A 41802-nucleotide genomic window follows, 5' to 3' on the forward strand; every position below is an offset into this window, starting at 1 on the left:
TCAAAGCATTTAAGGGACGCTCATCTTATATGTTGCGTAAAGAGTTTCCACAATTATTGAAATTGCCTAGCCTATGGACTAATAGCTATTTTTACTCTACTGCTGGGCAGGTTTCAGCAGACGTAATCAAAAGGTATATTGAAGATCCTCATCACGGATAATATTCACGGCGAATTAATTCGCCGTTGGCACTTCCTCCACTGCCTTAAGTCAAGTGGCTTCCGTGCCGTTCGGCGAGTTTCTTGTGATTAAAATTTGAGGAATAGCTAGATTCGCAATCATACCTTGTATGGGACTTCTGCACCCACTTTCAGATTTCATCGGCTGGGATTTTGCTCTCAACGACTCATCTTGTAGTTATTGGTACGAAGGGCGTTGTCTTGAAAGTGGCGTAGGCGTAGCCCGTCGTAGACATCGCCTAAAACTACCCCGCACCTCAATGTCGGAAGCGATCGCTCACGGGCTAATGCAACAACTTACTAATAACGACTGTTATTCTCGTGAAGGGAAGATGTATGGAATACTATTGGTTGAACTGCCTAATGGCGAACAACGGGTACTAAAAGCCTTTTCCGGTCTTTTCAATGGTTGCAGTGTCGTTGAGGGCTGGGTGCCGCCAATTCCCGGACGAGACGAAGTTGCTTTGGAGGAAGCCCGTACTTTGGCACAGTTGGACGCAATTAAACAAGAAATTCTCACCTTGAAGCAACTTGCCGAACGCCAGCAGTATCAAACCATGTTGGACGAGTTTGAGCAGCAATTACAAGCAATGAGCGATCGCCATCGCCATTGCAAACATCAACGACAAGAAAAACGTCAGCAAATCTGCAATACACTCAGTTCAGAAGCACTGACCATTGCCCTTGAACAACTCGACGAAGAGAGTCGTCAGCAGGGAATTGAACGACGACAACTTAAACGCCAGCAAAATGCGGTATTACAGCCACTGCAAGAGCTAATTGCAGCAACGGATGCGCGAATTAGCGAACTGAAACAACAGCGTAAAGCACTGTCTTGTCAATTACAAGCTCAGATGTACGCTAGCTACACCCTGACCAATTTTTCTGGGCGATCGCAATCATTGCAAGAATTAATCCCAGGAGGTTCGCCTACCGGCACAGGAGACTGTTGTGCCCCAAAGTTGCTGCATTATGCCGCAACACATCATCTCAAACCATTGGCAATGGCAGAATTTTGGTGGGGTGCATCTTCCGTAAATCATGATAAAATCCAGGGAGAATTTTATGGAGCGTGTGCCGAGCGATGTCAGCCATTGATGGGGTTTTTGCTCTCAGGTTTAAGATCTAACCCCCCAGCCCCCTTCCCGGCGTTCGGGCAGCGTCTCGAACGGCGGGAAGGGGGAGTAAGAAGCCGCTACCCTGATGGGCGAGAGGTCAGTTTACCGATTATTTATAAAGATGAATGGCTGATTGCTGTAAACAAACCTGCTGGGCTACTTTCCATACCTGGTCGTTATCGCGATCGCCAAGATAGTGTCTTGAGTCGCTTACGTCATTTGTTACCGGATGGTATGGCGCTTACATCTGTGCATCGCCTAGATCAGGAAACATCTGGTATTTTGTTGTTAGCACGCGACTGCTCAACTCATCGACAACTCAGCCAGCAGTTTCAGCAACGCCAGATTCACAAGGTTTACGAAGCCATACTTGCGGGTGCTGTCACAGTTGAGCAAGGTGTGATTGACTTGCCATTGTGGGGAGATCCGGAAAATCGCCCTGATCAAAAAGTCGATTGGCAGCACGGTAAACCCAGTTTGACATACTTCCAGGTAATGGCGAGAGAAAAAGACTACACCCGCGTAGAATTTACACCCTTAACAGGACGCACTCATCAGTTGAGGGTTCATGCGGCTGATGCGCGAGGACTTGGCATAACTATTTTAGGCGATCGCCTTTATGGATGCTGTGCAGTTACCAGTCGATTACATCTCCACGCTAGAGAACTTCGCTTCCAGCATCCACAGTTAGAAAAAACCCTGCATTTACAAGCAATTACGCCGTTTTGACTAAATTAAAATAATCAACCATCAATTGCTTTAGTATCAGTGTATCCTTGCGACCCATTTTGGGCGATACTGAAGATAAGTCTTAAAAACGAGCGCATTCAATACTTACTTTTAAGATCAGCAAAGATCAAAAAATTGCTATTGGTATTGCTATTAATATTGGTCGCCTCGCAAAAAGAGGAAGAGGAAAAAGAATATGTCCAACTATATTAGACCACAGCCCCCTGTATTCGAGCGAGTTGAAGACGAACGTCTCCATCGCAAGCAACGTCTCGCCGCCGCCTTTCGCCTGTTTGGTAAGTTTGGGTTCAGCGAGGGAATCGCAGGCCATATTACAGCTCGTGATCCGGAGTTTACAGACCATTTCTGGGTCAATCCATTCGGCACATACTTCGGTCATATCCGAGTTTGTGACCTAGTTTTGGTTAACAGAGAAGGTGAGGTGGTTAAAGGCGATGCTCAGATAAATCAAGCCGCTTTCGCCATCCATTCTCAAATTCATGAAGCTCGGCCTGATGTGATTGCAGCAGCTCACGCCCATTCAATTTATGGTAAAGCCTGGTCTAGTTTAGGTCGTCTCCTTGACCCCTTGACTCAAGATTCTTGTGCTTTTTACGAAGATCATGCGCTATTTGACGATTTCACAGGTGTTGTTTTAGAAACTTCAGAAGGTCAGCGACTCGCCCAAGCCTTGGGGCCAAAGAAAGCCATAATTCTACGTAACCACAGCATTTTAACTGTGGGACATACAGTAGATGAAGCTGCCTTTTGGTACATTAGTTTAGAGCGATCGTGCCAAGCTCAACTCCTGGCAGAAGCTGCCGGTAGACCCACTATTATCAAACACGAAACAGCCCGTTTAACACAAACTCAAGTGGGTTCACGTACAAGTGGGTGGTTCAGTTTCCAGCCCCTTTATGACAGAATTGTGCGCGAAGAACCTGATTTGCTGAATTAGGGACTGACAAATTAAAAAACATTGAAAAATCTCATACAACAATCCTCCCTCTTCTTCATCTCTCCGTGCCCTCTGCGCCTCTGTGGTTCGTTTTCTAAGATAATTTATTTCTTGAACCTATCCCACTATTCTAAAAATCCCTACTTCTTTTTGTAAAATGTGCTTGAAAACCTTAATTTTTCGTTTTCAGTTCTCAATAAGCTTAAGCTTTATAGCACAAATATTATTAGTGGGATAGGTTCCAATACTGCGTAGGTTTTGAAAAATCGTAGGTTGGGTTGAGGAACGAAACCCAACAAAGCCCCCCAAATGTTGGGTTTCGTTCCTCAACCCAACCTACACGGGTTAAGGTTTTTGGACTTAACCGAGCAGTATTGGGATAGGTTCTTCTTGGAAATCCCTTAATACTGTGTTTTTAGCGAGGGCTATTTCATTCTAGACATAAATCACCCGGAACTTCAGTTCCGGGCTAATAGCTAAAGTCCGTTAAAACGGACTAAGTAATCGGACAGAAATGTTTACACATTAGGTTTTAGACTGGATAAGGGTTTGAGATCGAAATTTTTGTAATTAATTTTGTCTTACTACTTATAACCTTTTCTCAGTCGTCTAAAGACGACTTTCGCTATTAGACTCAGAATTAATTCTGAGGCGGGCTAGATGAGAATGAAATAGCCCTGTGTTTTTAGCACTGGGATAATAGCCGGGGATTAATTGTCGTACCTGGCGATCGCAACAATAGTAGATAAAGGAACTTGTGCAAAATACTGTCGCTGAAATTGTTCTTCTCGGACAGCAGCAAAAAATTGTGCAACTGCTGCATCGGCAAAGTTTTCTCCACTATCCCTTGGATTCCAGCTGATTTGCAAATAAGGGTCTTGTTCCTTGACTGTGAACCCTAAATATTTTAAAGCTTTGATTCCGACAAGTAAGGTTTGGTCGCTGATGCCGATTTTCTCTAAAATTTGTACGCGGGTTACTAGTTGATTTGTGCGACTGAGATATTTGGCAATTCCCACAAGAGTCAGCCAAATTTCCTTGGGTGGTTGGTGGTTAGGTTTAGACCAAGCGATCGCTAATTGTTGCTGATTGTCAAGCCCAGACCCAGAGCGACTTTTCTTTAGACATCGCTGCAACCACGCTCGTAAATCATCCCAATTCGTGGGACAATCTTCAATAATTAGTGGTGAATGCTGAGTGCCCAGTGCTGAGTATTCCTGATTTCGCAAGTCTAAGATCAGTGGTAGATGCTCAGTGTTCACTGCGGAGTTCCCATTGGGACGCACGGCAATTAATCTGATTTCATAACGTTTTTTTAAGGTGTTGTAGTCTAGTTCTGCTATGCAATCACACCTTCCCATAGGCAATTCATCTTTGTAGTGTCCCCACCAGATACCAGGAAAAGTACTTCTGCTGGAATCATCCCGAATGTCAAACTCGGTTTTAATGTACTGTACCTTTTTCCCTTGCCAATCTTGTTGATTGCGATGCCAAGAATTTTCAAACAAGCAGTTTTGAATTAGCAATTTCGGAACAGGATTACCCATTCCACAAGGTTCTAGCAGTTTTAGTTCCAAAAATAACTCTTTCCCCAAGTCTGCTACTGTTACCATCAAGTCTGCTTGCACAGTTGGCGTTAGAATTCTACTACCTAAAGATTGCCGCAACTGCTGATTAATCGCCGCTTTAAATAAAGGAATGTTCTCTACCAATAAACTCAAACCTGCTGCAAAGGGATGTCCCCCAAAGCGATGTAATAAATGTGCTTGGTCTTTCACCAGTTGATATAAATCGACAGAATTCACCGAACGGGCGGAACCACGAGCCAGGGAAGGGGATGAGGGGGATGAGGGGGATGAGGGGGATGAGGGGGATGAGGGGGATGAGGAGGATGAGGGGGATGAGGAGAAAATTCCTTCCCCATCTCCCCCATCTCCCCCATCTCCCCCATCTCCCCCATCCCCCCCATCTCCCCCATCTCCCCCATCCCCCACTTTTTCGGTACTCAACAAAATAGTCGGGCGACCTGTTTCTTGTGCTATTTGTCCGGCGACTAAGCCCAATACACCCGCAGGCCATTGGGCATCTTCTAGGACAATGACACTGGTGGTTGATAAGTCTAATTGGGTGAGCTTTTGTGCTACTTGTGCTTGCACATCTTTTTGTAAAGATTTACGGCGGGCGTTGGCGAGTTCTGCAACTTCGGCTAGTTCTTTACAACGTATAAGATCACGACTAGTTAGTAATTCAACACAAAAATTAGCATCACCTTGGATGCGGCTGACGGCGTTAATTCTTGGGCCTAAACCAAAGGAAATATCTGTGGGGCGATCGCCACTTTTATGGCACAATTCTAATAATCGCCCTACTCCTGGCCGCCGCCGCACTGCTGCTGGCTGTTGAAAATCTTCTTGCAGTCGTTGAATTCCCAACTGTGCCAAGTAGCGACAATCTCCACTTAACTGCACTAAGTCGGCAATTAATCCTATTGCGACTAAATCTAATAAATCTTCTAAAGGATATTTTGCAATATTGGGCAGACTTTGATATAATGCTTCCATCAACTTATAAGCTACTGCCACCCCAGAGAGATGAAATAGCCGATGTTCCCTTGGCAAATAGCGGGGATTGATAATGGCGGCGACAGGTGGGCGTTCGGCGGGTAATGTGTGATGATCTGTAACTATGACATCTATACCTAGCTGTTGGGCATAGATAATTTCTTCAAGGTTTGTGCTACCTGTGTCGCAAGTAACGATTAATTTGCAACCTTGTTTTGCTAAGTTATCAATCCCTTGATTATTCAGTCCGTGGGATTCTTTCAGGCGATCGGGAATGTAAAAAATTAACTGGGTATTTTGAGCGAAAAACTGCCCCAATCCATCCCAAAGTACAGATGTGGCAGTAATGCCATCGGCATCGAAGTCTCCCCAGATGGCGATTTTTTCTCTAGTATTATATGCTTGTTGCAACCGGGCGATCGCTAGATGCATTTCTTGCCCAAACTCAAAGGGACTTGCTGGTTTATAAGCTTTATGATTAATAAAAGCTCTTAATTGTTGACGATCTTTAATTCCCCTCTGCCATAACAATTGCGCTGCATACAGTCCACTTGATAAAGGTGTATACCCTTTCACTGCTTTGATAAAGAACTCGGGTGGTTGTTCACCTGGTGTTATAGTCCACTGATGTTGTTCTGACATATAAAGAAAGTTAGGAGTTAGGAGTTAGGAGTTAGGAGTTAGGAGTTAGGAGTTAGGAGTTAGGAGTTGGGAGTTAGGAGTTAGGAGTTAGGAGTTAGAACTTTTAAAATACAAGGGTGTGTTCAAGCATTGAAGATTGTTAATATAGGATTATAAATATCTCCAAACTCAAATCATACCACTTAACTTTCATCATATTCTAGAACTCATATTTTATTTTTGAAAAACTCACTATCGGCGGAATAATTTCAAGACCATATTTTGAAGCAGTAGCCAAAGGGCCAACTTATTTAGCAGAAACTTTAAAACCAAAGTTTAAGGCTTACATAGCGATTTAAGCTAACATTTTGCTCTGCTGCTTCTATGGCTAATCTACGATGATGCTCTGGAGGAATACGAACTTGAAATTTACCACTGTAGGTTTTTTCTGCAATAGGTTCTGGAATCCTCTCATCGTTCGCTTCCATATCAGCTACTATATCTTTTACCAAGTTGATGATACCTTCAATTGCGGTAGAACGATTTTCATCGAGATAAGATAGACTGGGAAATTCAGCGCACAGTCCTACAAATTCTTGATCCTCCGTTGACCAAGTAACTTTATAAGTGTAGTGTTCGTAGTTAACCATCTTTCATTTAAAGTCTTGAGTCAAGCAAATTCTGAGTAAGTACGTTGGTGCGAAAAAAGTAAAGTATGTTACAAAACGTAAATAAGCTTAAAACCTTTACTAATGACAAATGACAAATGACAGCCTTAGGCAGTTAACTTTAATTGCGCCAACCTACTTAATCAAGTGTAAAATCGTTGTGGGCTGTGGATCACAGGTTAGCGATCGCCAAATGCCCGGTCTATTCGTCCGATATTTGCTCTACGCTAACGCTACCTTCTCTAGCAATCCCTGAAACAACCTCAAGCCATCATTACCCCCTAGCATTGCATCTGACGCCCTTTCTGGGTGCGGCATCATTCCCAATACATTGCCCTGACGATCGCAAATCCCGGCAATATTATTCAATGAACCGTTGGGATTTTCCCCTTCATAGCGAAACACGACTTGTCCGTGATCTTCAATTTCTGCGAGAGTGGCTGCGTCAGCGTAGAATTGTCCTTCTCCGTGGGCAATAGGCAGAGTGATCATTTCACTATCAGTATAAGCTTGCGTCCATAACAGATTAGTCCGCTCAACTTTCACCGAAGCGCGATCGCAAATAAAATGCAAATCCCGATTTTTGGTCAACACTCCTGGCAAGAGTCCAGCTTCAGTTAATACCTGAAAACCGTTGCAAATACCGAGGACAAACTTCCCCTTTTGGGCGTGTTCGACAACCTGCTGCATCACGGGTGAAAACCGGGCGATCGCACCGCAGCGTAAATAATCCCCGTAACTAAAGCCACCAGGGATGATCACGACATCTAAATCAGTAATATCCGTTTCTTGATGCCAAACCATGCGGGTTGGTTGTAACAGCAAATCTCTGGTTACATAAGCAACATCGCGATCGCAATTAGAACCGGGAAAAACAACAACACCAAATTTCATGATTAGTTAATGGGAATGGCTGATGGGGAGTAGAGACGCGATTCATCGCGTCTGTCAAGGACAAGGGGACAAGGAGAATAACCTATGCCCCATGCCCAATCCCTAAAATACCCCAGTCTGTGTTTCGACCTCAATCAAATCAAAGCGGTAATTTTCAATTACCGGATTTGCTAGCATTTGGTCACAAATGCGATCAAGGTCTTGACGGGCTTTCTTCTCATCAGTCGAGGTGATGTTGAGTTCAATGTACTTGCCAATCCTCACCTGTTCAACGTTCTCGTATCCCAGTTGCTTAAGACCGGATTGTACAGCCACACCTGCTGGGTCTAAAACAGAAGGACGAAGTGTCACGAAAATTTTGGCTAGATACTTGGTTTGCACGGGCTTTTGCTGAATGCTGCGATCGCTATACTATAACTTTCTGTTCCAACTGAGTGAAAATAAGATTACAAAGCGGTTAAAGTTAATTGATCAATTAGCCCATCTAACAGCTTCAACTAAGTACGTTGGTGCGAAAAAAGTCAAGTAGTATGTTACGAAACGTAAATAAGCTTAAAACCTTTACTAATGACCAATGACCAATGACAAATGACCAATGACAAATGACAGCCTTAGCCAGTTAACTTTAATTGCGCCAACCTACTTACAGTGGTATATTTAAATAATTATCTATGAGAGCCATACGCACCCGCAGTCAAGAGCGTATTTTCAACTTACTAAAAATCATCAAAAAAGGCATTTCCGCCCAGGATATTTACGTAGAACTACGTAACACTAATCAGAGTATGGGTTTAGCGACAGTTTACCGTTCCCTAGAAGCCTTAAAACTCGAAGGCATGGTACAAGTGCGGAATTTGGCTAACGGTGAAGCCCTCTACAGTCTAGCGCAGCAAGACAAACACCACCTAACTTGCTTGCAATGCGGTGTCTCAATTCCGATTAATCAATGCCCCGTTCATGACCTAGAAAACCAGTTAGAATCCAGCCATAAGTTTAAAGTTTTTTATCACACCCTAGAGTTTTTTGGGTTGTGCAACCAATGCCAGGTAAATCAAGCTACTGGAATTATTCAATAGAATAGTCATGCCAATTTTATGTGAGGTTGCGGTTTATTCTGCTACAGACTAAAGTCTAGAGCTAACAGAACATAGAAGCAAAGCGTCTTTCCGCAGGGTAATTATGCGCATTTTCCGAATGAGACATCAACAACACATGAGATTTTAGTTAAAAATTGTGTCGTTAGATTATAGCGTTTCCTAATCACATGAGGTACATCAAAAGCCCCCTCTCCGCTTGCGGGGAGGGGGTTGGGGGTGGGGTTCTTGTACCTCACTGAATTGAGAACCGCTATAATTGTGTACTAATATAATAGTAAAAATAAATTTGCGTAGGTTGGGTTTCGTTCCTCAAACGCCACGTGCTACCCTGCGGGAACGCTAAAAGCGAACAAGTCGGGGAACCCGCCCAACGCAGTGGCTCCCCAACCTACACATTTTTTATTTTTTTGCCAAAACCTACGCAGTATTGGGTAGCGTAGCTGTGCCTAAACCAGCTCACCGCTTGATCGCGCTCTGGCAGTTCGCCTAAACGTGATACGCCGTTGTAACTTTTGTTTTGTCTGGACTGTATATTGATTCAACTCTTTGATATTCAGTATGCGTCCACCAGACTTTAATCCTGTTACCTTGCGCTGGAGAACTTCCCATTATGAAGTAACCAGCTTTTTGCATCATTTCTTCAAATTGACTGGAGTCTATGACCTTACATTTAAATTGTGGTATTCCTTGTATTTGGTGCTTCTCTAGGGTCATAGGTTCCCTGGTACGTAGTGAATATCTTGTATCCAGGTAGTACTAAAGCAATGCCAGCAAGACTGTGAATCTTACCAGGATACTTGTAAGGTAAATCATCAGGGATACTTCCGCCCATCCGAATATTAAATCCTGGGAGCCACATATATAAACCAGGGATTAGCAAGTCCATACTATAAGCAATCGCCCTCATTTGCTCGTTTTCTTTTGGGGCGACGATGTTCCTGATCCGTAATCCGAAGTTTGGTTTTGTGACGCTTAACATAGTTTCAATCCCTTTCGGGGATTTCTAAATTTGTTAATTTCCTAAGGGAAATTGGTTAGTCTTTTTACAAGTTTTAGGAGTTTTAATCCCTAATAGGGATTATATCCTTATTTTCGCCAACCTCTTTCAAAAGTCCATTTCAGCCATTGGGAATTCACTATCCTCGACTGACTTTAGTCTTGTAAATTAACGAGCGCGGAGGGATTTGAACCCCCGACCCACAGAACCGGAATCTGTTGCTCTATCCACTGAGCCACGCGCCCTTAGTCTCCCGTATTATAACACGTCTGTGATCAAATTTGCAGATCAATGGCGATGAGTTAAAGATAATTAGCTGGATCTACAGGTGTACCATTCCGACGAACTTCAAAGTGGAGGTGGGGCCCAGTCGATAAACCAGTGGAACCGACAGCAGCGATCGCTTGTCCGCTCTCAACTGCTTGTCCGTCAGCAACATACAATTCACTAGTATGTCCGTAGAGTGTGGTAATGCCTTTGCCGTGGTCAATAATTACCGCTCTGCCATAACCACCATACCACCCAGCAAAAATTACTGTTCCCGAATCGGCTGCCCGAATTGTACTGCCATAACTAGCGGCAAAATCTAACCCGGCGTGAAAACGACGATAGCCGAGAACGGGGTGCATTCGCCAGCCAAAGGGACTACTAGTAGAAGCATCGCTAGGATATACCATTATAGCAGTTCCCCGAATGATCACACTTGTACGGCTGTTGGTTTTTGCTTGCGCCTCTTCTGTTGCTCTAGCTTCTGCTACCTTTTGTTGAATCAAGATTTCCAGATTTTTGGATTCCCTTTCTAGCTGGTTTTGCGCCGCTTCCAAAGCTAGGCGATCGCTATTCAGGCGTTGAATCAATTCTGATTGCGATTGCGCCTGGTTTTGATAATCGGCTTTTTGTGCTAAAAGTTGCTCACGAATTAAGGCAATTTCGTTTTTTTGCTGTTCTACTTCCATTTTTTGTTTATTGATCAGGTTTGCTTGGGCGTTGAGTTTTACCAAAATTTGTTCGTCTGCCTGATACACTAACTTCAACTGATGACGACGGCTGAGAAAGTCGTTGATATTTTCACTTTCAAGCAAAACCGCCCAGCCAACAGATGCAGGCGATCGCTGGAGATATCGCAATCGTGCTACTGTTGCTATTTGACGCTCCTGATATGAACGTTCCGCCACAGTTAAATCAGCTTCCAACTGTTGAAGGCGTAGGTTGGCGAGTTGTAATCGTGATTCGCTCTGTTGAATGTAGGTATCTGTAGTTTGGAGATTTTGCTTTAAACCAGTCAGGTGTTTTTGGGCCTCTTGTTGGAGATTTGTTAAGCGATCGCGATCGTTAACCACACTCTGATGCTGCTGGTTCATTTGTTGCTGCTGTTGTCGCAAAGTATCAATAGAGCCTGTGGAGGTCGCGTGTACTGGAATTAATGCCAAACCAATCCACAAAATGCAGCCAAACGCAAGAGATAAACAACCAAAAATACTCTTTTTTCCGAAAAATCGCGCTCTCATAGTGTGAAGCCCAAAGAAAACGATGCTTTTAAACACTATGAGGATTATTCCCAAAATCTGATTCACCCACCCCAGAAGATTGGGTAATTTATTAGACATCTGGTGAAAAAGAATTGTTTTGACGTAGCAGTGCTACGTCTCTACAAGGGTTCTGGGTAACGCATATTTAATTTCACCAGATGTCTATTAATTATGAGCTTTCCAGTTTGCCAAATCAGTTAAAGAGCGATCGCGGTAACGTCCATAACGCTCTTGTTTACTTTTGATTTTCGCTCCTAAATCGGGAAAAATCCCAAAGTTAGGCGGCATTGGTTGAAAATGCTTGGGCGAAGCGGAACTAATAAATTCAAATAACGCACCCATCATTGTTGTTGGTGGTAAAGCTAATGCTTCTTTACCCAAAGCTAATCTCGCTGCATTAATTCCCGCCAAGCAGCCACCCGCAGATGCTGCGGTGTAGCCTTCAGTACCAATCAATTGTCCAGCTGCTAACAATGTCGATCGCTCTTTAAATTGCAGAGTCGGATACATTAACTGAGGAGCATTAATAAAAGTGTTGCGGTGCATCACTCCCAACCGCACAAACTCCGCTTTTTCCAAACTGGGAATTAACTGAAATATTCGCTTTTGCTCGCCCCAACGCAGGTTAGTTTGAAATCCTACCATATTCCACAGTTGACCGGCTTTATCTTCTTGGCGCAACTGCACCACAGCATAAGGACGTTCCCCTGTGCGAGTATCTGACAATCCCACTGGCTTGAGAGGGCCGTAGCGCATGGTATCTTCCCCCCTATGTGCTAGTTCTTCAATGGGTAAACAGGCTTCAAAAAATTTCGCACTTTCCCGTTCAAAATCCTTAAGTTCTGTTTGTTCCCCTTTACAAAGTTCTTCTCGAAACTGCAAGTATTGCTCTTTATTCATTGGGCAGTTGAGATAAGCAGCTTCACCTTTGTCATAACGTGATGCCATAAAAGCAACATCACGGTTAATCGATTCTCCCACAATAATTGGACTAGCCGCATCAAAAAAGCTGAGGTATTCCATCCCCGTAAAACGGCGCAAATCTTCTGCTAAATCGGGACTAGTTAACGGCCCAGTTGCCAAAACCACAATTCCTTCAGGAATCGCAGACACTTCACCCCGACGAAATTCAATTAGAGGATGACTAGCTAAAGTTTGAGTTAAATCTTGGCCAAATTGTCCCCTGTCTACAGCTAGCGCCCCACCCGCAGGTACGGCGTGTTCATCAGCTTTAGAAATGACGATAGAACCCAGTTGGCGTAACTCTTCGTGCAATAATCCAGCCGCGCGATCGCTTGCCATTGCCCCAAAGGAATTACTACACACTAATTCTGCCAAATGTTCTGTATGATGAGCAGGACTAAATCGCTTTGGACGCATTTCATGCAGAATTACCGGCACTCCAGCTTGGGCTATTTGCCAAGCTGCTTCTGTCCCAGCTAGTCCACCTCCAATGACTTGTATCGGTTGTGTTTCCATAGTTAAATTTTTAATTCCCAAAGTGTACTTAATTATGAACTTTCCGATGCAGCGCAGTCCGAAATCATTCGTGAAAATTTGAATGCGATCGCTCAAATACTTGCGGGTAAATTTGATGGTTCGGGAAGCTTAGGAATTAGTATTTTCGTCGGGTGGTTCAAACTTGTAACCATAGCCTCGCACAGTTTTAATAAACTCCGGTATACTGGCATCCACTTCCATCTTCTTGCGAAGCTGACCAATATGCACATCAACCACCCGGCCATCTCCTACGTAGTCACAACCCCAGATTTTTTGGATCAGCTGTGGACGACTCCAAGCCTGATTAGGATGACTTGCCAAAAAATGTAAGATATTAAATTCCAACGCTGTTAAAGCCAGAGGTTTCTCCTTAAGTGTTACCTCCCGACCTTCTGGGTTAATTGCTAGGTGCTTGAAGACAATACGTTGTGTTGGGGAGGGGTTGATGTAGCGAATCCTTCTTAAAAGAGCTTCTACTCTGACTTCAACTTCTGCAAGACTAAAAGGTTTAGTCATGAAATCATCAGCACCTGCGCTTAAGATTTTAATTTTATCAGCCTCATCAGTCCTACTAGTTAGCATCATCACTAAAACATTAGTACGACTTTGCATTTCTTGGCAGAGGCTATAACCATTAAGATCCGGCAAATTCCAATCCAGAATCACTAAAGCTGGGTTGAATTGCTCAAACAGCGATAAGGCAGTCTTACCATCTGCTGCCGACTCTATTTGATATTTTCGACTTAAAAAACGATAGACGAGATTTCGGACACCGAAGTCATCATCGACGATCAGAATTTTGGGAGTAGTAGCAGTAACCATAACCATAATGCTGCCTATTGTAGATTCAGCGATTTGCTGTTGTGCCAGTTTTGCTTTATCTGTTTCCGTTGCCAGTGTATTCACGCGCTTCTTTGCTGACTACCATCGTTCTTGTAGTACTTGTGGACAATTAATTTTCCATAAAGTTTATGAAAACTTCAGCCATTGTAATGTTTATAAAATGTGTAAGTGTTGTACAGCGCTATTTTATTCTCATCTAGCCCGCCTCAGAATTCATTCTGAGTCTTATAGCGAAAGTTGTCTAAAGACTACTGAGAAAAGGTTATAGTCCGTTAAAACGTACTTTAGCTATGAGCCCGGAACTTCAGTTCCGGGTGGTTTATGTCTAGAATGAAATAGCCCTGAAGTGTTATGTGACTTTTGTATATTTTTGAATATGCATTACACACTTTAAAAATTTTTTAGTTAAAATAAGTTTAATTAAAGATCATGTTTATAATTACACATTCTACAGAGAAACAGCAAACGTCAGGGCAATTGCCACAACTTTAAAAGAGCAACACACTTCCTGATTATAGATATTTATAAAGGCTCACAAGTTTAGCTATGAGCCAATCTAGTGCATTGTGCCGGGGGAAATGGGTTAGCCCTTAGATTTATCATTAGGTTTTCCCCATGCCGTGAAAAGTTAGCTGTTGAAGAAGGTCTACGAAAATTTACTCAGCGTGCATTTACATATAGATATCCTCTTAAGGATATACTATACTACGAATTTCAGCCTGAGACTATGACAAGCCAAGGACTTAGTACAACTTTGCGTAAAATCGTGGCGAATTGAGGGCATCGCTAACTTCAAAAATCGCTCTTAAGTACGTTGGTGCGAAAAAGCCAAAGTATGTTACGACACGTAAATAAGCTTAAACCCGCATTTCTCACAAGCGCTGCGATCGCTATTACCAAACCTTTACCCTGCTTAGATTTTGAGCGTTTTAGATACTGCACGAATCACAGCAGTATGTGAACGGGGTATTTGATCTCAAGTCTAAGTGGTATAAGCGTTTTGGTCTAATCGTTTAAACCTTTGTGAGAAATCCGGGTTAAAACCCTTACCAATGACCAATGACCAATGACCAATGACCAATGACCAATGACAAATGACAAATGACCAATGACCAATGACAAATGACCAATGACAAATGACCAATGACCAATGACAAATGACAAATGACCAATGACCAATGACCAATGACAAATGACAGCTTTAGCCAGTTAGCTTTAATTGCGCGACCTACTTAATACAAAATTTTGCCTTCAACATAGTCTAAGTTGACTGTATTTGCAATGGATTAAACGGTATAAAATACTTGAATTAGTCACTCTATCTCAGGAGATAGTTTGGGGATATTCATCCCAGAGAAAGAGTAATTAAATATGCTTAGTCCGTTAAATTGCTATTAATATCGCCAGCAAGGAATAGTTATGGCTAATAATTTAATAGGCGGCATCATTCCCCCACAACCACCAATAGAAGCACAATCTGATGTTCATGTTGTGAAGACTCGTCTTGAATGGGGCGAACCAGCTTTTACAATATTGGATGTGCGCGATCGCAACACCTTCAATGAAGGTCACATTATGGGAGCAATGCCGATGCCAATAGATGAATTGGTGCAGCGTGCAGTACCTTCTTTGGATAAAAGCCGTGATATTTACGTTTACGGTGGCAATGAAGAAGAAAGTGCCCAAGCCGCACAACAACTGCGTTCTAATGGATTTGAACACGTCTCCCAACTCAAAGGTGGTCTTGCTGCATGGAAGGCAATCGGCGGCCCAACAGAAGGCATTGTTGAATCAAAAACTCCCCCAGGAGCAGATGACTACAATGTTGTAGCTCGGTTACAAAATCATCAAGAAAACCTGCAAAAGGGTGGTACTAGCGCGACGGAAGCCATTAAAAAAGGAGCCAGTAACCTCAAGGAAGGCATTCAAGAGGGAGCCACTAACCTCAAGGAAAGCATTCAAGAGGGAGCCAGTAACCTCAAAGAAGGCATTCAAGAGGGAGCCACTAACCTCAAAGAAGGCGTTAGTGAATCTAAAACTCCCGGAGAAACTAACGATTCCAATGTTGGCTCTTAGGGAAAAAATAACTTACAATGAGGGTTTGTAGTAAGCACTTTAGCGCTTGGAAAATAACAACTTTAGTCCTTGCTACGAACTTACCTATCTAGGACTTACGCACGAATTACGGAATAACGAACCGCAGAGGACGCAGAGGACACGGAGGAATAAGAGTTTGGGAGGTATTTTGCGTAAGTCCTACTATCAAGTTTAAGAAAATGATCGGTCACTAACTTGAAATTTCTTATCCCTACTCGCCATTCCATATTTGATCAGTGTTCAAACAAATCCTTAAATTGCAGCAAATCTAAAGAAACTATAGTTGGTAGAAATTCAAAACATTCTTGAGCAATTTCCCAACGTTCTTCTCGTTTGAGCATTTCTATGAGTTTTTGCTGCACACCAAGTAAATAGCGGACATCATTGGCAGCATAACTTAATTGAGCTTCAGATAAGCTAGCGGCGTTACCCCAATCAGAACTTTGAGAGCTTTTATCCAGTTCCACTTTTTCTAACTCTTGCACCACATCTTTGAGTCCGTGGCGATTTGTATAAGTACGGGCTAACTTACTAGCAATTTTAGTGCAAAAAACAGGTCGAACCTGAATCCCCAGATTGGCTCGCAAAGTGGCTAGGTCAAAGCGAGCAAAGTGAAACACTTTTACGATATTCGCCGCTTCCAAGAGTTTTTTTAAGTTTTGGGCCTGGGCTTGTCCTTTGGCTATACGGATTGCAGTCACTTTCCCCTCAATGTTGCATAGCTGGACAAGGCACAAGCGATCGCGCAGTGGCAATAATCCCATCGTTTCTGTATCAACTGCGATCGCTGTAGATTGTAAATACTGGTCAAGGGCCGCGTCACTGAGGTCGCGATCGCTCACCTGAAAATCTTGTAATGTCATCAATCGTTAAATCTACCTAGTACGAAAAAACATTTGTGTCAGGTACACTTCACCTTGGTTATTAGTAGCAACGCCAATTCCAGTGAGGTTGTAATTTCCTTTAAGGTTCTTTAAATGTCCCGGACTGTTAATCCAACCAGTAACAGCTTCCTCCACAGGGTTGGTATACCCCCGATTGAAAGCAACATTTTCGGCCGCACTACTGTAGCGAATAGGGATAGCTTGGACTCGCCGTTCAAATCCATGATGGCTAAATGGGGTTTTACCTTTAGCCATATTTTGACTATGAATTCTTGCCTGTCGAGTGATATTTGCATTTATGGTCAACTTTGGCAACCCTTTAGAAGCTCGATATCGATTAATTTGGTCAAAAACTGATTTTTCTAGCTCCGTAGTTTTAAAAGTAGGAGTCGATATTGCAACCTCACTGGAAAAAAGCGACAACAGCTTATTACGGGTGGATGTATTCGTCGAAGGATGATTTGGTATCGGAACAGTCGTTAATCCACTAGCAAGGACAAGCGCACTTAAAGCGATGCCAAAAGCAGTTTGTCGGAACATGGAGAATTGCGTAAGTGTAGAGATATAAGACTTCTACTTTACCTTATTCTTCCGACGATATATATCAGGATACTATTAAGTGTTGATGAATTTCGGCGATTTGGCTACATCCTTGTATAGGAAGTACAAACAATCATTTCCAATTGTCAATACTTCAATCGGTCAGCTTCATCAAATCACGATTATTTTGGCTGATAATTTCAGATTTTCATGGATTACTAAAAAAATAATGTAGTTTCAATGACATTTGTCCATTCAAACTACATTATTCCACATCTATAGGACTAGTATTTGATTTTTGAAATACACGTAGGGGAGCCAGTCGTTTGGGCGGGTTTCCCGACTTGAGCTAACTGGCGTTGTGTTAGCGCAGAAAGTACGGCACCACACGCTTGGAATGGTGCGTTACGCTTGGCTGAAGTCTAGGGAATTGGAGGAAAAACCTAAATTTCAGCAAATCTATCAGCGAAAGAAAATTTGTGTCAAGTAGATTTGGCCTCTACTGTTGCTAGCGACACCAATCCCAGTCTTTTCAAAATTACCTCTGATATTGGCAAGATGTCCTGGACTTTTCAGCCAACCTTGAACAGCTGTTGTGGCAGGATCACTATATCCTTGGCTGTAAGCGACATTTTCACCAGCTGAACTGTAAGGAATACCGGCAGCTTTAACACGTTCTGAAAATCCCGTATGTCCAAAGGGAACTATACCTTTAGCCATGTTCTGACTGTGAATCCTGGCTTGATTATCGATGGCAGAATTGCGAGTCAGCTTTTTGAATCCTTGGGAAACTCTGTAGTCATTAATTTGTTTGAAAACCGCCTCCTCTAAAGCAGCAGTGTCAGTCTTAGATGCTGCAACTTCAACAGTACTATTTAGTACATTTTTTGACTTTGTTACAGGAGTTGTTACAGGAGTTGTTACACGATTTGTTACAGGAGTTGTTACAGGAGTTGTTACAGAAGTAAAGAAAATTTGTGTGAAGTAGATTTGGCCTCTGCTGTTGCTAGCGACACCAATCCCCGTTTTATCAAAATTACCTCTGATATTGGCAAGATGCCCTGGACTTTTCAGCCAGCCTTGAACAGCTGTCGTCACAGAGTCACTATATCCATAGTTGGAAGCGACATTTTCACCAGCTGAACTGTAAGGAATACCGGCAGCTTTAACACGTTCTGAAAATCCCGTATGTCCAAAGGGAACTGTACCTTTAGCCATGTTCTGACTGTGAATCCTGGCTTGATTATCGATGGCAGAATTACGAGTCAGCTTTTTTAATCCTTGGGAAACTCTGTAGTCATTAATTTGTTTGAAAACCGCCTCTTCTAAAGCAGCAGTGTCAATCTCAGATGCTGCAAGCTTAACAGTACTATTTGATAGATTTGAAGATGTCGGCGTAAAAGTTGAATTTGTAACAGGACTAGCGATCGCTCCACTACTCAGAATAATAGTCCCTAAAGCAACGCTGTAGATTGTTGTTTTAATCATTTGCTGAAACTAACTGAAACTCTAGCTCCAGACAATTTAACCAAGCTAGTATAAATTTGACAACTTGATTATAGGTCTATATACCTCTGTTTATGGGCTTTTATGTTCAAAAACTATCACATAACGTTTAAACTCACGGTTTTACGAAAAACCTTTATTTTTATGAAAAATTGCCATCTACCATTAGTAGGGTTTTTTGTATATAGCCTAGTTTTTACACTTCATTTTGCAATACATGAAGATTTCCAATACCTGGTTAACAGTGATTAGAGAACAATCAAAAATAATGTTCAGTATTAAGCATTAATACTGAACATTATTCGGAATTATTAGTGAATGTATACAGCCTTTTGATGAGTAGGTATTTGAAAATTTTGGTCGAGGGGTGAATGGAGAGGTTAATTAGTATTAGACATCTCCGAAAATGAATGTAGAGACGTAGCACTGCTACGTCTCTACAAGGGTTTCAGGCAACGCATAATTAATTTCTGGAGATGTCTATTGGCGAACTAGCTTTAGTTTTAAGCCAGGTCAATATGCAATAGATCAAAAGGGTTACGAGAACCGCTATACTTACGCATCACTTAAGAACTTGGCTACCGTTTGTACATCCTTATCACCGCGTCCAGAGCAGTTAATTACAATCCGGGGACAGTCAGTTAGTTGGGGACATAGGGTTTCGAGGTAGGCGATCGCATGGGCTGTTTCTAATGCCGGGATAATCCCCTCCAATTTCGACAATCGCTGAAATGCCGCTAAAGCTTCTGCATCCGTCACACTATAGTATTCGGCGCGACCAGTATCCTTCAAATAACTGTGTTCTGGCCCCACACCGGGATAATCTAAACCTGCACTAATTGAGTGTGCCTCAATGATTTGCCCATCCTCATCTTGCAGAAGATAACTCATTGCTCCGTGCAATACACCAACTCGTCCTTTTGTCAAGGTGGCTGCGTGTTTTTCGGTATTGACACCTTCTCCTGCTGCCTCAACGCCAATGAACCGAATAGAAGACTCATTCATAAACTCATAGAATAGTCCCATAGCATTGGAACCACCACCCACGCAAGCCAAGAGAATGTCAGGCAATACACCCCACTTTTCCATTGCTTGGGCGCGAGTTTCTTGGCCGATTACTGCATGAAAATCACGTACCATCATCGGGTAAGGATGGGGGCCTGCTACTGAACCGAGAATGTAGTGAGTTGTTTCCACATTTGTTACCCAATCGCGGATTGCTTCAGAAGTGGCATCCTTCAGGGTTCCAGTTCCCGCCTCCACTGGACGCACTTCTGCCCCCATCAGCCGCATTCTGAACACATTTAAAGATTGGCGTTCCATGTCATGAACGCCCATGTAAATTACGCATTCCAGGCCAAAACGAGCGCAAACTGTAGCTGTAGCAACTCCATGTTGTCCAGCACCCGTTTCGGCAATAATCCGTTGCTTACCCATGCGTTTTGCTAACAATACCTGGCCGAGAGCATTATTAATTTTGTGAGCGCCAGTATGATTTAAATCCTCGCGCTTTAAGTAAATTTGCGGCCCCGTGCGATCGGGTCGGGCATAATGAGCAGTCAGGCGTTCAGCGAAATACAATGGTGTGGCACGTCCTACATAGTCCCGTAACAACTGCTGTAGTTCTGCTTGAAAACCAGGGTCATTGCGGTATTGCTGATAAGCTGTTTCTAGTTCAGTAAGAGCAGGCATCAGCGTTTCAGGTACATATTTACCGCCAAAGCGTCCAAACCGACCTAGTGTATCGGGAACCTGAGCAGTTGGAATTGGAGATAGGGGAGTGGTAGTCACGGGCTGTTTTCGATGACGGGAAGGATTTAATTATTATAGAAAAGTCTGAAGCATATCTGGGGAATTATTAAATCAGTGAACAGTGAACAGTTATCAGTGATCACAGTTTCAGTCGGAGATTTGACCACGACACTAAACACGCCATGCCAGAGATATGGGGAACTCTAACTCCCAACGGAAAAATTAACTGATAATGCGGATACTTGATAACTGATAACTGTTGAATAAGTCTCTTCTTTGTCTCTTCTGAATGCCCAATGCCCAATTCCTTCCAATATCGGTGTAATGTTAGCCTATAGATTGATATCCCAGCAGGATGGTTGCGTAGAAGTTTCCACTGCCTTTGAAATTTTTCTTAAACATTGATTTTTATGTCTTCTTCCAATCCCAAATCTTCCGATAAAGGCTTTGTCTACCGCGAATTTGGCAACGACAACTCCGTCGCCACAGAAAGACCAATTCCAGAACTACCCCCCCAGCAACAAAATCTGAAAGTACAAGCTTCGCGCAAAGGACGCAAAGGCAAAACCGTCACAGTAATTAGCGGTTTTCAAGCCAAACCGGAAACCTTGGCAGATTTGGTGAAGCAGTTGAAAACCCAGTGCGGCACAGGTGGGACAGTTAAAGATAACGAAATCGAAATTCAGGGAGAACACAGGCAGAAAATTGTCGATATTTTGATCAAGCTAGGTTACAAAGCCAAGATTAGCGGCGGCTGATTTGGAGTGCGGTTTCCTGGATCTTAACCGTGACCGAACAATTCGCAATTGCGGACGTAATTGATAATTGATTCATCCTTCGGGTCAAAGCCCCTAATTTTAATTATGAAAAAAACAAAACACGTAGTATCAATATTCAAGCCCCGCATTCATGCGTGGGGAGTGAAAAAGCGAATTGCGAATTGGTAATTGCGAATTGGAAATGACCTAGATTAACAGAGAAAATGTTATCTTTGAGAGGTAGAAATGTGCTTGAACAGGGGGAATCACTTCGCTAACAAGCCGTTATTTGTGAGATTAATAGGAGGTTTAAATGGATTTAGTTCGGATTTTATGCGCGATTTTCCTGCCGCCTTTGGGAGTTTTTTTACAAGTAGGTTTTGGTATAGACTTTTGGATTAATATAATTTTGACCCTTTTTGGTTACATTCCTGGGATTATTCATGCAGTGTGGATAATTTCTAAGAAATAGTTCTTTGTGGCGGTAGGTTTGAGGCTCTGTATCCAGTGATAAATTGAATCAGTAGCCTCAATGAATGCATTTCCATATTCAGCATGGAAACAAGGAAAATAAATTACCTGCTTTTGTATTTGTAAATTTAATTAAACAAAAATCTTTAATAATCCTAAGAGGATGTTTTAAAAGTCCTCTTCTCGGTAACAAAACGTTTTTGATCCCCCTAAATCCCCCGATAAATTGGGGGACTTTGATTCCGGTTCCCCCCAACTTATCGGGGAGCCAGCGCGGTCTTCTCCCAAGGGGAGACGCCAAAGGCGATGGGGGTTTCCCCCATGAGCGACTGGCGTGGGCTAGGGGGGATCCAAAAGTGCCTAAAGTCACAGTGAAAAACTTTTCAAACAACCTCTAAGAGGATTTTTGGTAACATCTAAGTCAGTCAAGTGAGTCCGCGCTAGCGATCGCCCCCCGTTATAGCCCAATACACTTGGGTTAAGCATTTCCTCCTTCTCTCTTCTCTCTGTGTTCTCTGCGCCTCTGTGGTTCGTAAAAAAAAGAGTTTCAGCCCTTTTGTGAACCCTATTGCGTTATAACCATTTTCAATCTGGTGAGGTACAGGTATGCAAATAGACCTAACCCCCAACCCGTTGCGGGAAGGGGGAACAATTCAAAGTCTCTCTCCTTTTACCAGAGAGGAATGGAAGTGAGGTCAAAATTATACTTCACGCTTAAAGAGAACCGCTATAGTCTAAACTCCAGTGATCAAGCGAGGCTTTGAAAAAGATTCAAGGTGGATTCTGATCAATAGGGTTCAGTTAGGATCCCCCCGCCTACGGCGACCCCCTTAAAAAGGGGGTAAAAGGAGTTAGGAGCAAGGCTTTTTAAGGGGGGCTGGGGGCTGGGGGGATCTTCTAAATATTAAAACGTTAACCGAACCGTATTAGCATTCTTATATTCAGCATCTAATCATAAGCATTTGTACGCTTATCATAAGGCTCACCTGTAAAGGGTTGTACGCCAATAACAGGGTAAGCATCATCATTAGGCCCAAAAATCCGCATTGCAGCTTCAGAAATATACTGGGTTATGTTCGCAATGATTTTGGAAATAGCCATAATATTTGACTCCTTATTTTTGAGTCGCTTTGATTGTGACACCTATACTTTAATACTGAATATTCTTAGCTAGCTTATATTCTCAACATATTGAGAATATATGCAATGTTTATTCAGATAACTTCGCAATACTTTAGCTTGTCAAAAAGCCAAACTTTTCTCATTAATTATAATTGTAACTTAGCTATTTTTTCAACCCCAGTCTAGGAAAGAGATTGCTAAACAAACTAGCCTTCCCAGGATATTACTTTCTTTCATTAGCTGCCTATCCAATTAACGTTATTACTAACTATTACTATTAAAGAATATTAATTTTTTGATAAAGTTAGGATTAATCTACCGATACATCTACGGTTATACGGCAATGTCAGAAAATCTACTTGCCGGGAGTTGACATTATTTATGGTAAATATTACCATAATAAAGTAGAAGCATCTTGTAAGGAAGCTCTTGCATGACAACTTTGCCAGATTTGGGTTATGTACATAAACAGCAAAGCCAGCAGAACCAGGAACTAAACCTCTCTGCGGATGACTACAGCTTACTGACCGACCTTTACCAGTTAACGATGGCAGCTTGTTACACAGGCGAAGGTATAGAACAACGACGGGCAAGCTTTGAATTGTCTGTCAGGCGATTGCCACAGGGTTTCGGTTATTTAATTGCAATGGGGCTAAGGCAGGCATTGGAATATTTAGCCAAAATCCGCTTTAGTTCGGCGCAAATTGCGGCATTACAGGCAACGGGAATTTTTGCTCACGCAAGCGATCGCTTTTGGTCACTTTTAGCTGAGGGTAAGTTTACGGGTGATGTATGGGCAGTACCAGAAGGTACGGCCGTCTTTGCCAATGAACCATTGTTGCGGGTAGAAGCACCCCTTTGGCAAGCCCAACTAGTGGAAACTTACCTTTTGAATACGATTAATTACCAGACTTTGATTGCCACAAAAGCAGCAAGGTTGCGGGATGTAGCGGGGGAGAAAGCAACACTTTTAGAATTTGGCACAAGACGAGCATTTAGTCCCCAAGGGTCTTTATGGGCGGCGCGGGCGGCGTTGGGTGGTGGGTTAGATTCCACTTCCAATGTGTTAGCAGCACTACAACTAGGACAAAAGCCTAGTGGTACGATGGCACACGCCTTGGTGATGGCATTGTCAGCAATAGAAGGCACTGAAGAACAAGCTTTTAGTGCATTTCATCGATATTTTCCGGGTGCGCCATTGCTGATTGATACTTATGATCCCGTTGCTGCTGCCCAACGCTTGGCTCAAAAAGTAAATTCCGGGGAAATGCAATTAAGTGGAGTCAGATTAGACTCAGGAGATTTAGTTACCTTATCAAAACAGGTGCGATCGCTCCTTCCCGGTGTGCCGATTTTTGTCAGTGGCGACTTGGATGAGTGGGAAATTGCCAGATTAAAAGCTGCTGGGGCCCAGATTGATGGTTACGGACTGGGAACGCGACTTGTTACAGGTTCGCCTGTAAATGGAGTTTATAAACTTGTAGACATTGATGGCATCCCAGTGATGAAACAGTCGAGTGGTAAGGTTACTTATCCAGGGTGCAAGCAGATTTTTCGCTCCTTTACGGGAGGTCAGGTAAAAGCAGATAGGTTGGGACTTTTAGGTGAAAGTTCTGTGGAAGAAGAACCTTTGTTGCAGTTGGTAGTACAAGAAGGTGAACGGGTGCAGCCGTTAGAGTCGTTGGCCACAATTTGTCAGCGTACCGCCGCCTCAGTTGCCAGTTTGCCACAACAAACACGGCGTTTGGATGATCCTGTCTCGGTGCAGGTAGAGATTTCTGAGGGGTTACGGGTATTGACGGAGGAGACTAAGAAACGAACCGCAGAGGCACAGAGAACACAGAGGTAAAAGTACTTTTTTACTGTGTCTTAATTACGAATTACGAATTAGTATGAAAATTGCTTTGTTTGGTACTAGTGCCGATCCACCAACTGCTGGTCATCAAAAAATTCTGAGTTGGTTATCTGAGCGTTATGATTGGGTAGCGGTTTGGGCAGCAGATAATCCATTTAAGTCTCATCAAACAGCCTTAGAGCATCGGGCGGCAATGTTGTGGCTGTTGATTACGGATATAGACGCACCACGGCACAATATTGCTTTGGAACAAGAATTGAGTAGCTTCAGAACACTGGAAACAGTAGAAAAAGCCAAGCTTATTTGGGGTGAGGATGCTGAATTAACCTTGATTATTGGTTCAGATTTACTGAGTCAGCTACCACGTTGGTATCGCATTGAAGATTTGTTACAGCAAGTGCAACTACTGATCGTGCCGCGGCCGGGATATGCAATAGATGAGTCTAGTTCAGAGGTAGTGCAAAAGCTGGGAGGGAAGATTGCGATCGCCAGTCTGACCGGTCTAGATGTTTCCTCAACAGCGTACCGCGAACATGGAGATCCCCAAGCCCTCACAGCCCCTGTAGTTGCCTATATTAATAGAGAGCATTTGTACGAATGCCAGGACGTTCACCAAAAAAGATACCAACTCCGTTAAACCAACAACCTTTGGCCGATTTCAAGGTTGGTGTTGATAATGTAATTTTTTCTGTAGATACTGTACAAAATCGGCTGTTAGTTCTACTAATAATGCGGCAGCAAGAACCATTTTTAAATCATTGGAGTCTTCCCGGTACTTTGGTACGTCCAGGAGAGTCTTTAGAAGATGCCGCCTATCGCATTATGGCGGAGAAAATTAAGGTCAACAATCTCTATTTAGAACAACTGTATACATTTGGCGGGCCGAATCGCGATCCACGGGAAGCAACTGATAGTTATGGTGTGCGCTATCTATCAGTTAGTTACTTTGCCTTAGTGCGATTTGAGGAAGCCGAATTGATTGCCGATCGCATGACTGGCATAGCTTGGTATCCAGTAAAACAAGTCCCGCAATTAGCTTTTGACCATAATCAAATTCTGGCTTATGGACATAGGCGGTTGCGAAATAAATTAGAGTATAGTCCGGTAGCTTTTGAAGTCTTGCCAGAAATGTTCACCTTGAATGATTTATATCAGTTATACGCCACAGTTTTAGGTGACAATTTTTCCGATTATTCTAATTTTCGGGCGCGTCTACTCAAATTAGGTTTTTTATGCGATACCGCAATTAAGGTATCACGGGGTGCTGGTCGTCCAGCTAGTTTGTATAAGTTTGACGCGGAAGCTTTTGCTCCCTTAAAAGATAAACCTTTGGTGTTTATTTAATGAACCGTATTGGGATGAGGGAGATGAGGGGGATGAGGGGGATGAGGGGGATGAGGGGGATGAGGGAGATGAGGGAGATGAGGGGGATGAGGGAGATGAGGGACAAGAATTAATAACCAATGCCCAATGACAAATGACCAATGACAAATGACCAATGACAAATAATATGAAAATAGCGATCGCTCAAATTAATCCTACTATCGGTGATTTGCTTTTAAATGCCCAAAAGATCCTGGAGGCGGCACAACGGGCAGCATCTAACGGTGCGCGTTTGTTGTTGACACCAGAACTTTCTTTGTGTGGCTATCCACCACGAGATTTATTACTAAATCCTAGTTTTGTGGAGGCGATGGGCATCACTTTACAAAACTTGGCTGAAGATTTACCACCAAATTTAGCTGTGTTGGTGGGAACTGTTGAACCGAATACCAAAGCACATATTAGTGGTGGTAAAACCTTATTTAACAGTATAGCTTTGTTAGAGAATGGGAAAGTCAAGCAAGTTTTTCACAAGCGACTTTTGCCTACTTACGATGTATTTGATGAACGTCGCTATTTTGAACCTGGCTTGGAAGCTAATTATTTCACTCTAGATAATATTCATATTGGTGTAACTGTTTGCGAAGATTTATGGAATGATGAGGAATTTTGGGGCAAACGTAGTTATACAGTAAATCCGATTGCTGACTTAGCAATTTTGGGTGTAGATTTAATTGTAAATTTGTCTGCTTCTCCCTACACTGTAGGCAAGCAGCAGTTTCGTGAAACAATGCTCAGGCATAGTGCAGTACGTTTTCAACAAGCGGTTATTTATGCTAATCAGGTTGGCGGAAATGATGACTTAATTTTTGATGGACGTAGTTTTGCTTTGAATCGTCAAGGTGAAGTTATATGTCGTGCCCCTGGTTTTGACACCGATTTAATGGTAGTTGAATTTGATGAGGGGCAACGGGATTTGCAGTTGGGTTCTGTAGCACCTGCGTATGAATCGGAAGATGAAGAAATTTGGCAAGCTTTGGTTTTGGGAGTCCGAGATTACGCTCGCAAGTGTCACTTTTCTAAAGTAGTGTTGGGTTTAAGTGGCGGGATTGACTCTGCAATAGTAGCTGCGATCGCCACGGCTGCACTTGGTAAAGAAAATGTCCTCGGTGTTCTCATGCCTTCCCCTTATAGTTCTGACCATTCCATTAGCGATGCTTTGGCATTAGCCAAAAATTTGGGGATTAACACTAATCTTTTACCAATTGGCGAATTAATGCAAGGCTTTGATCAAACTTTAGGTGATTTGTTTGCAGGTACTGAGTTTGGACTGGCAGAGGAGAATATCCAATCTCGGATTCGCGGTAATTTATTAATGGCGATCGCTAATAAATTTGGCTATCTGCTTTTATCTACCGGTAATAAGTCAGAAATGGCTGTCGGTTACTGTACTTTATACGGAGATATGAATGGGGGGTTAGCTGTAATTGCAGATGTTCCTAAAACCCGTGTGTATTCACTTTGTCGATGGTTAAATCGCGATGTCTACGACGGGCTACGCCTACGTGAAATTATTCCGCAAAACGTCCTGACTAAAGCACCCAGCGCCGAACTCAAACCAGGTCAAGTTGACCAAGACTCTCTACCACCTTACGAAATTTTGGACGATATTTTGCAATGCCTGATTCACAACCACCAATCAGCAGTGCAAATTGTCGCAGCCGGTCACGATCAAATAATTGTAGACCGAGTAATCCAAATGGTCGGGCGGGCCGAATTTAAACGGCGACAAGCACCCCCAGGCTTGAAAATCACTGATCGCGCCTTTGGAACTGGTTGGCGAATGCCAATTGCTAGTAACTGGGTTGGTATCAGAAATGCTTACCAGACTAAAACTATAGCTACACCTACCTTAGTCTATTGGGATGGACAAAATGCCCATCCCCAAATCAAGTAATTAGTTGTTATGCTAACCACAGTCATTACATGGCTGAAATGGACACCAATGCACACTGTAATTCCACTACAATAGACATCTCTATAAATTAACGTGAGTTCGATGAACCTCTCCCTCCCAACCTCCCTCTGGGAAACGGAAAGGGAGGAGTAACCAAAAATTAAGCTTTTTACTCCCCTCTCCGCCTCGGAGAGGGGCTGGGGGAGAGGTCAAACAAGACTTGTCGAACTCACGTTAAATTAAATATGAGTTACCCAGAACCCTTGTAGAGACGTAGCACTGCTACGTCTCTACCTACATTCTTTTTCACCAGATGTCTAATAATTAAAGACGGCTTTCCGTCACAGTCTCAAATGAATGCGTGACTTTTAACTTCCCCCTTCGCCCAGCGTCTGGTAGGGAAGAGGCTGACTTATACTTGATTTTTGAACAAAACTTAGTAAACCTGTTCCCTCTTCCCTGTTCCCTCTCTACGAGTAATTCAAAAATCAAATCGGATAGCTATAGTTTAATTAAGTATATGTTGTACCGCCCTATGCACGGTTTTTAATTAACATTACTTGCACAATTTGTATTGCTATCTCACTAGAAACCCCTAAAGCTTGGTGTAAATCATTTAAGAAGTTTTTCTCTTCTTCAGCTATAATACCTTCAGCTAAAATTAGATCGGTGGCTAGGGCAAAGGCTGATTCCCGCAAGTCTTGAGATAGAGAATCTTTTGCTGCATCAAATAAAGCATTAAAACCATTGCCCTGGAGAATGCCCAAGATTTTGTCAAACAGCCCGTTCATCATCTCATAGGAATAACTTTTAAAAAGTTTCATCCGGGACAGCACAAAAGTGATAGAATTTGCTTGCTCAACAGAAAGATAACCGTCTGAAGCTGTGGCCGTCAATATGATCACAGCAAAAGCCTCTGGTGGATTGAGTGCTGTTTGGGTTTGGTTTTCTGTGCCCAACACAGCGTCGAATAGACCCATTGTCGTAGCTCCTTAGTTATAGTCCCAATAGCGTACGGTTACCTGTGTGTTTGGTAGATTTACAGGTAAGACTGCAACGCTATGAGACTTTCATAGTTAGTGTTCCCAGGATTTATTCACAGCGAACACTTGTACCCAATGGTTTTTCGCAAGAGCTACATTGCCATCTCTAAAGTTAGCGTTCTCCTGTCTTTTCTATTGTTTCAACTACCGCCAAACCTATGCCAGAAACTGCTATTAACAGTACTGCTGATATCAAATAGGCGTTGGTCAGCATCCGTAGGGCTTCATCGAAAAAAATATAGGTGGTCATTGGCTTCACCTTTTGAACTTTGTGCTGCTAGTACTTTTTATTTCTCCACACCCCGATCGGTGAATTTCGGTGAGAAACTGCTAACAATTGCATCTTAACAAAACTTTAGCTCTTTCAGAACCCCACTTCAACATTTTCTTTCTGAAAATTCGATGAGCTTTCTCAAAATGGGCATTAAGCTTAAAGTAAACAGCGTTTAATCGTCGCTACAACTGATTGAGAAAGAGTATCAAGGTCGTAACCACCTTCTAAGCCAAATAGAATTTTACGAGTTATCCCTAGACAATAATCAGTAAATAAAGCGTAGTCTTCTGGCTGTAAATTAATACTTGCCAAAGGATCTGCGGCATTGCCATCATAACCAGCACTGACAATCAGTAAATCCGCTTCAAAGTTAGCTAAAAACGGTACTACCTGTTTTTCAAAAAGTGGCTGATATATTGCAATATCACTACCAGGGGGTACGGGTAAATTTAATACATTATTGTGAAAGCCGCATTCAGTCGATCTTCCAGTACCGGGATAGCATGGATACTGATGTAGGGAACAGTAGGCGATACGTGCTTGGGTTTCAACGATCGCCTGAGTACCATTACCGTGATGCACATCCCAATCAAGGATGGCGACGCGGTTAATTCCGGGTTGTTCGAGGGCAAATAAAGCGGCGATCGCGGCATTAGAAAATAGGCAAAAGCCCATTCCCGCATCACTTTCTGCATGGTGTCCTGGGGGACGCGCTAATACAAAAGCCGGATTGGCCGATTTCAACACAGCCTCAACTCCATCCAACCATGCACTGACTGCCAACAATGCCACATCATAACTGCGCAAGGAAACTGGCGTATCTCCATCCAAAGGGCCGCCGCCACTAGAAGCAATTTGCCAAAGTTTTTTGATGTAGGCTGGGCTATGGGCTTTAACCAACATAGACATCAATGATGGTTGTTCTGATGCTGGTGTAGGCGATCGCCAGGTAATTTGATCTGCAAATGTAGCTGCTTTCAGGGCACTGGCGATCGCCCTTAAGCGTTCTGGTTTTTCGGGATGGTATTTTCCAGTCTTGTGATCTAAAAATTCGTCGGAATAGATGACTGGCAGCATAGAACGAAAAAGGTTGGCAGCAGGTACACTGAATGTTATTCTATCGTGACTGCTACAAACAGTTTTTCCTTGTGCAGCTCTTAGTCAATGACAGCCTTAGTACAGCTTTGCGTAAAATCGTGGCGAATTGAGGGTTTAAATTTAAACGCATAGGCGCCTCGCCTTCCCGCAGGGTAGGGGCGCAGAGGTAAGCCCAGAGGGACGCAGAGAATTCGCTATGAATTAATGAAATGTTGTAAGTACGTTGGTGCGAAAAAATTCAATTATGTTACGAAACGCAAATAAGCTTAAAACCTTTACTAATGACAAATGACCAATGACAAATGACAGCCTTAGCCAGTTAACTTTAATTGCGCCGACCTACTTATACCATTGGTCGTTTACTTTCCAGGACTTCTGTTGCAACCTTTGTAGAAAGCGGTCGGTAGAATAAAAAGCCCTGTACATCCTCACAGTTGATAGATTTCAAGAACTCCAATTCCTTTTCATTCTCTACCCCTTCGGCTGTCAATTTCAATCCTAAGCTCTGCCCCAAGCTAACTATAGCTTTGATAATATGAGCTACTTTCACATCCCGCGTCAAATCTTGAATGAAAGACTTATCTATTTTCAGATTATTTAGTGGCAAAAGCTGTAGGCGCGAGAGGGAGGAATGACCCGTACCAAAGTCATCAATGGAGATGTAAACACCCATCTGCTTTAGCTCCTCTAACACCGTTCTGGTAAAATCTAAATCTTCAATGGCTGTGGTTTCGGTAATTTCTAATTCTAAAAAGCGCGGCTCCAGCCCGGTTTCTTCTAAAACTTCGGCTATAATCTCTAGCAATTTAGGTTGGCGGAACTGCTTAAGAGAAAGATTAACAGCGATCGTCATGGGTGGCAATCCGGCATCTTGCCATGCTTTATTTTGGCTACAGGCTGTCCGCAGCGCCCATTCGCCAATGGGGATAATTAATCCATTTTCTTCGGCGAGGGGAATGAAGACACTGGGTGCGACCAACCCCATCTCTGGGTGCTGCCAACGCAACAGAGCCTCCATACCAGTAATTTCTTGTGTAATAATGTTCACACGAGGCTGGTAGTACAGCGTAAATTCTTGGCGTTCTAGGGCATAACGCAAGCTCTTTTCTAAAGTCAGGAGTTCAGGATTTTTAGAACTTAGGGAAACACTGTAGAATTGGTAGTTATTCCGCCCTTTATCCTTGGCGTAGTATAAAGCGGCATCTGCATTCTGGATTAGTGTTTCGGCATCAGGACTGTTGTTATCAAGCAAGGCAATACCGAGGCTGGCAGTGACATAAAGTTCATGCCCTTGGAGATAGAAAGCATCCTCAAAGGCTTGTAAGATTCTATGGGCCACCAGGGTTACTTCTTCAATATCATTTATTCGCGGCAGTAAGATAGTGAATTCATCACCTCCCCAACGGGCTACAGTATCTCCGCCTCTGAGTGAGTCTTTTAATCTTTGGGCGACGCTTTGTAACAATTGGTCTCCCAAAGTGTGCCCCAAAGTGTCATTAATTACCTTGAAGCGATCCAGATCGAGGAAGATCACAGCTAAACTTTCGTCATTCCGCGTGGCGTTAGGCAGGGTTTTGTCGAGCAGTTCGTTAAATAGTAAGCGATTGGGCAACCCTGTCAGCACGTCATGGAGAGCTTGATAGCGAATTTTTTCTTCTACTTGCTGACGCTGACGCGTACTAATAATACTGGCGGCCATGGTCAAAAGGGTAGATTCTTCGTGCCTTGACCAATGACGCTCAAAGGTACAATCTGCCAAACCAAGACACCCCCAGAACTCATTTTCCAAGGAAAGAGGTACCAGGAGAAGGGATTGGATGCCATCTCGAATCAGGAATTCTTGTTCGGCGACAGGAAATTTTTGGGTGATTCCGCTAATCGACTGACCCCTAGAGAGAACATCGTACCAACAGGCTAATCCAGAAGCTTCATAAGGCTGATTCTGCCAATGATGGTGGGTAGATTCAATAAAAGAGTGCGTCCATTCAAACCTTAGGCTGACGGCTATTTCCCCTGTAGCAGGATGGGGATGGTTCTCAAATAGATAGGCACGATCTGCTTGAGCAGCTTCACCTAATACAGCTAGAGCTCGCTCAATACCAGTTCCATAATTCATTTCCCCTAGCAAATAATTGGCAGCTTCGGCAACTGCCTGTAGTAAGCGATCGCGCTGGCGCAGTTCGGCTGTGGCTTGCTTTTGCTCTGTAATATCCCTAATAATAAAAGTTCTAATTAAATCACTTTGAGGAAGGTAGAGAACGGATTGTTCAAAAACTTCTGCGCCGACTTCCACCTCTCGCACAAAAGAATTTTTTTCTAGATTCTTAACTCCACTCACCAGTCCTGTTAAGATCGGGTGTTGCGTCCCAACTTCCCGAAGTTTGGGAAACTTGAGAGCTGCGGCTGGATTGATATAAGTAACTGTTCCCTGAAAATCCATCTCAATAATTGGATTGGGGATGAGTTCAGGAAAGGATGCTAGGCGAGCTAGGGCAGACTCACTAGCTGCTTCCACACTGAGATCGACAACTAGAGTTTGAAAAGGATTGGCAGGATTGGCTTGCTCTGATAGAAAACCAGATATATCTTCAACATCACAAGATTCAGAAAATGCTTGTTCCGAAAGGTTGGAAATAGCATAATATTTAGCTTGAGCTTGGTTACTGCCAAAGGCGATGATATCTCCATTCCTAAGATTGTGAGAAAAGCATTTACTGCCATTCACGAATAACCCATTAGTACTTGCTTTTCCCTTATAGTTGCCATCAATAATCTGGAAGGCGTATTGGTCATTCTCTGGAATAGTTACCCGCAATAAAATTGCGTGTTGCATTGATACTGACCGGGAAGCCAAAACAATAGTGTTTGCAGGATGCCGCCCTAGAGAATAAGTAGTCTCTCGCAAGGGGATAGTTCGCCGCCCTTGGAGGTCTTGAATGACCAATAGATGGCGTATTTTTTCCCGCTCATTTCCTAGCATGGCTGTTCCTCAAATCTCATATTTTGATGTCTTAATCTCAAAAATATTACTCACAAAAATGTATATTTTCAGGTTGTACTTTTGGGAAAATTTTTTCACTTGTTTGGTAAACATTCTGTGAGATAGTTGCAATAGCAGAGTAGCGGGAATTCGCACTGCTAATTAATGAACCGATGAATTCACGGTTAAGGGTTCTAGATCTGATCCGTGGTCTAGGTAAAACTGTGTGCGTAATAGGTTGAACATACTTTTTGTACTTGTTCAAAACAACGGTCTGGACGGGTCGTTGCTGGCTGTGGAGGATACTGGAATACCAGTCCCGTGAATCAGCAAATTCTAGCTGCTGCCGCTACATTGCTTGCAATTAGCGGTGAGAGTCGTCACAGGTGATAAATTCTGTCCCTTCGTCTATAAGTACGTTGGTACGAAAAAAATTAAGTGTGTTACGAAACGTAAATAAGCTTAAAACCTTTACTAATGACCAATGACAAAGGACAAATGACAGCCTTAGCCAGTTAACTTTAATTGCGCCAACCTACTTACCATCCAACCTTGTCTTTCTTAGGATACCCAGATTGACAATTCAAAATTCACGCATTCAAAATTCACGCATTCAAAATTTTTTGCGCAGCCTCTCATAGAGAAGGGAAGGAGAATAAACCCCTGAATTTTAAAAAGGGTTATACAGTAAACTAAAATACAGACCGTTTTCTTGTAATGTTCTGTTATTTGAGTCAACAGATACTAAAGGAATGCCCCAGTCAAGACGAACGGTGAAGCGATCGCCTTGTGACCAACGCAACCCCAGACCAACGGCAGCTAGAGTGTTAGGGTCAGGATTCTCTCCATCGGAACTGTTCCAGCCAACACCAAAATCCACAAAGGGGACGACCTGTAAGGTGCTATCTATCTCAGGTAAGCGGAGAATCGGTACTTGAACTTCAGCAGAAACAAAAGTGGCATTATCTGTCAGCAGGTAATCTTGACGGTAGCCTCGAACGCTATCCTGCCCACCTAAGCCAAATTGCTCTATGGGTAAAAGTGTTCTGGATGCTAGTTGCGTATTTAAACGTAATAACAATAAGGTTTCAGGAGCCAAAAGGCGTACCCACTGTGCTTGCCCTTGCCAAGTAAAAAAACGGTTATCAGGAGGATCTTGATTAATCGTGGGATTCAACGCATCTATGCCGAAACTGAATTGAGAGCGTAGGGCGATGACTTCACGGCTGTTACGAGAAGTCCATTCTTGAAAAAATCGCAACGCAGATACCCTGATGCGTCCTTGGTCATCAGCACCGGGCGAAAGTAGAGATGCGGGAATCCCTTCTCCCTGTAGTATCCACGAGATATCACTTTCGCGTCGGGAAGCTGTTAACCCAAGAGCGAATTCTTGTGTGGGAGTTTGGATTATGGGCTGATGGAATGTCAATTCGTAGTAGCGAGATGCCGATTCGATATCTAAAGATTTGAAAGCAGGTTCAATGACATTGCTTGATGTCGTCCCATAGTTGAAGGCAAGGGTTCCGTTGCGGGGATTAAGAGGCAATGTGTAACTAGCATCAAAGGAGTTGCTAGCATCAGTGTTAGTGTATCCTAAACTCAGACCATCTCCCAATCCAAGTAAGTTGGCTTCATTTAATTGTAATCGGCGGCGGAAACTGCCAACACTAGGCGATCGCCCATTATCAAGAACTATTTGGTTATTAAAGGTTTTTGCTTCACTGATCTTGACTTCCAAAAGACTCGTACCAGTCGCCGATCCTGCTGAGAGTTCAGCAGTCACGTTTTGAATCAAAGGATTAAGTTGCAAAAGTTGCAGTGCCTCTAGTAGACGCTGCCGATTCAGAGGCGGTGATGTCGCTATTGCTAGTCGGCTGCGGATATAATTGCGATTCAACCGCCGAGTCCCAGTTACCCGGATATCTTCTAACTTACCTTCCACCACCTGAATTTTGATCACACCGGATTGGATTGTTTGAGGCGGAATATAGGCAGCAGAAGTAATGTAACCATTTTTGACGTATAAATCAGTGATTCTAGAACGCGCTTGATACACTTCACTCAGCGAGATCGGTCGTTTGGTAAATTCAGCAGTAGCTTTGGCTAACTCTTCGGCACTGAAAACTGTGCTACCAATAACTTCAAAACGTTCAACAACAGTAGTTTGAGGAAAGTTGCCAGGGAGTGGTTCTTCAAGTGTGGGAGTTGGGGTAGAGGGTGGAAATAGTTCCGATGGTGGGGGGAGTTGCTGTGGTACTTCAGGTGACGGAAGTGGGGAAGGTGTGGATGGTTGCACATCCTGGGGTCGTGGGATTTGTTGAGGTGTGGATGGTTGCACATCCTGGGGTCGTGGGATTTGTTGTGAGAGGATAAAATTAGTATTTGCTAATGGAGTAGTATCAACAGCCTGAGCTTTCAGTGGACTAAAAAATATGTTGTTGAGTAATAGAAGCATACTCATCGGTAAGCAGGACACTATAAAATTTTGGGAGTATTTGTCAATCATCGTAGTGGAATATTTTTTGTCAAAAACTATCGGATTATACAGCGATTGCTTCAGATGTGAATCTTACTTGATCTTTTATCGCAAAAGTTGATATTTTGGGGAAATTTCAATTTAGAGGATGTTTGAAAAATCCTGAACCACTAGTACCGCTTCGCGTAATTCGGAATTCATAATTACTGTTGTGTAAGGGTTTTAGACATTTAAAATGGGTGGCTGATTTCCGCCGACCTGTACTAGTACTCCATCAGGGCAACTTTGCTTGGTAAATCAACTTTTTATTTCTTCCTTTGCCCTCTTCTCCAACGAACCGCAGAGGTACAGAGAACACTGAGAGAAAGATTCTAATTTGGCGAATAGACATCTAGCGATCGCTTGTGTAAATCCTCTGGATAAATCTGAAATTTTTCGCGCCACTTGCGGAGGAAGTTTTGAACCTTTACTTTTTTGATAAAAAAAGTTGAGAATAAATAGACGAACCACAGGGGGAAACTAACGTGAGTCAAGGATTTGATTACGATTTAGTAATTATCGGCGCTGGTGTAGGCGGACATGGCGCAGCCTTACACGCCGTAAGTTGCGGTCTGAAAACAGCGATTATTGAAGCTGCTGATATGGGAGGAACCTGTGTTAATCGGGGTTGTATTCCTTCCAAAGCGCTGCTGGCGGCATCTGGACGTGTGCGGGAGTTACGCAATGCCCACCATCTCAAGTCCTTGGGAATTCAAATTGGTAGCGTGGAATTCGATCGCCAAGCGATCGCCAATCATGCTGGTAATCTCGTCTCGAAAATTCAAGGCGACTTAACCAACAGCCTCAAACGTCTAGGAGTCGATATCATCAGGGGTTGGGGAAAAATCGCTGGGGCACAAAAAGTCTCTGTTAGTGGAGATGGTGGTGAAAAAACGATCACAGCCAAAGACATCATCCTTTCCCCTGGTTCAATTCCTTTTGTACCTCCAGGGATTGAAGTAGATGGCAAAACCGTCTTTACCAGCGATCAAGGTGTGAAGTTGGAATCACTACCAGACTGGGTAGCAATTATTGGCAGTGGTTACATCGGCTTGGAATTTTCTGATATTTACTCAGCTTTGGGTTGTGAAATCACCATGATTGAAGCCCTAGATCAGTTAATGCCAGGATTTGACCGCGACATTGCCAAACTTGCCGAACGAGTGCTAATTACTCCCCGCGATATTGAAACCAAAGTGGGGATATACGCCAAAAAAGTCATCCCAGGTTCACCTGTAGTAATTGAGTTAGCAGATTTCAAAACCAAAGAAGATGTAGATGTCATCGAAGTAGATGCTTGCTTGGTAGCTACAGGACGCATCCCGGCGACCAAAAATCTGGGTTTAGAGTCTGTGGGTGTGGAACTTGATCGGCGGAATTTTATCCCAGTTGACGATCGCATGGCAGTGCGATCAGGAGGTGAAGTCGTGCCGCATTTGTGGGCAATTGGCGATGCTAATGGGAAGATGATGTTGGCACACGCGGCTTCTGCTCAAGGCATCATTGCGGTAGAAAACATCGTTGGGAGGGAAACAATAGTAGACTATCGCAGCATCCCCGCAGCAGCATTTACCCATCCAGAGGTCAGTTATGTAGGCTTAACGGAAACAGCAGCTAAGGAGTTGGGACAAACCGAAGGGTTTGAAATTGCCACAAGTCGAAGTTACTTTAAAGGCAATTCCAAAGCGTTAGCAGAAAATGAAAGCGACGGTATTGCCAAAGTGATATATCGCAAAGACACCGGAGAAGTCTTAGGCGTTCATATTTTCGGACTGCACGCCTCAGACTTAATTCATGAAGCCTCAGCTGCGATCGCAAACCGTCAATCTGTCCAAAGCCTCGCCCATCTAGTTCACGCCCATCCGACACTCTCGGAAGTTCTGGACGAAGCTTATAAACGAGCTATTTAGTCATTTGTCCTCTGTCATTTGTCCTTTGTCAATAAACAAGGACAAATGACCAATGACCAATGACCAATGACCAATGACCAATGACCAATGACCAATGACCAATGACAAATGACCAATGACCAATGACCAATGACCAATGACCAATGACCAATGACAAATGACCAATGACAAATGACCAATGACCAATGACCAATGACAAATTATGCAAATCCGCCGTCGTTCACCTAACCCAGCTATTGCTGTTTCCATGTTACGTTATCAAGCTGCCGTGCCTGATTCAGCGCCAAACAACATTTTGGAGGAAATTGTCTGGCAAAAAGAAGTAGAAGTTGACCAAATGCGGGAAAGGCTGCCTTTACGGGAATTGCAACATCAAGCACTTTTGGCGCCACCAACCCGTGATTTTGTCGCCGCTTTGCGCCAAGGTAAGACCAAGCCAGCGTTGATTGCAGAAGTCAAAAAAGCTTCACCGAGTAAAGGCGTTTTACGAGAAGATTTTGACCCAGTAGCGATCGCTATATCTTATCAGCAAGCCAAGGCTAGTTGTCTTTCCGTGCTGACTGATGCCAAGTTCTTTCAAGGTAGTTTTGACAACTTAGCCAAGGTTCGGGCTGCGGTTGATTTGCCCCTACTGTGCAAAGAGTTTATCATTTATCCTTACCAGATGTACTTAGCACGGGTTCAGGGTGCAGATGCTATTTTGTTGATTGCGGCTATCCTGGGCGATCAAGATTTGCAATACTTCCTCAAAATTGCTAAAAACCTGAAAATGGCAGCTTTGATTGAAGTCCATAGCTTGGCAGAACTTGACCGTGTGTTAGCCTTAGATGGCGTTTCTTTAGTCGGCATCAATAATCGCAATTTGGAAGATTTTTCCGTTGACTTGCAAACTACTTGCCAACTTTTGGCTGCAAGGGGTAGCCAATTGCAAGAGAAAAACATCCTTGTTGTCAGCGAGTCAGGACTACACAACCCAGATGATGTGAGTTTGGTGCTTACAGCAGGTGCATCTGCTGTACTGATTGGAGAATCTTTGGTAAAACAACCAGATCCGGGTGCTGCGATCGCCCGGATATTACCGAGAAATTTCTGAAATAAACACCTCCCCTGCGCCCCTTAGCGCCGGGGAACTGCACACAATAAGGACTTCCAAATAAAAAAACATCCAAAAATCTCACACAACAATCCTCTGTCTTCTTCATCTCTCTGTGCCGCGCCAGTTGCTACAAGGGAGAAGACCGCAATGCTTTTCCTCCCCTTAATCCCCTAGAGACGAGCGTAGCTTTAGGGGGGTGGGGTTCTCCGGGTTTAACAAGTAATTAAGCGGACATGATATAACTTCTTTCTGGAAAATCCCACAGTTGGGCGATCAATCGGGCACACTATACGTAGACATTTAGCACTTTGCCGTCAAGTATGATCAATATTTTACCAAATCTTCATTGTTAATCAAATCCAATCCATAAGCAACGAATTATTTCTTATCTAAGTACGTTGGTGTGAAAAAACTCAAGTATGTTACAAAACGTAAATAAGCTTAAAACCCTTACGAATGACAAATGACAAATGACGAATGACAAATGACAAATGACAAATGACGAATGACAAATGACAAATGACAAATGACAAATGACAAATGACAAATGACAAATGACAAATGACAAATGACGAATGACAAATGACAGCCTTAGCCAGTTAACTTTAATTGCGCCGACCTACTTAACAATTCCTTGGCAAGAGACAAACTCTAACTCATACAAAATCCCAACTTGAAATCAAAATATAACTTCATGGAGCAAATTCCTCTACCTTCACCTATTCACTACGAACTGATACTTCAACTCTTAGAAAGACAAACCATGTTAGCAGTAAATGATCATCCAGATTTACGGCATCAGGTAAATCAGCTAATTATTACTCTTCGTAAAGCTGCTGTGCAACAAAAGCGGCTAGAAGAAATTTGCGAGTTTTCCTCTGTAACTATTGACCACCGTTGGTCGATCAACCATCATAATGATCGCAAAGTTATTGCCCCCGATTGAACCTGATAACTTAATGTCTAAACCTCATTTATACAAAAATTATCTTAATGCTGTCAAAAATGTCTGTCAATGGAAAAATGCAGGATAACATCTATGACTACATAGCGAAAGCTGCCCTTGCCCAATATGGTATGGCTCAAGGAGAGCGTTATTTTTTAGGTCATAGTGAAAGCGCAACCTTCTGTATAAAAACACAAGCGGAAAAATTTCTTCTCCGTATTCATCGACCAATATTTAGGCTCCAAGGCGATGTATGGCAAAGACCACAGGTGATTGAGTCAGAACTTCTGTGGCTTACTGCTTTGCGTCATGACACAGAGGTTGTTGTGCAAGAACCAGTAAGAAATCTACAAAATAGATGGGTCACTCAAGTTTTAGCAGATGAGACCGGACAAGTGTTTTATTGCTCACTGCTGCATTGGATTGATGGCAACAACCTCAACGAACAACGAACTCCAGAACAGGCTTACCAACTCGGTTTGTTGCTAGCTCGATTGCACCAGCATAGTAGTCAGTGGCAACTGCCAGAAAACTTTGTTCGCCCAGCCTATGATCAGAATCGGCTGCAAGCAGCACTTTCGGCACTTTATCCAGCAGCATTACAAGAATTGATTTCAGCAGAAGATTACAAGACCCTCGAAGTAGCGGCTTGCCAAATTCAAGAGATGATAGAAACACTGGGTCAGAAACAAAATATCTGGGGGCTGATTCACGCTGATCTTCATGAAGGCAACTATCTATTGCATAACGAGGAATTCCGTCCAATCGATTTCGCTCGCTGTGGGTTTGGATACTATCTTTACGATATTGCAAGTTCGCTTCAATATTTACTTCCCTCTATCAGACCTTCCTTTCTTAAAGGCTATGAAACTATCCGTAAGCTACCTGAACACTACTTACAAATTACAGAAGGTTTCTTTATCATGGCGCTGATTGAAGTACTTTCTTTTCATATAAATAATCCGCAAGAGCATAAGTGGATTTCGGAAACCGTGCCGTATATCGTTAAAGAACACGTTCATGCGTATCTTGAGGGCGAGTCATTTCTGTTTGATAAATACTAAGTACAGATGCAGCATAAAATCGTGGCGAATTGAGGGTTGAAATTTAAACGCATAGGCGCTTCTCTACGAGACGCACTCGCGTTCGCCTTCCCGCAGGGTAGGGGCGCAAAGGGAAGCGCATAGGCGCCTCGCCTTCCCGTAGGGTAGGAACGCAAAGAGAATTCGCTACGAATTAATGAAATGTTGTACTAAGGCAGTCGGTGGCGGTTATGGCACAACAACTTCATTGATCTGGGTTGCGAATGATGTCTCGGCAGTCAGTGTGGAGTTTTGGATCGTCAAAGAGCCACGAGAACAGGATATGAGTGTCGATGAGGTAGCTCATTCCCATTGCTGGAGTTCGTCTTCTGGGAGTGGTTCAAAGAAAGCATCGCCGAGTTTTCCTTTCAATAAACCAGGGGTGCGGGGTTGTGTACGTTCTTGACTCAAACCTAGTCGAAAGTAGTGAATTAAGTCATAAAGTTCTGCTAAGTAAGTGGGCGCGAAAAAATTCAATTTCGCGTCAGCTAACTGGGTTTGCCGATACTTTTGATCGTCAAAGAGCCACCACAGCAGGATATGGGTGTCGATGAGGTAGCTCATTCCCATTGCTGGAGTTCTTCTTCTGGAAGTGGCTCAAAGAAAGCATCGCCGAGTTTTCCCTTCAATAAACCAGGGGTGCGGGGTTGTGTACGTTCTTGACTTAAACCTACTCGAAAGTAGTGAATTAGGTCATAAACTTCTGCTAGTTTGTCTTCAGGGATGTTTTGCAATTCTTGGACAATCTTTTGTATCAGCATAAGTCAAACTCTATAGTTCCAAATCTCATAGTCAAATATAGTCAGACGTTTGAAATTTAGGTTTAAGCTACCCCAAATTCAGGATGGACATCCTTGGATATTGGGATTAGTGGCCTTGGATGTACTACCAGACATCCC

At 43.2% G+C, this 41802-nt stretch carries 36 protein-coding genes, 1 tRNA gene and 2 pseudogenes; 15 read left to right on the top strand and 24 right to left on the bottom strand.

From position 1 onward, the window contains the following. From LC605_RS12870 to LC605_RS12880, 3 genes and pseudogenes are all read left to right on the top strand, one after another. The coding region (locus tag LC605_RS12870) for a transposase (protein ID WP_229547958.1) at positions 1-161 on the top strand (161 nt) is incomplete at its 5' end. A 128-nt stretch (positions 162-289) separates the two neighbouring features. Further along, entirely contained in the window at positions 290-2026 is a 1737-nt protein-coding gene (locus LC605_RS12875) for an RluA family pseudouridine synthase (RefSeq protein ID WP_229547927.1), read from the top strand. A 187-nt stretch (positions 2027-2213) separates the two neighbouring features. Then, positions 2214-2984: pseudogene (locus LC605_RS12880) on the top strand (class II aldolase/adducin family protein); the annotation flags it as partial. Between the two features lie 710 nt (positions 2985-3694). Here LC605_RS12880 and LC605_RS12885 read toward each other — a convergent pair. The 4 genes from LC605_RS12885 to purS all read right to left on the bottom strand — a co-directional run bounded on the left by LC605_RS12885 (position 3695) and on the right by purS (position 8109). Beyond that, the gene (locus LC605_RS12885; protein WP_229547929.1) at positions 3695-6187 is read right to left on the bottom strand and encodes a DHH family phosphoesterase; all 2493 of its coding nucleotides are present in this window, start codon (positions 6185-6187) and stop codon (positions 3695-3697) included. Positions 6188-6489: 302 nt separating this feature from the next. Further along, positions 6490-6816, bottom strand: coding sequence for a type II toxin-antitoxin system HicB family antitoxin (locus LC605_RS12890; protein ID WP_229547930.1), 327 nt, complete (start codon positions 6814-6816; stop codon positions 6490-6492). 240 nt (positions 6817-7056) lie between these two features. Next, the gene (gene purQ / locus LC605_RS12895) at positions 7057-7728 is read right to left on the bottom strand and encodes a phosphoribosylformylglycinamidine synthase subunit PurQ (protein ID WP_229547931.1); all 672 of its coding nucleotides are present in this window, start codon (positions 7726-7728) and stop codon (positions 7057-7059) included. A 102-nt stretch (positions 7729-7830) separates the two neighbouring features. Then, on the bottom strand, positions 7831-8109 hold the full coding sequence (gene purS, locus LC605_RS12900) for a phosphoribosylformylglycinamidine synthase subunit PurS (RefSeq protein ID WP_229547932.1): 279 nt from the start codon (positions 8107-8109) through the stop codon (positions 7831-7833). 290 nt (positions 8110-8399) lie between these two features. On the opposite strand from purS, the gene LC605_RS12905 reads away from it, so the two are divergent. Further along, positions 8400-8804, top strand: coding sequence for a Fur family transcriptional regulator (locus LC605_RS12905; protein ID WP_229547933.1), 405 nt, complete (start codon positions 8400-8402; stop codon positions 8802-8804). Between the two features lie 691 nt (positions 8805-9495). Here LC605_RS12905 and LC605_RS12910 read toward each other — a convergent pair. The 6 genes from LC605_RS12910 to LC605_RS12935 form a co-directional block, all read right to left on the bottom strand. Next, the gene (locus LC605_RS12910; RefSeq protein WP_229547934.1) at positions 9496-9804 is read right to left on the bottom strand and encodes a hypothetical protein; all 309 of its coding nucleotides are present in this window, start codon (positions 9802-9804) and stop codon (positions 9496-9498) included. A gap of 190 nt (positions 9805-9994) precedes the next feature. Continuing rightward, a tRNA-Arg gene (locus tag LC605_RS12915) sits at positions 9995-10067 on the bottom strand. Between the two features lie 57 nt (positions 10068-10124). Beyond that, the gene (locus LC605_RS12920) at positions 10125-11330 is read right to left on the bottom strand and encodes a murein hydrolase activator EnvC (protein ID WP_229547959.1); all 1206 of its coding nucleotides are present in this window, start codon (positions 11328-11330) and stop codon (positions 10125-10127) included. Between the two features lie 186 nt (positions 11331-11516). Further along, entirely contained in the window at positions 11517-12830 is a 1314-nt protein-coding gene (trmFO, locus tag LC605_RS12925) for an FADH(2)-oxidizing methylenetetrahydrofolate--tRNA-(uracil(54)-C(5))-methyltransferase TrmFO (RefSeq protein WP_229547935.1), read from the bottom strand. A 129-nt stretch (positions 12831-12959) separates the two neighbouring features. Further along, positions 12960-13679, bottom strand: a complete 720-nt coding sequence (locus LC605_RS12930; RefSeq protein ID WP_229547960.1) for a response regulator transcription factor — start codon at positions 13677-13679, stop codon at positions 12960-12962. Positions 13680-14676: 997 nt separating this feature from the next. Continuing rightward, entirely contained in the window at positions 14677-14886 is a 210-nt protein-coding gene (locus tag LC605_RS12935) for a hypothetical protein (RefSeq protein ID WP_229547936.1), read from the bottom strand. Between the two features lie 227 nt (positions 14887-15113). Between LC605_RS12935 and LC605_RS12940 the strand changes: the two are divergent. Beyond that, positions 15114-15554 (top strand): annotated as a pseudogene (locus LC605_RS12940) (rhodanese-like domain-containing protein); the annotation flags it as partial. A 470-nt stretch (positions 15555-16024) separates the two neighbouring features. Here the strand turns inward: LC605_RS12940 and LC605_RS12945 are convergent. The 4 genes from LC605_RS12945 to trpB all read right to left on the bottom strand — a co-directional run bounded on the left by LC605_RS12945 (position 16025) and on the right by trpB (position 20512). Continuing rightward, on the bottom strand, positions 16025-16654 hold the full coding sequence (locus LC605_RS12945; protein ID WP_229547937.1) for a ribonuclease H-like domain-containing protein: 630 nt from the start codon (positions 16652-16654) through the stop codon (positions 16025-16027). A 12-nt stretch (positions 16655-16666) separates the two neighbouring features. Next, positions 16667-17215 (bottom strand): CAP domain-containing protein, encoded by a 549-nt coding sequence (locus LC605_RS12950; RefSeq protein ID WP_229547938.1) that lies wholly within the window; start codon positions 17213-17215, stop codon positions 16667-16669. A gap of 462 nt (positions 17216-17677) precedes the next feature. Beyond that, a complete protein-coding gene (locus LC605_RS33280) occupies positions 17678-18703 on the bottom strand; it encodes a CAP domain-containing protein (RefSeq protein ID WP_306426862.1) in 1026 nt (341 codons plus the stop codon). Positions 18704-19276: 573 nt separating this feature from the next. After that, positions 19277-20512 carry a tryptophan synthase subunit beta gene (gene trpB / locus LC605_RS12965; protein ID WP_229547939.1) on the bottom strand — a complete coding sequence of 412 codons (1236 nt, stop codon included), beginning with the start codon at positions 20510-20512 and terminating at the stop codon, positions 19277-19279. Between the two features lie 371 nt (positions 20513-20883). Here trpB and LC605_RS12970 point away from each other — a divergent pair, with 371 nt between their 5' ends. Beyond that, positions 20884-21231: a translation initiation factor gene (locus tag LC605_RS12970; RefSeq protein ID WP_229547940.1), complete on the top strand. Its 348-nt coding sequence runs from the start codon at positions 20884-20886 to the stop codon at positions 21229-21231. A 313-nt stretch (positions 21232-21544) separates the two neighbouring features. Beyond that, the gene (locus tag LC605_RS12975; protein WP_229547941.1) at positions 21545-21703 is read left to right on the top strand and encodes a YqaE/Pmp3 family membrane protein; all 159 of its coding nucleotides are present in this window, start codon (positions 21545-21547) and stop codon (positions 21701-21703) included. A gap of 947 nt (positions 21704-22650) precedes the next feature. Here the strand turns inward: LC605_RS12975 and LC605_RS12980 are convergent. Continuing rightward, on the bottom strand, positions 22651-22803 hold the full coding sequence (locus tag LC605_RS12980; RefSeq protein ID WP_229547942.1) for a nicotinate phosphoribosyltransferase: 153 nt from the start codon (positions 22801-22803) through the stop codon (positions 22651-22653). A gap of 454 nt (positions 22804-23257) precedes the next feature. Here LC605_RS12980 and LC605_RS12985 point away from each other — a divergent pair, with 454 nt between their 5' ends. From LC605_RS12985 to LC605_RS12995, 3 genes are read left to right on the top strand one after another with little or no spacing between them, the layout of a single operon-like run. Then, positions 23258-24673 carry a nicotinate phosphoribosyltransferase gene (locus LC605_RS12985; RefSeq protein ID WP_229547943.1) on the top strand — a complete coding sequence of 472 codons (1416 nt, stop codon included), beginning with the start codon at positions 23258-23260 and terminating at the stop codon, positions 24671-24673. 43 nt (positions 24674-24716) lie between these two features. Further along, positions 24717-25316 (top strand): nicotinate-nucleotide adenylyltransferase, encoded by a 600-nt coding sequence (locus tag LC605_RS12990; protein ID WP_229547944.1) that lies wholly within the window; start codon positions 24717-24719, stop codon positions 25314-25316. Next, positions 25277-26023 (top strand): NUDIX domain-containing protein, encoded by a 747-nt coding sequence (locus tag LC605_RS12995; RefSeq protein ID WP_229547945.1) that lies wholly within the window; start codon positions 25277-25279, stop codon positions 26021-26023. Before LC605_RS12990 ends, LC605_RS12995 begins: the two co-directional genes overlap by 40 nt. Here LC605_RS12995 and LC605_RS13000 read toward each other — a convergent pair. Then, positions 25994-26170, bottom strand: coding sequence for a hypothetical protein (locus LC605_RS13000; RefSeq protein WP_229547946.1), 177 nt, complete (start codon positions 26168-26170; stop codon positions 25994-25996). The genes LC605_RS12995 and LC605_RS13000 overlap by 30 nt on opposite strands. Positions 26171-26189: 19 nt before the next feature. On the opposite strand from LC605_RS13000, the gene LC605_RS13005 reads away from it, so the two are divergent. Then, entirely contained in the window at positions 26190-27959 is a 1770-nt protein-coding gene (locus tag LC605_RS13005; RefSeq protein WP_229547962.1) for an NAD+ synthase, read from the top strand. Positions 27960-28492: 533 nt separating this feature from the next. On the opposite strand, the gene LC605_RS13010 is transcribed toward LC605_RS13005, so the two are convergent. The 5 genes from LC605_RS13010 to LC605_RS13030 all read right to left on the bottom strand — a co-directional run bounded on the left by LC605_RS13010 (position 28493) and on the right by LC605_RS13030 (position 35860). After that, positions 28493-28939 (bottom strand): tellurite resistance TerB family protein, encoded by a 447-nt coding sequence (locus LC605_RS13010; protein ID WP_229547947.1) that lies wholly within the window; start codon positions 28937-28939, stop codon positions 28493-28495. A 175-nt stretch (positions 28940-29114) separates the two neighbouring features. Then, positions 29115-29252, bottom strand: coding sequence for a hypothetical protein (locus LC605_RS13015; RefSeq protein WP_229547948.1), 138 nt, complete (start codon positions 29250-29252; stop codon positions 29115-29117). Between the two features lie 180 nt (positions 29253-29432). Next, on the bottom strand, positions 29433-30353 hold the full coding sequence (locus LC605_RS13020; protein ID WP_229547949.1) for a histone deacetylase: 921 nt from the start codon (positions 30351-30353) through the stop codon (positions 29433-29435). 364 nt (positions 30354-30717) lie between these two features. Further along, positions 30718-33354: an EAL domain-containing protein gene (locus tag LC605_RS13025; RefSeq protein ID WP_229547950.1), complete on the bottom strand. Its 2637-nt coding sequence runs from the start codon at positions 33352-33354 to the stop codon at positions 30718-30720. Positions 33355-34024: 670 nt separating this feature from the next. Next, positions 34025-35860, bottom strand: coding sequence for a ShlB/FhaC/HecB family hemolysin secretion/activation protein (locus LC605_RS13030; RefSeq protein WP_229547951.1), 1836 nt, complete (start codon positions 35858-35860; stop codon positions 34025-34027). Positions 35861-36354: 494 nt separating this feature from the next. On the opposite strand from LC605_RS13030, the gene lpdA reads away from it, so the two are divergent. Continuing rightward, positions 36355-37779 (top strand): dihydrolipoyl dehydrogenase, encoded by a 1425-nt coding sequence (gene lpdA, locus LC605_RS13035; RefSeq protein ID WP_229547952.1) that lies wholly within the window; start codon positions 36355-36357, stop codon positions 37777-37779. Here the strand turns inward: lpdA and LC605_RS13040 are convergent, their stop codons facing one another. Then, complete coding sequence (locus LC605_RS13040; RefSeq protein ID WP_229547963.1) at positions 37780-38028, bottom strand: hypothetical protein; 249 nt, start codon at positions 38026-38028, stop codon at positions 37780-37782. It lies immediately after the preceding gene. On the opposite strand from LC605_RS13040, the gene trpC reads away from it, so the two are divergent. From trpC to LC605_RS13055, 3 genes are all read left to right on the top strand, one after another. After that, a complete protein-coding gene (trpC, locus tag LC605_RS13045) occupies positions 37982-38872 on the top strand; it encodes an indole-3-glycerol phosphate synthase TrpC (protein ID WP_229547953.1) in 891 nt (296 codons plus the stop codon). The genes LC605_RS13040 and trpC overlap by 47 nt on opposite strands. Before the next feature lie 697 nt (positions 38873-39569). Next, the gene (locus LC605_RS13050; RefSeq protein WP_229547954.1) at positions 39570-39821 is read left to right on the top strand and encodes a DUF5340 domain-containing protein; all 252 of its coding nucleotides are present in this window, start codon (positions 39570-39572) and stop codon (positions 39819-39821) included. A gap of 77 nt (positions 39822-39898) precedes the next feature. Continuing rightward, complete coding sequence (locus LC605_RS13055; RefSeq protein ID WP_229547955.1) at positions 39899-40885, top strand: phosphotransferase enzyme family protein; 987 nt, start codon at positions 39899-39901, stop codon at positions 40883-40885. Between the two features lie 321 nt (positions 40886-41206). On the opposite strand, the gene LC605_RS13060 is transcribed toward LC605_RS13055, so the two are convergent. Then, on the bottom strand, positions 41207-41467 hold the full coding sequence (locus LC605_RS13060; RefSeq protein WP_229547956.1) for a hypothetical protein: 261 nt from the start codon (positions 41465-41467) through the stop codon (positions 41207-41209). Continuing rightward, positions 41464-41664, bottom strand: coding sequence for a hypothetical protein (locus LC605_RS13065; RefSeq protein WP_229547957.1), 201 nt, complete (start codon positions 41662-41664; stop codon positions 41464-41466). Before LC605_RS13065 ends, LC605_RS13060 begins: the two co-directional genes overlap by 4 nt. Positions 41665-41802: the final 138 nt, after the last annotated feature.

Source organism: Nostoc sp. CHAB 5836 (genome assembly GCF_020829445.1).
GTDB lineage: Bacteria > Cyanobacteriota > Cyanobacteriia > Cyanobacteriales > Nostocaceae > Nostoc.

What these genes read in the sequence shown, in the direction of transcription:
- LC605_RS12875 (WP_229547927.1), top strand. Translation starts at nt 290, where the DNA reads ATGGGACTTCTGCACCCACTTTCAGATTTCATCGGCTGGGATTTTGCT.
- LC605_RS12885 (WP_229547929.1), bottom strand. Translation starts at nt 6,187, where the DNA reads ATGTCAGAACAACATCAGTGGACTATAACACCAGGTGAACAACCACCC.
- LC605_RS12890 (WP_229547930.1), bottom strand. Translation starts at nt 6,816, where the DNA reads ATGGTTAACTACGAACACTACACTTATAAAGTTACTTGGTCAACGGAG.
- purQ (WP_229547931.1), bottom strand. Translation starts at nt 7,728, where the DNA reads ATGAAATTTGGTGTTGTTGTTTTTCCCGGTTCTAATTGCGATCGCGAT.
- LC605_RS12905 (WP_229547933.1), top strand. Translation starts at nt 8,400, where the DNA reads ATGAGAGCCATACGCACCCGCAGTCAAGAGCGTATTTTCAACTTACTA.
- LC605_RS12910 (WP_229547934.1), bottom strand. Translation starts at nt 9,804, where the DNA reads ATGTTAAGCGTCACAAAACCAAACTTCGGATTACGGATCAGGAACATC.
- LC605_RS12920 (WP_229547959.1), bottom strand. Translation starts at nt 11,330, where the DNA reads ATGAGAGCGCGATTTTTCGGAAAAAAGAGTATTTTTGGTTGTTTATCT.
- trmFO (WP_229547935.1), bottom strand. Translation starts at nt 12,830, where the DNA reads ATGGAAACACAACCGATACAAGTCATTGGAGGTGGACTAGCTGGGACA.
- LC605_RS12930 (WP_229547960.1), bottom strand. Translation starts at nt 13,679, where the DNA reads ATGGTTATGGTTACTGCTACTACTCCCAAAATTCTGATCGTCGATGAT.
- LC605_RS12945 (WP_229547937.1), bottom strand. Translation starts at nt 16,654, where the DNA reads ATGACATTACAAGATTTTCAGGTGAGCGATCGCGACCTCAGTGACGCG.
- LC605_RS12950 (WP_229547938.1), bottom strand. Translation starts at nt 17,215, where the DNA reads ATGTTCCGACAAACTGCTTTTGGCATCGCTTTAAGTGCGCTTGTCCTT.
- LC605_RS33280 (WP_306426862.1), bottom strand. Translation starts at nt 18,703, where the DNA reads ATGATTAAAACAACAATCTACAGCGTTGCTTTAGGGACTATTATTCTG.
- LC605_RS12970 (WP_229547940.1), top strand. Translation starts at nt 20,884, where the DNA reads ATGTCTTCTTCCAATCCCAAATCTTCCGATAAAGGCTTTGTCTACCGC.
- LC605_RS12975 (WP_229547941.1), top strand. Translation starts at nt 21,545, where the DNA reads ATGGATTTAGTTCGGATTTTATGCGCGATTTTCCTGCCGCCTTTGGGA.
- LC605_RS12980 (WP_229547942.1), bottom strand. Translation starts at nt 22,803, where the DNA reads ATGGCTATTTCCAAAATCATTGCGAACATAACCCAGTATATTTCTGAA.
- LC605_RS12985 (WP_229547943.1), top strand. Translation starts at nt 23,258, where the DNA reads ATGACAACTTTGCCAGATTTGGGTTATGTACATAAACAGCAAAGCCAG.
- LC605_RS12990 (WP_229547944.1), top strand. Translation starts at nt 24,717, where the DNA reads ATGAAAATTGCTTTGTTTGGTACTAGTGCCGATCCACCAACTGCTGGT.
- LC605_RS12995 (WP_229547945.1), top strand. Translation starts at nt 25,277, where the DNA reads ATGCCAGGACGTTCACCAAAAAAGATACCAACTCCGTTAAACCAACAA.
- LC605_RS13005 (WP_229547962.1), top strand. Translation starts at nt 26,190, where the DNA reads ATGAAAATAGCGATCGCTCAAATTAATCCTACTATCGGTGATTTGCTT.
- LC605_RS13010 (WP_229547947.1), bottom strand. Translation starts at nt 28,939, where the DNA reads ATGGGTCTATTCGACGCTGTGTTGGGCACAGAAAACCAAACCCAAACA.
- LC605_RS13015 (WP_229547948.1), bottom strand. Translation starts at nt 29,252, where the DNA reads ATGACCACCTATATTTTTTTCGATGAAGCCCTACGGATGCTGACCAAC.
- LC605_RS13020 (WP_229547949.1), bottom strand. Translation starts at nt 30,353, where the DNA reads ATGCTGCCAGTCATCTATTCCGACGAATTTTTAGATCACAAGACTGGA.
- LC605_RS13025 (WP_229547950.1), bottom strand. Translation starts at nt 33,354, where the DNA reads ATGCTAGGAAATGAGCGGGAAAAAATACGCCATCTATTGGTCATTCAA.
- LC605_RS13030 (WP_229547951.1), bottom strand. Translation starts at nt 35,860, where the DNA reads ATGATTGACAAATACTCCCAAAATTTTATAGTGTCCTGCTTACCGATG.
- trpC (WP_229547953.1), top strand. Translation starts at nt 37,982, where the DNA reads ATGCAAATCCGCCGTCGTTCACCTAACCCAGCTATTGCTGTTTCCATG.
- LC605_RS13040 (WP_229547963.1), bottom strand. Translation starts at nt 38,028, where the DNA reads ATGGAAACAGCAATAGCTGGGTTAGGTGAACGACGGCGGATTTGCATA.
- LC605_RS13050 (WP_229547954.1), top strand. Translation starts at nt 39,570, where the DNA reads ATGGAGCAAATTCCTCTACCTTCACCTATTCACTACGAACTGATACTT.
- LC605_RS13055 (WP_229547955.1), top strand. Translation starts at nt 39,899, where the DNA reads ATGCAGGATAACATCTATGACTACATAGCGAAAGCTGCCCTTGCCCAA.
- LC605_RS13060 (WP_229547956.1), bottom strand. Translation starts at nt 41,467, where the DNA reads ATGAGCTACCTCATCGACACCCATATCCTGCTGTGGTGGCTCTTTGAC.
- LC605_RS13065 (WP_229547957.1), bottom strand. Translation starts at nt 41,664, where the DNA reads ATGCTGATACAAAAGATTGTCCAAGAATTGCAAAACATCCCTGAAGAC.